The sequence below is a fragment of the Marinifilum flexuosum genome (assembly GCF_003610555.1).
Lineage (GTDB): Bacteria > Bacteroidota > Bacteroidia > Bacteroidales > Marinifilaceae > Marinifilum > Marinifilum flexuosum.
The window spans coordinates 1,637,592-1,695,262 of sequence record NZ_RAPQ01000008.1; the positions used below are offsets into that span (position 1 = coordinate 1,637,592).

General features: G+C 35.7%; 35 protein-coding genes (2 of these 35 cut by a window edge). 31 read left to right on the plus strand and 4 right to left on the minus strand.

The annotated features are described in order from the left end of the window. The 25 genes from BXY64_RS06705 to BXY64_RS06825 form a co-directional block, all read left to right on the plus strand. Nucleotides 1-103, plus strand: partial view of a DUF4369 domain-containing protein gene (locus BXY64_RS06705; RefSeq protein ID WP_170150593.1) — the 3' end only. 1,481 nt of this gene lie to the left of the window's left edge; only the last 103 of its 1,584 coding nucleotides appear in the window; its start codon lies off the left edge, out of view; it ends in the stop codon at nucleotides 101-103. Between the two features lie 125 nt (nucleotides 104-228). After that, nucleotides 229-603 carry a hypothetical protein gene (locus BXY64_RS06710; protein ID WP_120239127.1) on the plus strand — a complete coding sequence of 125 codons (375 nt, stop codon included), beginning with the start codon at nucleotides 229-231 and terminating at the stop codon, nucleotides 601-603. A 471-nt stretch (nucleotides 604-1,074) separates the two neighbouring features. Further along, entirely contained in the window at nucleotides 1,075-2,700 is a 1,626-nt protein-coding gene (glpA, locus tag BXY64_RS06715) for an anaerobic glycerol-3-phosphate dehydrogenase subunit A (RefSeq protein WP_120239128.1), read from the plus strand. Nucleotides 2,701-2,708: 8 nt separating this feature from the next. Then, a complete protein-coding gene (gene glpB / locus BXY64_RS06720) occupies nucleotides 2,709-3,950 on the plus strand; it encodes a glycerol-3-phosphate dehydrogenase subunit GlpB (RefSeq protein ID WP_120239129.1) in 1,242 nt (413 codons plus the stop codon). Nucleotides 3,951-3,957: 7 nt separating this feature from the next. After that, nucleotides 3,958-5,217 (plus strand): anaerobic glycerol-3-phosphate dehydrogenase subunit GlpC, encoded by a 1,260-nt coding sequence (gene glpC, locus BXY64_RS06725; protein ID WP_120239130.1) that lies wholly within the window; start codon nucleotides 3,958-3,960, stop codon nucleotides 5,215-5,217. Nucleotides 5,218-5,467: 250 nt separating this feature from the next. After that, complete coding sequence (locus BXY64_RS06730) at nucleotides 5,468-6,865, plus strand: MFS transporter (protein ID WP_120239131.1); 1,398 nt, start codon at nucleotides 5,468-5,470, stop codon at nucleotides 6,863-6,865. Between the two features lie 364 nt (nucleotides 6,866-7,229). Continuing rightward, nucleotides 7,230-7,802: an RNA polymerase sigma-70 factor gene (locus BXY64_RS06735; RefSeq protein WP_120239132.1), complete on the plus strand. Its 573-nt coding sequence runs from the start codon at nucleotides 7,230-7,232 to the stop codon at nucleotides 7,800-7,802. Nucleotides 7,803-7,879: 77 nt separating this feature from the next. Continuing rightward, nucleotides 7,880-8,899 carry a FecR family protein gene (locus BXY64_RS06740; RefSeq protein ID WP_211334421.1) on the plus strand — a complete coding sequence of 340 codons (1,020 nt, stop codon included), beginning with the start codon at nucleotides 7,880-7,882 and terminating at the stop codon, nucleotides 8,897-8,899. Between the two features lie 325 nt (nucleotides 8,900-9,224). Next, nucleotides 9,225-12,485 (plus strand): SusC/RagA family TonB-linked outer membrane protein, encoded by a 3,261-nt coding sequence (locus BXY64_RS06745; protein WP_170150594.1) that lies wholly within the window; start codon nucleotides 9,225-9,227, stop codon nucleotides 12,483-12,485. Nucleotides 12,486-12,799: 314 nt separating this feature from the next. Continuing rightward, the gene (locus tag BXY64_RS06750; protein WP_120239135.1) at nucleotides 12,800-14,221 is read left to right on the plus strand and encodes a Kelch repeat-containing protein; all 1,422 of its coding nucleotides are present in this window, start codon (nucleotides 12,800-12,802) and stop codon (nucleotides 14,219-14,221) included. 154 nt (nucleotides 14,222-14,375) lie between these two features. Continuing rightward, nucleotides 14,376-17,495: a SusC/RagA family TonB-linked outer membrane protein gene (locus BXY64_RS06755; protein ID WP_170150595.1), complete on the plus strand. Its 3,120-nt coding sequence runs from the start codon at nucleotides 14,376-14,378 to the stop codon at nucleotides 17,493-17,495. Nucleotides 17,496-17,506: 11 nt separating this feature from the next. Next, on the plus strand, nucleotides 17,507-18,934 hold the full coding sequence (locus BXY64_RS06760; RefSeq protein WP_170150596.1) for a RagB/SusD family nutrient uptake outer membrane protein: 1,428 nt from the start codon (nucleotides 17,507-17,509) through the stop codon (nucleotides 18,932-18,934). Nucleotides 18,935-19,058: 124 nt separating this feature from the next. Next, nucleotides 19,059-20,198, plus strand: coding sequence for a thioredoxin family protein (locus tag BXY64_RS06765; RefSeq protein WP_120239138.1), 1,140 nt, complete (start codon nucleotides 19,059-19,061; stop codon nucleotides 20,196-20,198). Between the two features lie 81 nt (nucleotides 20,199-20,279). Continuing rightward, nucleotides 20,280-21,539 carry a thioredoxin family protein gene (locus BXY64_RS06770; protein ID WP_120239139.1) on the plus strand — a complete coding sequence of 420 codons (1,260 nt, stop codon included), beginning with the start codon at nucleotides 20,280-20,282 and terminating at the stop codon, nucleotides 21,537-21,539. 101 nt (nucleotides 21,540-21,640) lie between these two features. Next, nucleotides 21,641-22,777 (plus strand): TlpA disulfide reductase family protein, encoded by a 1,137-nt coding sequence (locus tag BXY64_RS06775; protein WP_211334422.1) that lies wholly within the window; start codon nucleotides 21,641-21,643, stop codon nucleotides 22,775-22,777. A gap of 122 nt (nucleotides 22,778-22,899) precedes the next feature. After that, complete coding sequence (locus tag BXY64_RS06780; RefSeq protein WP_120239141.1) at nucleotides 22,900-23,418, plus strand: SRPBCC family protein; 519 nt, start codon at nucleotides 22,900-22,902, stop codon at nucleotides 23,416-23,418. A 206-nt stretch (nucleotides 23,419-23,624) separates the two neighbouring features. Beyond that, entirely contained in the window at nucleotides 23,625-24,098 is a 474-nt protein-coding gene (locus tag BXY64_RS06785; protein WP_120239142.1) for a protein-disulfide reductase DsbD domain-containing protein, read from the plus strand. Nucleotides 24,099-24,570: 472 nt separating this feature from the next. Next, nucleotides 24,571-25,509 carry a phosphate/phosphite/phosphonate ABC transporter substrate-binding protein gene (locus BXY64_RS06790; RefSeq protein ID WP_170150597.1) on the plus strand — a complete coding sequence of 313 codons (939 nt, stop codon included), beginning with the start codon at nucleotides 24,571-24,573 and terminating at the stop codon, nucleotides 25,507-25,509. An 8-nt stretch (nucleotides 25,510-25,517) separates the two neighbouring features. Beyond that, on the plus strand, nucleotides 25,518-26,153 hold the full coding sequence (locus BXY64_RS06795) for a 4Fe-4S dicluster domain-containing protein (protein WP_170150598.1): 636 nt from the start codon (nucleotides 25,518-25,520) through the stop codon (nucleotides 26,151-26,153). Further along, a complete protein-coding gene (locus tag BXY64_RS06800) occupies nucleotides 26,137-27,186 on the plus strand; it encodes a 4Fe-4S binding protein (RefSeq protein ID WP_120239145.1) in 1,050 nt (349 codons plus the stop codon). The genes BXY64_RS06795 and BXY64_RS06800 overlap by 17 nt, the downstream gene beginning before the upstream one ends. A 472-nt stretch (nucleotides 27,187-27,658) precedes the next feature. Then, nucleotides 27,659-29,650: a protein-disulfide reductase DsbD family protein gene (locus BXY64_RS06805; RefSeq protein ID WP_120239779.1), complete on the plus strand. Its 1,992-nt coding sequence runs from the start codon at nucleotides 27,659-27,661 to the stop codon at nucleotides 29,648-29,650. A gap of 376 nt (nucleotides 29,651-30,026) precedes the next feature. Next, nucleotides 30,027-32,828 (plus strand): M16 family metallopeptidase, encoded by a 2,802-nt coding sequence (locus BXY64_RS06810; RefSeq protein ID WP_120239146.1) that lies wholly within the window; start codon nucleotides 30,027-30,029, stop codon nucleotides 32,826-32,828. Between the two features lie 140 nt (nucleotides 32,829-32,968). Next, on the plus strand, nucleotides 32,969-34,249 hold the full coding sequence (locus BXY64_RS06815; protein ID WP_120239147.1) for an L-cysteine desulfidase family protein: 1,281 nt from the start codon (nucleotides 32,969-32,971) through the stop codon (nucleotides 34,247-34,249). 52 nt (nucleotides 34,250-34,301) lie between these two features. Next, complete coding sequence (gene trxB / locus BXY64_RS06820) at nucleotides 34,302-35,258, plus strand: thioredoxin-disulfide reductase (protein ID WP_211334423.1); 957 nt, start codon at nucleotides 34,302-34,304, stop codon at nucleotides 35,256-35,258. A gap of 166 nt (nucleotides 35,259-35,424) precedes the next feature. Then, nucleotides 35,425-36,537: a PLP-dependent cysteine synthase family protein gene (locus BXY64_RS06825; protein ID WP_211334424.1), complete on the plus strand. Its 1,113-nt coding sequence runs from the start codon at nucleotides 35,425-35,427 to the stop codon at nucleotides 36,535-36,537. 487 nt (nucleotides 36,538-37,024) lie between these two features. Here BXY64_RS06825 and yccS read toward each other — a convergent pair whose 3' ends face one another. Continuing rightward, entirely contained in the window at nucleotides 37,025-39,172 is a 2,148-nt protein-coding gene (gene yccS, locus BXY64_RS06830; RefSeq protein WP_120239149.1) for a YccS family putative transporter, read from the minus strand. Nucleotides 39,173-39,542: 370 nt separating this feature from the next. Continuing rightward, nucleotides 39,543-40,181 (minus strand): hypothetical protein, encoded by a 639-nt coding sequence (locus tag BXY64_RS06835; protein ID WP_120239150.1) that lies wholly within the window; start codon nucleotides 40,179-40,181, stop codon nucleotides 39,543-39,545. A gap of 670 nt (nucleotides 40,182-40,851) precedes the next feature. Here BXY64_RS06835 and BXY64_RS06840 point away from each other — a divergent pair. From BXY64_RS06840 to BXY64_RS06850, 3 genes are all read left to right on the plus strand, one after another. Next, complete coding sequence (locus BXY64_RS06840) at nucleotides 40,852-41,073, plus strand: hypothetical protein (protein ID WP_120239151.1); 222 nt, start codon at nucleotides 40,852-40,854, stop codon at nucleotides 41,071-41,073. A 545-nt stretch (nucleotides 41,074-41,618) separates the two neighbouring features. After that, entirely contained in the window at nucleotides 41,619-44,429 is a 2,811-nt protein-coding gene (locus BXY64_RS06845; RefSeq protein ID WP_120239152.1) for a PAS domain S-box protein, read from the plus strand. A gap of 845 nt (nucleotides 44,430-45,274) precedes the next feature. Further along, entirely contained in the window at nucleotides 45,275-47,842 is a 2,568-nt protein-coding gene (locus BXY64_RS06850) for a DUF3857 domain-containing protein (protein ID WP_120239153.1), read from the plus strand. A gap of 174 nt (nucleotides 47,843-48,016) precedes the next feature. On the opposite strand, the gene BXY64_RS06855 is transcribed toward BXY64_RS06850, so the two are convergent. Then, nucleotides 48,017-49,048 (minus strand): DUF4421 family protein, encoded by a 1,032-nt coding sequence (locus BXY64_RS06855; protein WP_120239154.1) that lies wholly within the window; start codon nucleotides 49,046-49,048, stop codon nucleotides 48,017-48,019. A gap of 444 nt (nucleotides 49,049-49,492) precedes the next feature. Between BXY64_RS06855 and BXY64_RS06860 the strand changes: the two genes are divergently transcribed. After that, entirely contained in the window at nucleotides 49,493-50,197 is a 705-nt protein-coding gene (locus BXY64_RS06860) for an NUDIX hydrolase (protein ID WP_120239155.1), read from the plus strand. A 167-nt stretch (nucleotides 50,198-50,364) separates the two neighbouring features. Beyond that, complete coding sequence (locus BXY64_RS06865) at nucleotides 50,365-52,695, plus strand: glycoside hydrolase family 3 N-terminal domain-containing protein (RefSeq protein ID WP_120239156.1); 2,331 nt, start codon at nucleotides 50,365-50,367, stop codon at nucleotides 52,693-52,695. 81 nt (nucleotides 52,696-52,776) lie between these two features. Here the strand turns inward: BXY64_RS06865 and BXY64_RS06870 are convergent, their stop codons facing one another. After that, nucleotides 52,777-56,763, minus strand: a complete 3,987-nt coding sequence (locus BXY64_RS06870) for a hybrid sensor histidine kinase/response regulator transcription factor (protein WP_170150599.1) — start codon at nucleotides 56,761-56,763, stop codon at nucleotides 52,777-52,779. A 502-nt stretch (nucleotides 56,764-57,265) separates the two neighbouring features. Between BXY64_RS06870 and BXY64_RS06875 the strand changes: the two genes are divergently transcribed. Continuing rightward, a protein-coding gene (locus BXY64_RS06875; RefSeq protein ID WP_120239158.1) for a SusC/RagA family TonB-linked outer membrane protein crosses the window boundary here: on the plus strand, nucleotides 57,266-57,671 show its 5' portion. It continues 2,774 nt past the right edge of the window; the window shows 406 of its 3,180 coding nt (coding positions 1-406); it begins with the start codon at nucleotides 57,266-57,268; its stop codon lies off the right edge, out of view.

Genomic DNA, 57,671 nt, shown 5'->3' on the forward strand with positions numbered 1-57,671 from the left:
GGTAAAAGGATGTTCCTACATTCCAATGATTTCTGATACCAATGACAATCTTTATTTGGCTTCTGCCGAAAAAGGAATTGTTAAGTGTGTATCAGTGAACTAGAATTGATAAGAAAATATAAGGAAAAGAGCTATTCGAGAGGATAGCTCTTTTTTTTTACAAGTTTGTTCACCCAAAAACTAAAAATGATTGTCTATAGTATGTAAGCTAAAAAAACGGGAATTATCATGATTGAAGTGGAGTACAGGCCTGAAATTGGGTTGTTAGATGTAATGATGACTGGAAAAATACAATTTTCTCAAATGAAGGAATATTGTTTAAACCTTTTAAAAGAAGTGACTGTTGCCAATGGTGTTAGAATATTAGAAGATGCAAGTTCGGCAGAGCTGCAATATGATGTTGATGATGCTAAAAAATTAGGTTTGATTATGGAGTCGGAGCTGGGGCAGCATTTATTTGTTAGGCACGCTTTGATTAGAAGAAATCCTCTTGATACAGCATTTGGAATGATTCGAATTCAAAATAATACTTCTGATCGTTATCAATTAAAGGTATTTTCTACTCCCGAATATGGAAGAAATTGGTTGTTGAATGAGAATTAAAATTTGTAACTATTAACACCTAAATAAAATTACTTTTAATAAAGTGAATGTTAGCAGGTATTTTTGTCAGATTTAATGCCTGCGTCATAGCAAATAGCCAAATCATTTTAATGATTTGGCTTATTTTTTATCTTGGTTTTACCAGTAAATATTTAAAATTTTTTATTTAGATGCAATCTATCTAATCTGTTTTTAGGCCAATTTATTTCCTGAAAAATCTATTTGATGGTAAGGGTTGGAGCTTTTGTAAAGTCTTGCTATACATATATTTCTAGTATTTGTATTCATGAATGTTCTTGATGCAATAATTCTATGGGAAATACATTCTTAAACTAAGCTTTGGTTAATGCAAAATATATTTTTTAAAGACATACTTTGTAATGCTATGTATGATGTATATCTTTGTATTCTAAGATTTATAAAAATCTTCGTTAAGCTGAATAAAAAGATATTGAAATAAGAATACTCATCATGAATAAGAATAGATCCAAGGAATATGATGTAATTATCATCGGAGGGGGAGCAACAGGTGCAGGGACAGCGCGGGATTGTGCGATGAGAGGATTAAGTGTATTGCTGGTAGAACGTCATGATTTTGCCACTGGAGCAACAGGAAGAAATCATGGTTTATTACATAGTGGAGCCAGATACGCAGTAACCGATCATGAATCGGCAGCTGAATGTATTGAGGAAAACATGATTCTCCGAAAGATTGCAAACCATTGCATCGAAGAGAACAATGGACTATTTCTTACACTACCAGAAGATGACATTGCATTTCAATCTCAATTTGTAGATGCTTGTTCAAGTGCTGGGATTTCAACAGAAATTATAGATCCTAAGTTGGCACTTCGTATGGAGCCATCAGCAAATCCAGATATAATTGGAGCAGTTAAAGTACCTGACGGATCGGTTGATCCTTTCCGTTTGACCATGTCAAATGCATTGGATGCCAAATTGAAAGGCGCCGATATTTTAACTCAGCATGAGGTTGTTGATATTTTGAAAGATCAAGATCGTGTGAATGGAGTAGAATTATTCGATCATGAGAAAAAGGAAAAAGCAAAATATTACGGAAAAATTGTTTGCAATGCTGCTGGTATTTGGGGACATAATATTGCCAGGTTTGCTGGAGTTAACATCAATATGTTTCCTGCAAAGGGGTCTCTTCTGATTTTTGGTCATCGTGTAAATAAAATGGTTTTGAACAGGTGTAGAAAACCTGCCAATGCGGATATACTTGTTCCAGGAGATACCATTTGTTTGATTGGAACCACATCAGAGCGAATTCCAATTGAAGAAATAGACAATATGTATGTTTCCAAGGATGATGTGGATGTGTTGATAAGAGAAGGAGTAAAGCTTTCTCCATCCTTGGCCACTACACGTATCCTTCGTGCTTATGCAGGTGTTCGTCCATTGGTTGCTGCCGATGATGACCCAAGCGGAAGAAGTATTAGTCGTGGTATTGTATTGATGGATCACAAGGAAAGAGATGGCCTGGAAGGTTTCATTACGATTACTGGAGGTAAGCTGATGACTTATCGCTTAATGGCTGAAGAAGCAACAGATTTGATTTGTAAAAAATTAGATGTCGATAAGAAATGTGAAACGGCCAACATTCCATTACCGGGATCTGAAAAAAGTGATGAAACATTAAACAATGTAAGCCAGAAAGTTTATTCAATTAATGGTATTACTCAAAAATCGGCAAAGGATAGACATGGATCATTGGCTCACAAAATAGCCCAAGGCGATGAAAATGAAGATTCAATGGTTTGTGAATGCGAAGGAGTTTCGATTGGGGAAGTAAAGTACGCGATTAATGAATTGCATGTTAATAACCTGATTGATTTGCGTCGTAGAACTCGTGTTGGAATGGGAACTTGCCAGGGTGAGTTGTGTGCTTGTCGTGCAGCAGGTCTTCTTTGCGAATCGATGGAAGAGCCAGGGAAAGCAAAAGATGATTTGGCAAACTTTCTTCAAGAGAGATGGAAAGGAATGTCGCCAATTGCATGGGGAGAAACGATTAATGAAATTCAATTTACATCCTGGATTTATGAAGGGATATATGGATTGAAACCAGATAACAATTAAGCAAGAGTATGAAATTCGATAACATTATAATAGGTGGTGGGTTAAGCGGACTCACATGTGGAATTAAATTGGCGGAGCAGGGAAAAAAATGTGCGATTGTTTCATCTGGTCAAAGTGCAATTCATTTCTTTTCGGGTTCTTTTGATTTATTGGGTAAGGCAAATGGAGAAGAGGTTACAAACCCTTTGGAAAGCATGAAAAGCTTGCCTGAAAATCATCCATACAAAAGGGTAGGATTAGATAAAATAGAACGATTAACAAATGATGCTTTGCATTTGTTGGTTCGTTCGGGTTTAAATTTAAATGGTCAAGCCGATAGAAATCACTATACTTTAACGCCTATGGGTGTAATGAAACCAACTTGGTTGACTTTAAGTGATTTTACCAGTTTCGATCAAAAGGACAGTTTTCCCTGGAAAAAAGCAGTAATCTTAAACTTTAGTGGATTTCTTGATTTTCATACACTCTTCATTAAAGATGGATTAAAAAAGTTTGATGTTCACGCACAAATCAAAACTGTTTCGATGAAACAGTTTGATGCAATTCGTAAAAATCCTAGCGAAATGCGTTCAACAAATATTGCGAAAGAATTTGATAAAGAAAATGCTATTGAGGAATTTGCTCAGAAAGCAAATGTCCTAAGTGATGGATTTGATGTGGTAATTCTTCCTGCTGTATTTGGATTATTTAACAAGACAATTGCAGATAAGCTAAAAGAGAAAATCGAAAAGCCAGTTCTTTTGTTACCAGCCATACCACCTTCGGTTCCAGGTATTCGAACACAGATTACATTGCGTGAAAGATTTCAGGAATTGGGAGGAACATATCTGTTGGGAGATAATGTTGAAGAAGGAGTTTTTGAAAATGGCAGGTTATTGGAGATTAGAACCAATAATCATGGAGATATAAAATTTGAAGCAGACCAATTTATTTTGGCAAGTGGAAGTTTTTACAGCAAAGGAATTGTGGCAACTCACGATAAGTTATACGAACCAATTTTTGGTTTAGATATTGATGGCGATAGCAATCGTGAAAAATGGTTTGATGAAAAGATCTTTAACGATCAGGCGTTTATGCATTACGGTGTAAAAACCGATCAGAAATTTCGAGCGTTGATGAATGGTGAACCTGTAGAAAATTTATATGTGGCAGGTTCTGTGTTGGGAGGAGCAAATCCTCTTAAAGAAGGAAGTGGAGCAGGTATAAGTTTACTTACATCTCTTCATGCGGCTGAACAAATTTTAAAATAACAGGACAATGAAAAAGGAAATATTTGAACCATATAACGTTAGTGATAACAACTTTGAACAATGTGTCAAATGTACAATCTGTACCGTTTATTGTCCGGTATTGGAAGTAAATCCTGATTATCCTGGACCAAAACAATCGGGGCCTGATGGGGAGAGAATGCGATTAAAAGATCCAGAGTTTTATGATGAGGCTTTGAAGTTGTGTTTAAATTGTAAGCGCTGCGAAGTTGCTTGTCCTTCAGGAGTTAAAATTGGAGATATTATTCAATCTGCTCGCATAAAGTATAGCAAGAGCAAACCAAAACTTCGCGATATGATTCTTGCGAATACAGATATTGTAGGAACCATGGCGAGTACATTTGCTCCAATTGTGAATACAGCAGTTGCGCTGAAGCCAGTACGTAAAGTAATGGATAGTGTGTTAAAGATCGATCATCATCGCATGTTTCCAAAGTATACAGGTTTGCGTTTTGAAACCTGGTATCGCAGATATGCAGAAAAGAAACAGCAAGAGTTCAAAAAGCATGTTAGTTATTTTCATGGCTGCTATGTGAATTATAACTTCCCTCAGCAGGGTAAAGACCTGATTAAGGTAATGAATGCTGCAGGTTATGGTGTACACCTTTTGGAGAAGGAAAAATGTTGTGGTGTTGCATTAATTTCTAATGGATTAATTAAACAGGCAACCAAACAAGCCAAACACAATGTTGAGGCATTCAAGAAATCAATTGTAGATAAAAAGATGCCAGTGATTTCAACATCATCAACTTGTATATTTACCATTCGCGATGAATACCCTCATTTATTAGGAGTAAAAAATGAGGAAATAAGAAATGATAGTGAATTGGCGACACGTTTCTTATTCCGATTGATTGATGAAGGAAAATTGAATTTGGTATTTAAAAAGAATTACAAAAAAAGAATTGCATATCACACTCCTTGTCACATGGAAAAATTAGGTTGGTCTATTTATTCCACTTCGCTTTTGAAAATGATACCAGGAGTTGAATTGGTTCAGCTTGAGTCACAATGTTGTGGGATAGCGGGAACTTATGGATTTAAGAAAGAAAATTATCAAACATCTCAGGAAGTTGGTAAGCCTTTATTCGATCAGATAGAAAACTCTAAGGTTGATTTTGTTGCCACAGATTGTGAAACCTGTAAATGGCAAATAGAAATGTCAACATCTAGCAAAGTTCAACATCCGATATCTATTCTGGCAGAAGCAATAGATGTTGAATCTACAATGAAGCTATGGCAAAAATAAGCGTGTAGCAGAGCAAAATATTTTATTTTTAAGTTAGGTTAATGCCGTAATTATTGGATTATTTCGATCCACTGGTTGCGGCATATTTTTTGCGAGTAAATATTCTTTTAAAATTTATACTGATTTACAGGCTTGATTTGGGCAAAAAATAGGAGAATCCCTACTTGCGAAATTCAATGTGGTGATCTATTTTTAACGCCCAATATTACGGACAACTATACCTTAAAATAAAATTAAATAAAGAATTAAAATGAGTGCAGAACAAGTGAGTACGGGAAAAGAAAAGTTCTCAAGAGCTTTTTGGGTGGCCAATTCTGTTGAGCTTTTAGAAAGAGCAGCATACTATGGAGTTTTCATTGTTATAACCATATACCTTTCAAGAATTTTAGGTTTTACTGATATCGAGGCAGCAATGATTTCAGGTCTGTTTTCAGCAGGTTTGTATCTTTTACCTACATTTAGTGGAGCTTTAGCTGATAAAATGGGTTTTAGAAAAGCCTTGTTGTTGGCTTTCACATTACTAAGTATTGGTTATGCAGGATTAGCAATTTTACCAACCATGTTGGAAGCTGCTGGTTTGGTTGAATATACCGAAGTAACCAAGTTTACCGGATTAGAAAAAACGAGTTGGAAATGGATGATTGTACCAATTGTTATTGTGATAATGGTTGGAGGGTCGTTTATTAAATCTGTAATTACCGGTACAGTTGCCAAAGAGACAACGGAATCGAATCGTGCAAGGGGATTTTCTATTTTTTATATGATGGTAAACATTGGTTCATTCTCGGGAAAAACCATTGTAAAACCATTGCGTGAAGCTATGGGGAACGAAGGATTGGTAAACCTAAACTTCTTTTCTGCAGCAATGACCTTGGCAGCCGTTTTTGCAGTATTCTTCTTCTTTAAGACTTCAAAAACAGAGGGTGAAGGAAAATCATTAAATGAGATTTGGCAAGCATTAACAAGAGTAATTGCGAATGGTCGTTTGGTTGCGTTAATTCTTATTGTTACAGGGTTCTGGATGGTGCAGCATCAGTTGTATGCAACCATGCCTAAATATGTATTGCGTATGGCAGGTGAAGGAGCTTCTCCATCATGGTATGCCAATGTAAATCCATTGGTTGTAGTACTTTCGGTAGGATTGATTACTCAGTTAATGGCAAAACGTACTGCACTTCTATCCATGACCATTGGGATGTTTATTATGCCAGTTTCTGCTTTGTGTATGGCAGCTGGTAACTTACTAAATGTAGAGTCTGTTGATTTGGGATTGTTTAGTATGCATCCGGTAGCATTTATGATGATTGTAGGTATTGTATTCCAAGGATTGGCAGAATCATTTATCTCTCCTCGATTCCTGGAGTACTTCTCTTTGCAAGCTCCTAAAGGTGAAGAAGGTTTGTATTTAGGATTTAGTCACTTGCATTCTTTTGTATCTTCCATTTTAGGATTTGGATTATCAGGTGTTCTTTTAACAAAGTATTGTCCTGATCCAACATTATTTGATAGTAGAGCAGAATGGGAAGTAGCATCGGCAAATGCACATTATATTTGGTATTATTTTGTTGGAATTGCTGCAGTATCAGCAATTGCCTTAATCGTTTACGGTAGAGTGACTAAAAAACTAGATGCACAGAAAGCTGCATAATAAAAGTAAAACATAAAAAATCATAAGCCGTCTCAGTTGAGGCGGTTTTTTTTGTAAATTTTGTGAATGTCTTTGATTGATATGCTTGGAGCCGTGTGGTTTTTGGAAGAGTCAGGATGAAGTAAAATGTGGCCCCCACAAAATAGCATGAGGGTGACATGAGTGTAATTGAGCACAATAGAAATATTTGTAGTATGGGACTTGGGTTGTATTGTAAGGGGCTGAAAAACAGCGGAATGAATATAAGAGGTCATGTAGGTAGATTGACTGTAATTGTAATGACATTTTAATTTGAAATTTTCACTTTATAAGATTTTTTGCATCTTTGACCAGCCTATATTAACCACTTAAGAAAACTTAACCCTTGAAAAATCATACCCAAAATATTGATTTTCTGATTCGAAGACTATCTGTTGATTCTGATGAGCGTGCTTTAGATGAGCTTTTTCATATTTATTACGATAGGCTTTTAACAGCATCTTTTGTATTGGTGAAAAGCAAAGATTTGGCAGAGGAGGTTGTTGCTGATGTATTTTATCAAGTCTGGCAGAATAGAGAGAAGCTACAGGAAGTGAAAAATCTTGATAATTATCTATTTATTAGTGTAAAGAATCGTTCCTTAAACTGTATCAATAAAGAGCAAAAGGTTGGTAAAGATTCTATTGATGAATCAGTCTCGAATAAAATAAGCGAGGAAAATACAGCCGAAGATGTAATTATTGCAAAGGAATTACAGGATAAGATTACTCAAAGCATTGAAAGTTTACCACCCAAGTGTAGAGAAGTTTTTCTGATGATTCGTTTTGAAGGCATGAAGTATAAAGAAGTGGCTGAAAAACTGAAAGTATCTGTAAATACTGTAGATACACAAATGGGTATTGCCATAAAAAAGCTAGCAGAAATGATTGGCTACAAAGGTAAAATGAAAAAAAGATAATTTTTTTCATTTTTTTTTTAGTGGAAGCTTAAAGAATTACTGTCTTAAAATTGAACTACAAGAATACAATGACGGAAATGGATAAAATAAATCAGTTAATAGCAAAGCAGTTTGCTGGAGAAATCTCTGAAAAAGAGGCTGGCCAATTGGGGGATTGGCTTAAAGCTTCATCAGAGAATGAAAAGCTATTTAATGATTTAAAAGCGGAGTGGGAGAATCTGGACTTGAAAAGCTCGATTTCAGATAAATCACGAGTTTTAAATAATGTAAAATCTAGAATAAAAGCGGAAGAGCAAGATAAAAAAGTAGCGAAGAAACTTTTCAGTCGTTCCTGGTATCATATTGCAGCTTCTGTAATTGCTTTAATTTCGATTTCAGTAATTGCATGGCATCAAGTTCAGGATCCTTTTTCAATTCTAAACACAATGGGTTACGAGGTGAACGAGTGTAATCCTGGTCATCAAAAAGAATTAATGCTTGCCGATGGAACTCATATTTTTTTGAACGGAGATAGTCGTATCAAGTACAAAAGGAATTTTACGGGTAATGAAAGAAATGTGTTTTTACAGGGAGAAGCTTTTTTCAATGTTGCCAGAAACGAGCAAAAGCCTTTTGTGATTGGTCTAAAAAAGGCAGAAGTGAAAGTTTTGGGAACTTCGTTTAATGTTAAGGCATATCCGGAAGAAAAAAAAATGGAAACTTCGGTATTGACCGGAAAAGTTGCATTTACTCATACTCAGGGAATGTTGAAGAAGAAGCAGGAAAGTATGTATTTGGTGCCAGGACAAAAGGGAGTTGTTGATCGTAGTGATAAATCCTTTGATAAGTTACAGGTTGATAACGAAAAGGATGTGGCTTGGATAAATAAGAACTTGCACTTTGAAAACACCACTTTATTAGAAATAACCAGAACCTTATATAGAATGTATGGTGTGAATTTTAAATTTACAGATGGCAGTTTGAAAGATTTAAGAATCACAGCAAATTTCGAAAATGAAAAATTGGAAGAAGTCATTAAAATTCTTGAAATGACCAGTGAATTTTCATATAAAATGGAGAATAACTTGGTTATATTAGGAACAAAAGGTGATTTTTAATGGACTAGGTGTTTTAAGTAAACACAAAAAAAATACCAAAGAATGGCAGTTCTTCGGTATTTCAACTAACATGTAGTAAATTTACTTGTCAAGTAAAAATGTAATTGAAACAAGCGCAATTGCTTCAACTAGCATTATGTACGACAAAATTAGGAAAAAATATCGATTCAGTACAAACAAATTTTCAACTGTTTGTAAAATATCTGTTATTAATAATGGATGTAAGGTATTGGTAGGCTTAGTTTTCAAGCTTTTCCTAGTTGTAATTTCTTTCGAAACTTATTCCCAGTCCATACCAATTTCTTTAAATTCGATGGGGCAAAGTATGCCACTTGAAGTTTTTTTTCAGGAAATTGAATCGCAGACTAATGTATCCTTTGTTTATAATACAGATAGAATTAAGGGATATTTTGCCAATATTCCGGATAAAGAGGTTCTTCCTCTTGAAGAATTGTTAAGTCTGGTGCTTCATCCACAGGGATTTTCATTTGTTCTATATCAGGATAAAATTATTATTAGAAAATCAAGTGGTCAAGTTCCAGCTTCTAAATTGAGAGCTGCAAATCCAACAGATGTAGCTCGAATGGTTAAAGTTCAGAAAATCATGATTGGTAGAGTTCTTTGCGATGAAGATGGTCTTCCAATAGTTGGAGCATCTGTTAAGGTAAAGAATGAAGCTCGAGGAACAGCAAGTGATAAAGATGGTTATTATACATTAAACTGCCTGGTTGGGGATACAATAATATTTTCAGCAATTGGTTTTAATAGTAGGGAGATTGTAGTTGGTCTTAAAATGATTGAAGACATTCGATTAAGTACCGATGTAATCAACCTTAAAGAAGTGAATATTATTGGCTATGGTGAGGAAGCCAAAGAGGAACAAATAGGTGCGGTAAGTTCCGTTACCAATAGCATGACCGGAGAAGTTCCTAATAATTTGGATGAGACCTTGGCAGGTACTGCCAGTGGGGTATGGTTTCAAAAGAGTTCTGGTGTTCCTGGTAGCTCATCTACCATTGCCATTAGGGGAGTAACCTCATTACAGCCAGATGCCAATAGTCCATTGATTGTAGTGGATGGGGTTCCACTGTTTAATACAGAGGAAGGATTGAGTCGGATAACTTATCAAACTGTATCGGGTGGTCAGGCATTTGGATTGTTTGATAACTACGTTTACAACGATCTTAGGGAAAGCACATTCTTTCAAAAGAATGGATTAAACGTTGTGAATCCTGAGGACATTGAATCAATTAGTATATTGAAAGATGCTTTCTCGACTTCCATATATGGTTCGAGGGGAGCAGCAGGGGTTATTCTGATTAATACGAAACATCCTGGAAAATTTGGCTTAAAAGTTAATCTCTTAATGGAAACAGGAATTTCTAAACCTGTTAATAATCCTGATTTGATGAATGGAGAAGAGTATTCATCGTTTTATTCCAACTATTATAGCCAGCTTAAGAAAAAAGAAGTTGTTTTTCCGAATGATATTAATACCAATTGGTACGATAAAGTGGTGCGAAATGCTACAAGTAATAAATTGGCTTTGTCCATACAAAATAAGAAACACAATGGTTTTTTATACTTTAGTTTTTCTCATTTAACTCAGGAGTCATATGTAATTGGGGCAGATTATAAAAGATATACTGCAAGATTTAATTTTCAGCAAAAAATCAATAACCGATTTTTAATAGAATCTAATATATCGCTGACAGCAGAGAAGAATAATTCCTTATTGGCTCCCAAAATTTATCGTGATGCAATATTAAAAGCTCCTAATTTGCCAATATATAATTCAGATGGAGGATTTAACTTTTCTACAGAAGGAAATCCATATGGTGATTATACTGAGAATCCAGTGGCAATGGCTCAAAATGATAAAGGAGAAATTCTAGATAACTATATCATTGCGAATGTATATGCGGATTTACAAATTGTGAATAATTTGTCATATCGTTGTGATCTTGGAGTTAATTTAATTGAAACGGATGCTTTGTCATCTTATCGAAATAGTTATCAAAATGATGAGAAACTAACCATTGAAACAGATGGTTATTCAAGAAAATATGTAATTACGAATACATTAACTGGAAATAAGTCATTTGGAGATCATAAGCTAAAGTTTGTTTTAGGGCAGAGTTTTGAACATTCAAGACAAAAGGAAGAACAATTAAATTATCAAAGCTCATATAGAATTAATAATCGAAATAGTTATGAATTAACAGATTATTCCACAAGTAAGAGAAAGCATGCCTTGGCATCTTGGTTTGGAAGATTAAATTATAATTACAAACAAAAGATTTTTACAGGAATCAGTTACAGAATTGATGGATCATCTCGTTTTAACAAAGACAATAGATATCAAATATTCCCAGCCTTTTCAGCAGGATATATTGTTTTAAATAAAGAAGGGGAAGAGATCATCAATAACTTAAAACTGAGAGCGAGTTTCGGTTATTCAGGAGTGGAACAATCCACATATACCTATGGAGCCTTAAGGACTTACGAACCTCATCAGGACGAATTGACTTATGGAAATAAGAACATTATTACAGAAGCAAGAAGCTCAAGCTTCAATTTGTCGTGGGAGAAAACTGAGAATTTTGATGTAGGAATCGACATGAGTCTACTGAGCAATAATGTTCATCTTAACTTAGATTATTATTCTAAAAAAGTAAATAACTTGCTGTTGTTTACGGATGTACCAGCAATATCTGGTTATACAAAACAATGGGTGAATGTTGGTGCAATGAAAAATACAGGAATAGAGTTGACTTGCGATGCCAAAATTCTAGGTGGAGAATTAAGCTGGGATGTGTTTCTTACCGCTGCTTATAATCGTAATAAGGTATTGGAAATTAATCAGAATGGTTATGAAGTATGGGGGGCAGATAAGGCATACAAATATTTTGAGGAAGGAAAGGAAGCAGGGCAATTTATGCTATATCAATGGGAGGGTGTAAATCCTGAAAATGGAAATCCATTATGGCGATATGCTGATGGAACTTTAAGAGAGACTCCTCCAACGGATTTAAATGATAGAAAAGCTCTGGGCTCCGGAATTCCAAAATATTCAGGAGGTATTAGTAATGTGGTGTCATATAAAGGAATAGAATTTAGTGCTTTTTTAGTTTTTGCTGAAGGAAAAAAACTAATGAATGGTACAGCTGCAATATTAAATACCTACACAACAACCGAAGTGAATAATTTATCAGTTGATGTTCAAAATTACTGGAGAAGTGAAGGGGAAATAAACAGTCGTCCGGCTTTGTTTAATAAATCCATCACGGCACAGAATAATTATACCACCAGTCGAACAAGTTCAAGATTTTATGAAGATGCATCGTTTATAAGATTGAAAAAACTTGTGTTGGCTTATAATTTTCCGATGAAATTCGTTAAGAAGTTAAAATTGGATAAAATTAAATTGTATGCTCAGGCAACCAATTTATTTACCATTACCAACTATTCTGGTTTAGATCCGGAAGTAAGTGCTTTTGGAGTTTCATCACTCTTATCAGGATATGATGAGATAACGATGCCTCAGACCAAAACATACAGTCTTGGTTTGCGAATTGGTTTTTAAAATAAATTGTCAAGTAAATAATCAAAAATGTAGTAAATGAAAATGTTACCCTGTCTGGCAGGGCATGGTAATCCTTTCATGATTTAGTTACAAATATTGGTCTGAATTGAAAATAATATCAATCAATAGATTGGTAAGTGGGGATGTTATATGCCTCTAAAATACAGGTCGATTTTTGTTATTGGTTTGATAATTAATGAAGTATTCTTGGTTTTGTTCACAAATGATGGAGTAGAAACTACTTTTTAAATGAAGTGAATCAAGCCAGTAAAAAGTTTTGAATTAACTCAAATAATAACCTAAAATTAAATTTTATGAAAGTTTTTAAAAACTCGTGGAATGTTGTATTACTGCTTTGTGCAGTTGTGTTTAGTGGAGCTTTAAGCTCATGTAGCGATGATGAAAATTTAAGTGACCTAACCGGATTTTTGTCTTTTGGTTTTTCAGATGAAGCATTAAAAGATTATGAATTCACCATTGGTGATAATGGTATAATTACCAATCAGATTGCCTTACCTTATGGATTTGACGCATCTTCTTTGACTCCTGTTTTTTCATCAGTTCCTATGTCTAGCGTTTATGTTGGTGATGCTCAGCAAACTAGTGGTTCTGCAGCAATGGATTTTTCAAGTGAGGTAGTTTATAAAGTAGTAGCAGAAAATGGAACAAATCAAGTAAGCTATACTGTTGTTGTTAATGTCGCAAAGGATATTACAGCTTGGTCCAACTTGGCTCCAGATGCTAAATTCCCGGATTACACATCTTTAGTTGGTTTCAAAATTGGAGAGAAGTATTTTGTTATGGGAGGTAAAAAAGGTGCTTCAGGTATTGGAGGACACACCTACGGAATTCATTCTTCAACCGATGGTACTGAGTTTTCTGCAGTAAATACCAATATTTTCAAGGAGTATGGTATGGGATTAGGTGCCGCAGCAGTTAAACATGGTAACAAGCAATTGTTAATCGGTGGTTATACGCCATCTGATTATGAAGTTTGGGGAGAGACTGGTAATGGTTACGGAATCAATACTGTATGGTCATCGGAAGACGGAGAAACATGGACCAAAGTAAATGAAGGTGCTTCGGATGAGCAGAAATTTACAGCCAGAACCAATGCTTCTGTAGCTAATTTGAATGGTGATCTTTACCTAACAGGTGGATATTCTGTAGGTTTTGGTGCTCCTCAAGGTGCCATGAATGATGTTTGGAAATCTACAGATGGAGGTGCTACCTGGTCAACACTAGATGCACAATTCGGAGAAGATTTTGTAGCAAGAGCTGATAGTAAATTAATCGTTTACAAAGACGAATTGTATTTAATTGGAGGAAGAACAAAATTCCCATATAATTATTTCAATGAGATTTACAAGTCTGCTGATGGTATAAGCTGGACAAAAGTTGATGTAGCAGCTCCGTTTGCAGCTCGTGCTAGTTTCTCTTGTTTTGTTTACAATGATAGAATGTATGTTCTTGCCGGTTTAGGTAATAAGGAAGTTACAGAAGGTGAAACAACTACTTCGGTTGACGTATTCTACAATGACCTATGGGTTTCAGAAGACGGTGGTGTAAACTGGACAGAAATGAAAACAGGAGCACTTCCTGAAGGATTTGCTGCAAGATATGGTCAGGCAATTGTTGTTGACGGAAATACTATTCACATCTTTGGAGGTAATGGTCAAGACGCCGAAGGTAGCGCAAAAGTATATACTGATGCCTGGAAAGGTACATTGAACTAATCATTAGGAGAGTCTCGTTAAGGGCGGGACTCTCACTTCTATCAAAAACACAAATTATTGGCAGATGATTCGTGTTGTGCAGACTATAATGGTTTGCATTAAATAGAGCCTATAGAATAGGCATTTCAGAGAACATGTAGTAAATCTCATGAATATGAATAAGATATTGGTCATGTTGCTGGCTATAATGACTATGCTTGGAGGAAATCTTCACGCTCAATCATACAAAGCGCAGGAACTTAAGACAAAAAAAATAACAGGTACTGTTTTAATCAGTGAAGACAAATCACCGGCCATTGGTGCTACGGTGATTGTAAAAGGAACTACCAATGGTTCTGCTGTAGATTTCGATGGAAAATTTTTAATTACAGCAAATGAAGGAGATATCTTGTTAATATCTTCGATTGGATATGTTTCGCAGGAAATTAAAGTGACACAAAAATCACATTATGACATTTTGTTGAAAACCGATAATGTGGCATTAAAGGAAATTGCAGTTATTGGTTATGGTGTTCAGGAAAGAAGGGATTTAACAGGAGCAGTGACTTCAATTAATCTCGAAGCATTAGAGCAACCAGCTTTAAGTATCGATAATGCATTGGCAGGTCAAGTTGCTGGTGTTCAAATTAACTCTAGTAGTGGAGCACCGGGAAGTGCTACAGCAATTACCATTCGAGGAATAACATCATTAGATGGGGATAATAATCCACTTTTTATTATTGATGGGGTTCCTGTTTATGGTGTAGGAAGTCATTCAAGCACTTCCTTTTCACAAGGAAGTATTGCAGCAGTTGCAATTGGAGGAAATAGTGCTTCTGGACAAATTGGAGCCAATTCCGAATTTGAAAGAAACCCATTGGCCAATCTGAATATGGATGATATTGAGTCCATTGAGATATTAAAAGATGCTTATGCAACAGCAATCTATGGGTCACGAGGTGGAGCTGGTGTTGTATTAATTACAACAAAACGAGGAAAAAAAGGTCAACCTAAAGTCAATTTAAATATCTCAACATTGGTCGCAGAACCTGTTGGTGTACCCGATGTTTTAAATGGAGATCAATATGTTGATTTTTACAATGCTTATGAAGGTCCGGATAAAGACGGGAATTACCGTTTTAATAAGGGGCTAAATACAGATTGGTTCAATAAAGTAACAAGAACAGCAATTACAAATAATGTTTCAGCAACAGTATCTGCAGGAACAGATAAAAGCACTTACTTTTTATCATTATCTTATCTCGATCAGGATTCTTATGTAATTAACAACGATTTTAAAAGATATACATCAAGAATCAATTATGAATACAAGTCTAGTGAGAAATTTAGATTTGGTAATAATTTGACATTTTCTTATACAGATAACAACTCTTTAAACTCAGGTAGTGTGTATAGAAATTCTATTCTTGCTAACCCTAGTAAATCTGTAAAAGATGAAGATGGGATGTATAATTTTGTTGAAAATAAGCAATCTCAATTCAATCCTGTTGCGACAGCAAAAGAATCGATTAACTATGTGAGAGATAGAAGATTGATTGGTAATTTGTATGCAGAATACAAGGCCTTGCCATGGTTGACTTTTCGTTCAGAATTTGGTATTGATTTGATGGTATCTAAAGCTTATAATAAAAATATGGCTTATGAGAAGATTGATAGAGAAGGGAATGCCAATCAGACCAACATACAAAATATGAAATATGTGTTCAACAATACAGCTACAATTTATAAAGAGCTAGGCGAACACGTTTTTAATGGAGTAATAGGACAGTCATTTGAAACATCAGATGAAGATATTGTAAATATTAGCGGTGAAGGTTTCCCTACGAATGATGTTTTAAGTATAAGTCAAGCCGATAAATCAAAGGTTGGTCAGGCAGTGCGAAGAGAGTGGGCAATGATGTCTTTCTTTGCAAGAATGAACTACCGATGGCTAGATAAATATATGGCAGGGGTTACCTACCGTATTGATGGTTCATCTCGTTTTAATAAGAATGAAAGGTACGTTGGCTTCCCTTCGTTCTCTTTAGGTTGGAGATTTTCCAAAGAACAATTTATGGAAGCCTATACTTGGGTTACTGATGCAAAAATTCGAGCTAGTTTGGGATTTAGTGGGATTTCAGGCTCAGGTGGTTATTATGGGCACCAAGGACAATATGTATTGAAACAGCAAGCTCCTAAATACGGTAGTAATAATATTTTAGAAGTTGAGCAAGCTAGTAATCCTGATTTGAAATGGGAGAAAACCAAGACACTGGATATCGGATTGGATCTTACTCTTTTTGATGATAAAGTTCAATTCACTTTTGATTATTACAATAAGAAGAGTATAGACATGTTGATACGATCTTCTGTACCATGGTATTCCGGATATTCAGGTCAAAAACAGAATTTGGTAGATATGACAAATCAAGGTGTGGAATTTTCTTTAAATACCTTGAATATAAATAAGGAATTTAAGTGGAGTACCAATTTTAATATTGCAAAAAATACCAATGAGGTTACAAATCTGAATGTAGATGGTTCGTATAAACCGGGTGGTGCCGAGACAGCATATGCTTTTTATCAAGTAGGTGAATCAGCTACTGCATGGTTCCTGTACGATTGGCATTCAGTAGATCCACTAACAGGTAACCCTCTATGGAGATATTCAGATGGAAGCATCTCAACAACTCCTCCTGCCTCTATTACGAGCAATGCTACGACAGATAATAAATTTGTTATGGGTGATCGCATGCCTGAATTTACTGGAGGTATTACTAATGTTTTCTCTTATAGGAATTTTGAATTGAATACGATGTTTGCTTTTTCTTATGGAGGAAAAATTATGAATGGAACAAGAGCGGAATTGCTTACCTATTCTGATCAGAATTATCGTAATTTAAGTCGTGATATTTTGGATGAATGGATTATTGCTGGTCATAAAACCGATATTCCAAAGAGGAATAATAAGTCTATTGTTAAAACTGGATTTGGGGATGGAAAGACTGACTATACGGTAAGTAGACAGTCAGACAGGTTTCTTGAAGATGGCTCATTTATTCGATTAAAGAATATTTCGCTAACTTACCGCTTTAATCCAGAGCGAATTCGTAGAATAGGACTTAGAAGTTTAGCAGTGTATTTAAAAGGATCCAATCTGCTTACATGGACAAAATACAGTGGTCCAGATCCTGAAGTGAGTGCATTTGGGTCGTCAGCGGCATATGCTGGAAATGATGAATTAACGATCCCTCAGCAAAAATCAATTCAGGTTGGAGTTAAAATTGGACTTTAAAAATGAAAGAGATGAAAGATAGAAAATACAATAGATACGGATTGGCAATTGTTGTTCTGGCTTGTCTACTTTCAGCTTGTGATAAGCAACTGGATCTAGCACCTGAAGATACAACTGTAGAGACAGAAGTATTTCAGTCAGAAAGTTCTGCAGAATCAGCCTTAATGGATGTTTACAATAAAACCTTTGAGGCCAATAATGCTACCTCTTATATATTTGGTGATTTTTCAACAGACTTGTTGGTAAGCAAAAGCGATTACTATGATCTTGTAAACTCAGGAGAAATTCCGGTTGATGATAGTTACTTTGTTGGTGGTTCATGGGAAAAATCTTATTCAGCAATTAATGTTGCCAATGTAATTATTGAATCTGCTCCAAAACTTGGTACCTACAGAGAAGAAGTTATCAGGCAACATGTTGCCGAAGCTAAATTTTTAAGAGCTTATAACTATTTAATGCTTCAAAAACTTTTTGGAGATGGCGCCTTAACAGGAAAAATGAATGGTTTAGGTTTACCTTTGCAATTAACACCATATGAGGGAATCAAGTGGAATGCCGGTAATGCCATTACTCGTTCAACAGTTCAAGAAACTTACGGTCAGATTATTAAAGATTTAACAGACGCATTGCCTGATTTGAAAGAAAACTATAAAGATGACTTAGAAACTCGAGCACGCGCAACCAAAGGAAGTGTGCATGCCTTGTTGTCAAGAGTATATCTTTATATGGGAAATTTTGAAAAGGCTGCCAGTGAATCTGCATTTTTAATTGGGAATGAAAACTATAGGTTAAATGCTGATTTAAGATCTGTATTTCCAATGAGTAGTGGATATGATGTTAGTTTAGATGCGGAATACATCTATGCAATTCCATTGACATGGAACAATGGTGACCATCAGTTTGGGACTCATTATTTTTCTTACTACCACAAATATTCTGCATATGCTGCCGATGATTTCTTGGCAAAATATACAGATACGGATCAAAGAAAAACCAAACTAATTTGGCAAGCTTACACCAAGGGGCAAAACCCAACAAAATTGACAACGGCCAAATTTAATAATGATCGTGGAAGAGATAACATTCCAATGATTCGTCTTTCTGAAATGTATTTAACCAGGGCCGAGGCATTGGCCAGAACTTCGGGAGTAAATCAAGAATCAGTAAATCTGTTAAATGCTATTGCAAGTAGAGCAGATAGTGAATTTACCAATTATACTACTGGAGATTTTGCTAATGCAGATGCTTTAATTGACAGAATTTTATTGGAGCGGGAATTGGAGTTGTGCTTTGAAGGTTTACATCGTTACGACCTAATTCGAACAGGTAGAAAACTGAAGAACAAAGATCTTCCGGAAAACAAATATGTGCTACCAATTCCTAAGCGAGAAATTGAAATCACGAAGGGAAGTTTGGTTCAGAATCCCGGATACTTATAGAAGGAATCATCTCAATTCAAAAATAAATCAAAAATTTCATAGTCTAATAATTTGTTGAGAGTAGCCTGATCATAATTCAGGCCTCTCTTGGCAAGACTATATCTCTATTCTTAAAACTCAAAGAATGAATACTAGATTATTATCAATTGTACTGGTGGTTCTGTTTTCATTTTCAAACAATATCATGGCAAATAGCCTGACTGATGAAAATGAAGTAAAGGGAATCAAATTCAATCATTCAGATTGGAGTACAATTTTAAAAAAAGCAGATGAAGAGCAAAAAATGGTCTTTATAGATTGCTATACCACATGGTGTGGCCCTTGTAAAATGATGGCTAAAAATACTTTTACTCAACAAGAGGTTGGAGAATTTTTCAATAAGAATTTCATTAATGTGAAATTGGATATGGAAAAGGAACCTGGGAAAAGTTTGAAGACAATTCTTGGAGTAAATGCATACCCAACATTGGTGGTAATTAATGCAAAACAAGAAATCATCCATAAAGCTGTTGGAGCACTTCAGAAAGAAGAACTACTAAAGTTCGCCGCTGAGGCTCTAAAAGGAACAGGAACTCTTTCAAGCTATCATGCAAAATACAAGAAGGAGGGAGTTGCCAATAAAAAGTTTGTTCTGGAATATTTACAAAAACTTGAAGCTGCTAATGAAAAAGAGCAACTGACTAGCGTAATCAACCGTTATTTCGAGCAATTGGAGAAGAAGGATTTACTGGAAAAGGAGAACTGGAATCTTCTTAAGAAGTACGTTGAGTCTATTCACAATAAAGCCTTTCAGTTGGTGCTAAATAATCAGTCAGAGTTTATTGAAGTTTTTGGACAAAAAGAGGTGGAGGACAAGGTATATTTCACTTTCCTGAGAGAAGGTAATCAGCTTTGTGACAAGAAAGAGAATGGCGATTTTGTTTTGAATCAGGAGAAAAAGAAGAGCTTTCTGAATCAGTTGAAAAAGAATAAAGTAAGGAGCAAAGAAACGATAAAGGCTTATTCTGAAATGTCAACTTCAAGATCTATAAAAGATTGGGGCGCCTATATCACGAAAGTATCAAAATACTTAAAGGATGGAAGTATCGATAAAGGAGCAATGTCATTGTACAATTACGCCTTACCTGTTGAGAGAGCAGTTCAAGATAAAGAGTTGAGAGCTAAGGTTGCAGAATGGTGTGATATGGGTATGAAGATAGAGGGGATAAATCCAGGCTTTGCAAATGCTTTTCAGCAATTGAAAGGTAAGTTAGTCGAAAAATAGGGAACCGGCTTGGATCTTTACTTTGAGATCTAATTTGAATATACTTTAAACAAGAAACCTACTAATAATAAAAGGAACCAAATGAAGAAAGTATTTACATTAATGACAGTGACACTAATGCTCCTTTTTCTGTCAGGAAATGTTGAAGCTCAAAACCGCGAGGTAGAATTTGAACATGCAAGCTGGAAAAAGGTTTTGAAAAAAGCCAAAAAGCAAGACAAACTGATTTTTGTGGATTGTTACACATCTTGGTGCGGACCATGTAAGATGATGGCCAGAGATGTTTTCACGCAGGATCATGTTGCTGATTTCTTCAATAGCAATTTTGTGAATTTCAAGATTGATATGGAGAAAGGGGAAGGCCCTGAGTTGAAACCGGGATGGAAGATTAATGCCTATCCAACATTCTTGATCATCAACACTAAAGGAGAAGTCATCCACAGAATTGTAGGAGCTTATGGAGCAGATGAATTCATAGAGTATGTAAAAGAAGCTCGAGCAGAAGATAAAAACTTCGCAGCTTTGTCGAAGGCTTATGAAACAGGTAAAAGAGATGGAGAATTCATGTTTTCTTACCTAAGAGCATTGCGTTTGGCCAACCTGGGTAAAGAAGAAGCAAGAAAAGCAAATAAGTACATTGCAAGTTTGGCTAAGGATGACTTGTTAAAAAAGGAAAACTGGAATATTATCAAGTATTTCATGAAAGAACCTTTAACTGATGAGTTTAGATTTGTTCTTGTGAACAGGAATCGTTTTGCTGAAATACATGGACAAAAAGAGATTGATGACAAGATCTACAATACTTTCAGTAAGAAAATCGAATCCTTTCAATTCTTCTATCCAGGAAATGGAAGAGAGTATGACAAAGCTGGTTTTGACAGAATGATTCAAGATCTACAAACTTCGGATTTTCCAAAAGCAACAGAATTAATTGCAATTGCTTTAAAGAACGAATATCAAAGACAAAATGATTGGAGCAAATATGCAACTGTAATTGATGGAGCAATGGATTTTGCTTTGTTGAAGAACTACGAAAATCAGTTCGGTTATTTCGATTCAGCAGCATCTATGATTGCGAAAGCTTCAAAAGATAAAGAACTATTGACAAGAGCACTGCGTTGGGCAGCTTATGCGGCAGAACAGGAAGGTAGAGTGGAGCATAAATCAGGATATCTGGCAACCAAAGCAAAATTGTTGGAATTGGTCGGAAATGCAGATGCTGCAAAAACAGCAAAGATAGAATCTGACAAAGCAGACAAAGCAGCAGAGAAGGCTGGAACCAAAATTATTTCAGTACCCATGATGAAACTGGGAGGAATGAAACCGGCAAAGAAGAAATAGGAAGTTTTAAGTGAAAAATATATAGAAGGTTTTAGAACGAAAGAAGTTTGTTAAAATCTTAAAAAATATTCGATACTAATTATTCATTATTAATTAAAAAGATGAGAACAATATTAATCGCACTAATCAGTGTAATGTTATTTAGCTGTGCACAGCAACCAAAAGACAATACCATCACCATTAAGGGAAAAGTGGAATTTCCTGATAATAGCTATAAGATGACAATTGTTAAGAGAAATGGTTTTGAAAAGACAATTATTGATTCGGTAGAGTTGAAACCAGATAACACCTATGAGTTCAAAATGAACGTAGATCAACCAGGGGTTTACGTTTTGGATTGTCAAAAATGGCAGTCGGTACGTTTCTGGGCTGAAGATGAAGATTTGGAAATCGATTTTAGAGGAAGAGATACTGCAAAAATCAAGATCAAGAACCCTCCGTTTGTATATATAAAAGGTGGACCAAACAATGAGGTAATGAACTTGTTATCATTCAACAGCTATCGTTCTTACCAGGGGATGATCGCTGCAGGGAAAGTAATATATCAAGCTTCGAAATCAGATTGTAAAGAATGGAAAGAAAGTGCTGCTCAGGGTTATAACAGAAACTATGTGCAAAGTGATGCTTACATGCGCTACGTGGCCAAGCACTATGCTGATCGAAATTCAATTCTTTCAGTCTTAGGTTCATTAAGAAAAGAAAGTGATAAGGAACTTAAAGAGAATATTCTTAAGACTCTGGAAGCAAAGAATCCAAATTATCAACCATTATTAGATTATAAGAATGAACTGGCAGAGGCCAAAGCAGCAAGAGAGAGAATGATGGAAGGTAAAGTTGCTCCGGATTTTTCATTCCCAACAAAGAAAGGTGACAAGAACTATGGTCCAAAGGATTTCCGTGGAAAGTACGTATTGATTGATTTCTGGGCATCATGGTGTGGTCCTTGTCGTCAGGAGATTCCTCACTTAAAGAAAGAGTATGAGAAGTATCATGACAAGGGATTGGAAATGCTAAGTGTTTCTATCGATCAAAGCAAGAATGCATGGATGAAAGCAATGCGCAAGGAGAAAATGCCATGGCCACAAGTTCAAGCACCAAAGGCTGGTAAAGATATCATGAAAGAGTATCAGTTCTCAGGAATTCCATTTATCGTACTTCTTGACAAAGATGGAAAGATTGTTGGAAAGAATTTAAGAGGAGAGAAGTTGGAAAAACTTTTGGAGTCTATTTTCCACTAGAACAAGAAAATGTTTATATAAATACATTAGTAGGGCAATTAAAATCTGTAATTGCCATATTGAAAGGGGGAAGTCCCAATTGCCCTAACTGGTAATTGGGACCTTAACTTAAACAAGAAGATATGAAAAGATATTTGATTTTATTAGTAGCTGTATTTACAGTAAGTATAGGTACAGCCTTCGCTCAGAGTGCAATGACAGCAGCTACAAAACTTCCACCAACGCTTCAGCGAGAAGGAGTTGTTAATGCGAGCCCTGATGAAGTGTGGAAATTAATTTCAGTCTTGGATAAGGTAGATGAATACAATTCAGAGTTTGTAAAGTCTGTAGAGAAAGAGGGAGACGGTTACGAAGCATATCGCTTGGTAAAAATGACCGATGGAACAGAAAGAGGAGAAGAGGTAACGGTTTTTGCAAAAGCTGCTAAAAGGATTTGTTTTAGGTCAGAAGATTCTCAGTATCCGGTAGAATACTATGTAGTGAATTACTACATCGAACCATCAGGCAAATCGAAAACCAAGTTGAGATTGGAATGCTATTTCAAGGTGAATGAAGGAGCGCCTAAAACAAAGACATTCAAAGCAATTGGGAAAGAGCTTTCAACAACTCTAAAAGGGATTCAAAACTATTACAACAAGTAATTGGTATTGATGTTTGTGTGATAATAAAGTATAAAAAAACCGTCTCAATTGAGACGGTTTTTTTATACAGTAATTCACAAAGGTTAATTAAGCTTAAAAAATGCAGCTTAGTTTCACCCTATTTGGTGTTATTATTGTCTTAAGAGCAGAAGGAATAAACATTAATATTTAAAGAGGGAACTCTTTTATTAGAAAAAAATAAGGATATGAAAAGTAAAATTGCGGTACTATTGGTACTAATGTTAAGTGTGTCAGCTGGTTCATTTGCTCAAATTTTAACACCAGCGAAATGGACTGTTGAGTTGTCTAAAAAAGACATTAAAGTAGGTGATGTAATCGAAGTGGTTTTTAAAGCAAAAATTGACAAAAGCTGGCATGTTTATTCGAATGATTTTGATCCGGATTTAGGACCAATCTTAATCGAATTTGATTTTGAAAATCATGCAAGCTATGAGCGTATTGGGAAAGTAAAGCCAATTAATGCTCATAAGAAATACGACAAAATTTGGGAAGGTGATGTAAGTTATTTCGAAAATACTGCCGAAATGCGTCAAAAGATTAAGGTAAAAAGTTTACCATTACATGTTGAGGGAACTTTTGATTTTCAAACATGTTCAGACCAAACAGGACAATGTGTTATGGGGGATGATGAGTTCGATTTGAATTATCCTTCGAAGTAAATCAAGTTTATATTGAAGTGAAAGACTGTCTTTTTAGACGGTCTTTTTTTGTATGTGCAAACTCATAGTATTTCTCACTACCAAAAACAGATGAAAAATTACATGTAATTATTTCCCCTTGGTTAATTAAGGTTAAAATTAGACCTTCTCATTCATCCAAATTATAAAATGTGTTGTCCTTAATGTAGAACTATTAAAAAGCATACATTAAGGAGAATTGCATATCATGAAAACGTATTTTATTTAGAGGGATTATGAATAATGTAGAAAATCACATTTTAATTCATCCATTTTTATAGGAATAGTGTCATATAGGCAAACACTTAGAGTTATTGATTGCATTTCCTAGATAGAAAAGTGTTCCTTTTTTTATAAGTTTGGACGTTTTTGAATTAACAATATAGGGGTTTTGATCTGTTAAATGAAAACAGGTGATAGGGGAATCCGATGTAGTATATTAAAGCTTAATAATATGAAATCACTAATTAAATTATCCGCAATTGCATTGTTGATCAGTGTGTTTGCAGCGTGTAACGAGAAGCCTAAGAAGGAAGAGAAGAAAGATGAAGGGTTTGAGGAAACAGCATTTATGCCTTGTTGTGGCGAGCCATCATCTAATGAGAAGGTATTAACCATTAATCTTGCATTAAACGATACGTATTGCAAGAAAACTGCATGTGCTTGTATTCACGATATTGCAGCAAGAGAGTATGAGGAATTGCAAAAGCAATTGATGGAACAATTTAATATTGATTTGCAGATTACCTATTATATGGAGCCATACATGATGGAAGATCAATTAAAGGCAAAAATTCATGATGGAGTGATTACAAAGCCATGGAATGCTTTCATGTTGATGAAAGAGAATCACCTTCGTTATGAAAGAATTGCTGATATTCTTGACGTGTACGATAACCAATGGTTAACTGGTGTTTATTTGGTAAGAAAAGATTCAGACATTAAAACCATGGCCGATATCAATGGAAGAACATTGGTTGCAGGTCAGGAAGATGCATATGAAAAATACCATGCTCCCTTACATCAATTGGAAAACATGAATATTAAACCTGGAAAAATCTACTATAAAGCGAGCTGTTTGGAAAGCATCAACGAGCTAATGGATAAAAAAGCAGAAGTTGCTATTGTATCTGACTATGTGATGTCGGCAAGTTGTGCAGTAGATGTTGCCAGCGAAGACGATTTTAGAGTGATTGGAGAAACTGAAAAAATGCCATTGTGTTCTGTAGTATTGGATCGTAAGAAAATTTCGAAAGAAGATGCAATGCGTTTCCAAAAAGCATTATTGGCTTTATCAAAAGATAAATCTCCGGAAGGAATGTTAAGCGCAGGATTTGTAAAACCTGCATCATGGATCCCAAATCCATACAAAAAACCGATAGCACAAAACTAACTATTAATATGACTGAAAAGAAGAATTGGGACAGACGTAGCTTTTTGCGTAAAGCTGGTCAGGCCACTTGTGCCCTTGCACTTGGAGGGATTGCTTACAGAATTGTAGGTCAGCATTTAAATGAAGAAACTGCAGGTCCACGTTCAAGATATGTTTGGCAGATAGATCCAGACAAATGTACCAATTGTGGTAAATGTGAAACAGGATGTGTGCGCACACCTTCGGCGGTAAAGGCAGTTAACGATCAGAAAAAATGTTCTTGTTGTGTAGTTTGCTATGGCCACATTAAAAACAAGCAAATCGAATCTGAGAAGATCATGAGCGATGGAGAAAGAGTTTGTCCGTATGATGCAGTAACCCGTAAGAATTTCTCAGGTGGAAAAGATGGATATTTTATTTACGATATCGACCATGACAAATGTACAGGATGTGGTAAATGTGCTGAAGCATGTACCGATAAAGGAACAAAGTCAATGTTTTTGATTATTCGTCCTGATTTGTGTTTGAATTGCAATTCATGCGATATCGCAAGAATTTGCCCTGAGGATGCAATTGATCGTTTGTACATCGGGCCAGAAGATGATTTTAAAGGAATTTACGAGTTGGAGTACGGTCAAAATGATATGAATGAATATGGAGCTTAAAGGATTAAAATTAAATATGAGAGTAATTATCGTTATTGCATTTGCTCTGGTTTCTTTGGTGTCTTCTGTAAATACAAGTATGGCTTTACCTACTCCTCAGGAGCAAGATTGTCATAGTGTTGATGATTTGAGTAGAGGTAACATACGTGAGTTTAAGGACAATTACATTCCAAAAGAATTCTTTCCAACACCGGAATACATGGTGTTTGTAGATTTGGGTGTATTATTACTATTGCTTTTAATTGGTGTTTTCTTTGTTTGGAGAAAGAAATCACAAAAAGCAATGACTGTAATGGCCATAATCACATTTGCTTACCTGGGATTTATACGTGGAGGATGTGTTTGTCCGGTTGGAGCCATATCAAATACTACAATGGGTTTGATTACTCCGGCAGAAGTTGGCCTGGCTAGTCTGATCATTTTTATGCTTCCATTAATTATAGCATTAATTATCGGACGTGTATTTTGTACATCAGGATGTCCATTGGGAGCAGTTCAGCACATTGTGCAAAAGTCTAAGAAGACAATTAAGCTACCTAAAAAGTTGAATAATGCACTAAAAGTAGTACCAGTGCTCATGTTAATTGCAACGGTTTATTTTGCAATTCAGAGTGCATGCTTTTTTGTTTGCGAGGTGGAGCCGTATAAGGTATTGTTCTTTACGGGACAAACCTGGTTCGAACAAGGATTGGCATTTATTTTAGGACATCCCATGGAACCTAAATTTTTGATTGCATTTGGTATTGGAACCTGGTTGTACCTGATCGCAATTCTTGTCTTGGGATATTGGGTGCCACGTCCATTTTGTCGTTTCTTATGTCCTTATGGTGTATTGTTGGGGGTGGTTTCATTCTTTTCATTCAAGCCAAGAAAAATAAAAGATGATAATTGTGTGTATTGTGGCATGTGCGAAAAGGTATGTCCAACGCAAGCGATAGCTATCGATAGAAAAAACAAATATGCTTACGTTTCGAATTACGATTGTGTACAGTGTAATAAATGTAATAATGTTTGTAAGAAAGATGCTTTTTAAACGAAAGTATCATGATCAAATATATGAACCATCCTTAGGGATGGTTTTTTTGTATCTGGCAATAAAATTACATCAGTTTGAAACCCCAAATGGGCTAACTATTTACAATTTTCAAGTAATAATGGCATGAAAACTACAATCAGTAAAAAAAAATGAAAAAAAATGATTTTTTTTTTCATAGTCAATTTTTATCTAATCTGGATTGTAATTGAAATTACTAGCTCTAGATAATCAGTGAGTTTACAGATTTTAAAATAAACAATATAAATAATTGATTGTTTTCTAGATGCCTGTTAATGTGCTAATTATTAACGTTAATTAACGATATTTTTTACTTATTTCGTTCACCCATTTAGAGATTTTGGTTGTCTCTAAAGCAAAGGTTAAACCAAAAAATAATCAACTAATCAACCCAACAGGTTGGAATCTTATAAAAATAAGCTTGCAATCAGTTAAGACTAAAAAGAAACAGATGAAAGGTAAAATTACAATTCTAGCCATTTTAATGATGGTTTTTAGTGGACTTTCTTTCGGGCAGATGATAGAGCCTACCAAGTGGAAAGTGGAGTTTTCTAAGAAAGATGTAAAAGTAGGAGACGAATTAGATGTTGTTTTTAAGGCAACGATTGACAAAACCTGGCACGTTTACTCGAACGATTTCGATGCGGATTTAGGTCCGATCTTGATCACTTTCGAATTTGCAGCAAATTCAAGTTATGAAAGAGTAGGAGAAGTAAAGCCGGTTAATGCTCACAAGAAGTATGATGAAGTTTGGGATGGTGAAGTAAGTTACTTCGAGAATGAAGGAGAGCTACGCCAAACCATTAAGGTAAAAGAATTGCCTCTTCATGTTGCCGGTACTTTCGAATACCAGACTTGTTCTGATGAAACCGGACAATGTGTTATGGGTGATGACGAGTTTGATTTGAAAATTGGTGAAGCAAAAGAGAAAGCTACTGTAGCAGTTGCTTCTTCTGATAGCAATGATAAGGAAAGCAAAAAAGGCTTATGGGCAATTTTTATTGCAGCATTTGTAGGTGGATTACTTGCGATTGTTACTCCTTGTGTATTCCCAATGATTCCAATGACAGTAAGTTATTTCATGCACTCAGGTGGTGGCAATAAAGCAAAAGGTAGAATGAATGCTTTTTTCTATGGTTTCTCTATTATTGCAATTTATACTGTAATTGGAACAATTTTGGCAGTAGTAATGGGGCCTGATTTTGCAAATTTCCTAAGTACTCACTGGGTTCCAAATATTTTGTTCTTCTTGATATTTGTGATTTTTGCCTTTTCATTCTTTGGAATGTTTGAAATTACTATGCCAAGCTGGATGGTGAACAAATCAGTGGCAAATGAGGATAAAGGTGGTTTCATGGGATCTTTCTTCATGGCATTTACTTTGGTTCTTGTATCGTTCTCATGTACTGGTCCAATTGTAGGCTCAATTTTGGTAGCATCAGCAGGTGGTGAAGTATTGATGCCAATCATAGGTATGTTAGGATTCTCATTAGCATTTGCATTACCATTTACATTGTTTGCAATTTTCCCAGGATGGTTGAATAATCTTCCAAAATCAGGTGGATGGTTGAACTCTGTAAAGGTTGTATTGGGTTTCTTGGAATTGGCACTAGGTTTAAAATTCTTGAGTGTTGCCGATCAAACTTATCACTGGGGAATTTTGGACAGAGAAGTTTATATCGCAATCTGGATTGTAATCTTTACATTATTAGGATTCTATTTGTTAGGAAAACTAATGTTTGCTCACGATAGCCCATTGAAGAGTATTAGTGTACCACGTTTGATGTTGGCAATTGCTTCATTCTCATTCGTTGTGTATATGATTCCGGGTATGTTTGGAGCTCCATTGAAAATGTTATCAGGTTTTACGCCTCCTCAAGCTACTCATGACTTTAATCTAAGTCAAATTGTACGTGATAATGCAGGTGGTGGATCAGTTCATAAAGCAAGCCATAAGGCAAAATACGCTGACTTTTTACATTTACCTCATGGATTGGAAGGTTATTTCGATTATGATGAAGCTTTAGAAGCATCGAAACGTGAAGGAAAACCAATTTTTGTAGATTTTACTGGACATGGTTGTGTAAACTGTCGCGAAATGGAAGCAAATGTATGGTCCGATCCGGCAGTATTAAAAAGATTACAGGAAGACTTTATTATAGTTGCTCTGTATGTAGATGATAAGAAAAAATTACCAGAAGAAGAATGGTATGTATCTGAATACGATGGTAAGAAAAAGAAAACCATTGGGAAGCAAAATGCAGACCTTCAGATTCGTAAGTACAATGTAAATGCTCAGCCATATTACGTACTTCTTGATGGAGAAGGTAATGATTTAACTACACCAACAGCTTACGATTTAGATGTAAATAAATTTGTGAAATTCCTTGATGAAGGAAAAGCAAACTTTAAAAAAAAAGTAACAGCTCAGAACAATAAGTAGAGCTATTATATAAAGGTAGTTTAGATTAGTTAGTGAAGTTTTCATTTTGTGAATGAAAACATGGTTAGTAAGGATAGATATTGATAGCAGGAGGAAATCTCCTTCTGTTATCAGATCTATAAAAACTAAGGCTACCAAAATCAAAAATTACAACAACAAATACTAGTTAGTGGTTACGAGCAGGGCAGTAAAGAACTTTACCCCAATATCTGATCTATAAACTCCCTGCTCACACCCTTTTATCATTAGAAAACCAATTACCAAAAAAAACAGTTTTTAATTGAGAACATACATGTTTTGTAAACTCATTTAAGAATGTTGTCTCGGACGGGCAGAACTCTCGAAATGATTTTGAGAAAAACTAAAAAACAACAAAATGAAGAAATTCTTATCCTTACTCGTAATGAGTGTGATTTTGTTCTCTGGTAATTTTAGCCAGGCCCAAAATACTACAACAATTCCTTTAAACCCTAAGGTTAAGCATGGTAAACTTTCTAATGGAATGACCTATTACATAATGCACAACGAAGAACCTAAAGACCGTGCAAGTCTTTACTTTGTGCAAAACGTAGGTGCAATCTTGGAAGAAGATGCACAAAATGGTTTGGCTCACTTCCTGGAGCACATGGCATTTAATGGTCTTGGAAATTTCCCGGGTAAAAACATGTTGAACTATCTTGAGAAGAATGGTATCAAGTTTGGTAGAGATATCAATGCTTATACAGCTCAGGATGAAACGGTATATAACATCAGTAACCTTCCTACTGGTAATGAAAATTTAATAGATTCAGCTTTACTTGTTCTTCATGATTGGTCGGGAGGATTGTTATTGGAAGCTGATGAAATTGAATCGGAGAGAGGTGTAATTCACGAAGAATGGAGAACCAGAAGAAATTCTCGTTTTCGTATCAATTCACAAACCCGACCTGTAATGTACAACCATTCTCAGTATGCCAAGCGCGATGTAATTGGTGATTTGAATGTGATCGATAATTTTGAACACAAGCAATTGCGCGATTATTATCACAAATGGTACCGTCCGGATAACCAGGCGGTAGTAGTAGTAGGTGATTTTGATGTGGAGAAAGTTGAAGCAAAAGTGAAGGCTCTTTTTTCAAATATTCCAATGCCAAAAAATGCTGCCGAAAGAGTATATTACCAGGTAGAAGATAGCAAGGAGACACAATACGTATTAGCAAAAGATAAAGAAGCTAAATCCGTTTCTATCAATTGGATCTTCCGCAAGCCAGCTTATACTACACGCGATGAAAATTACATGCGTGAGAGTTTGGTACAAGGTATGTTCAATACCATGTTGAACAACCGCTTGAAAGAGTTGATGCAAAATCCAGAATGTCCTGCAGTGGGAATGCAAGTAGGTAATTTCGGAATGTGTCGTACAAAAGAGGCCAATTATCTTTATGTAGCTCCTAAGGAGAATAGAGAAATTGAGGCGTTCGAAACATTTATGACTGAATTTGCCAGAGTTCAACGTTTTGGCTTTACTGAGTCAGAATTGGAAAGAGCAAAGACTTCCTTTTTAAGAAGTTATGAATCATACCTGCAGGGTAAAGATAAAATCTCAAACGAAGATTGGGCTCAAACTTTCCAGAAGCACTATTTAAGTGCTAATCCTGCTCCTTCAGTAGAATGGGAAGTAGAATTTGGACAAAAAGCGATTCCATCTATCACTTTATTGGAAGTAAATGCTATGTTGAAAAACTATGGAAATATCAACAATAGTGTTTTTGCATTGAGTGGTCCTGATAAGGAAGAAATCAAATACCCAACAAAAGAGGAACTGTTTGCTTCTGTTAAAAAGGTGATGACTTCAAATATTGAAGCTTATGCTGATGAAACAGGTGATGCGCCATTGGTGACAGATGAATTAAGCGACAAGAAATTTGTATCAGAATCACTTGTAAAAGGTACCGATGCAAAACTATATACATTAGAGAATGGAGCACGTGTAGTTGTTTTGCCTACAGATTATAGTAAGGATGAAATCTTATTCAGCTCATATAGTTTTGGGGGTAGTTCATTACTTGAAAGAGAAGATTTAGAATCTGGAGATGTTGCGACAATGTTAGCGAAAATCTCAGGAGTAGGTGAATTCAATGCCATTCAGTTAAGAAAGAAATTGACAGGTAAGATTGCGGGTGTAAGCCCTGAATTGGGTTCGTTTACTGAAGCTTTCTCAGGATCAGCTTCTCCAAAGGATTTCGAAACCATGTTACAGTTATTGTATCAGTATTTTGAGCATCCAAGATTCGATGAGAATGTATTCCAGGCACAAATGGGAGCAATCAAAAACAATCTCCAAAATGTAAAAGCTGATAATGGGAAAGCATTACAAGATACAATTGGACAGATGATGGCTAACCACCATGAACGTGCATTGATGTTCAATGAAGAGTTTGTAAGCAATATCGATTTTGAAAAGGCTAAGGAAATCTATTTGGACCGATTTAAAGACGCAAGCGACTTTACATTCCTATTTGTAGGGAATATCGATGAAGAAAAGCACTTGCCTTTAATTCGTAAATATATTGGTAGTATTTCTTCTGAGAATCGTGAAGAAAACTGGATTGACAGAAAGGTTCGTATGCCAGAAGGAAAATCTCAGAATATTTTCGAAAGAGAAATGCAAGTGCCAAAAACAACAGTATTCCTTTCTCTTAAAAATGAAATGAAATACAATCTTGAAACAAGAATGTATGCAAGAGTTGTTGCAGAATTGCTTTCGAAAAGATATATGGAAACCATACGTGAACAAGAAGGAGGAACCTATGGTGTTGGTGTTCGTCCATCAATTAGCAAGCGTCCATACGAAAATGTTGGTATCTCAATCAATTTCGATTGTGGTCCGGAAAAACAAGAAAGATTAAGAGAATTGGTTTACCAGGAAATTGATGCCATTGTAAAAACAGTTAATGAAACCGATCTTGAAGAAATCAAGAAAAACTACATAAAGAACAGAGCTGAAGCAGTAAAAGAAAACAGCTTCTGGTTGAGTGTAATTCAATCATCATTAATGAATAATGAGCCAATTACTGATACTGAATCTTACAATAATCTTGTTGAAAGCATTAGTGCTAAGAAAGTAAAAGAATTTGCTAAAAAATTATTTAAGAAATACGATTCTGTAGAGGTTGTAATGAACCCTAAAGATTTGTAAAACAAAATCAATAGTCTGTTTTGGTTTAGTTTTGGATCGGTCGGAGGTAAGGGGCCGGCCGGTCCGTTCTTTCATCTAACAACAATTAACCACCCAAAAAACAAAAACAAACAACTAACATTTAATTTTAACTCTAACTAATGAAAGAAGTATTCTTGCAAAAGCTGAAGGAGGAATTCGTTCCAGCTCTTGGATGTACAGAACCTGTAGCAGTTGCTTATGCAGCAGCTAAAGCTCGCGAAGTCTTAACATTACAACCAGAACGCATTGAGTTCTTTGTAAGTGGAAACATTTTAAAAAATGGAATGGGCGTAGGAATTCCTGGTTCGGGTATGGTTGGATTAACCATTGCCGGAGCACTAGGAGCTTTAGGTGGTGATCCAACAGCGGGACTTGAGGTATTGGATGGCATCAGCAATGATGTTATGGATATGGCAAAATCTTTTGTCGATGAAGGAAAAGTTTCAGTTGATGTAAAGTATGATGTACCTAAATTATACATTGAGTGCATTTGCCACAGTGGTGATAATACAGGCCGAGTAATTATTCAAGACCGACATACAAACATTGTAACCATTGAAAGAAATGGAGAGGTAGTTTACAGCAATGCATGCGATTCCGATGATAAAGGAGGAGCTGACTTCTCTCAATGGAGCTTTGAAAACATTTACAATTTTATCAATACAGTAGATATTTCAGAGATCCGTTTCATCGAAAAAGGAATCAAACTAAACAAATCGATTGCTGAAGAAGGATTAAAAGGAAACTATGGCCTTCAGGTTGGCAAGTCGATGTTGTTAAATATCAAGAAAGGTTTATTGTCTTCTGATATCATGAACCGTTCAATCATGTTAACTGCAGCTGCTTCTGATGCTCGTATGGCAGGCAGTACCATGCCGGTAATGTCGAACTGTGGCAGTGGTAATCAGGGGATTAGCGTTACACTTCCTGTTGTTGTTGCAGCGGAAGAGTTAGAGGTAGAGCACGAAAAATTATTGCGTGGTCTTGCTTTGGCACTATTAACTACGATCTACATGAAATCATTTGTAGGTCAGTTGTCTGCTTTGTGTGGCGTATTGTTGTCAACAGCAGGTGCCGGATGTGGAATTACCTACATTATGGGTGGAGATTTCCAACAAATCGGAATGACCTTAAAAAACATGACGGGTAGTGTAACAGGTATGATTTGCGATGGTGCAAAATATGGCTGTTCACACAAGATTTCGGCAAGTGTTAGTGCTGCCATTCAATCCTCTTTATTAGCAATGAACCACAATGTGCTAAATGGAATGAATGGTATTATTGATGATGATGTTGAAGCAACAATCAGAAATATTGGTCGCCTGGCAAACGAAGGAATGGAAGTTACCGATGAGGTAATTCTAAAAACCATGTTGGAGAAAATGAAAAAAGTATCATAAGCTACACCTGAATATTTTTATTAAAATTGGGGTGATAAAATATTGATTTAAGATGGATGTGAAAGAGAATAATATTGAAAAAGTAAAGTGTTTGATTATTGGTTCAGGACCTGCAGGTTATACTGCAGGAATTTATGCTTCGAGAGCTAACTTGAACCCTGTAGTTTATGAAGGATTGCAACCAGGTGGTCAGTTAACAACCACTACTGAGATTGATAACTTTCCTGGATACCCGGAAGGAATTAGTGGTCCTGTAATGATGGGAGAGCTAAAAAAGCAAGCTGAAAGATTTGGTTGCGATTGCCGTTGGGGAATTGTTACGGATGTTGATTTTGAGCAAAGACCTTATAAAGTAACTGTTGATGGTAAAACTGAAATAGAAGCTGAATCGGTAATTATTGCAACAGGAGCAACTGCCAAGTATTTGGGACTTGAAAGTGAAGAGAAATTTAAAGGTTCTGGTGTTTCGGCATGTGCTACCTGTGATGGATTTTTCTATAGAGGAAAAGATGTTGCTGTAGTTGGTGGTGGTGATACTGCTTGCGAAGAGGCTTCATATCTTGCCGGACTTTGTAACAAAGTGTATTTGGTGGTACGTAAGGATCATTTGCGTGCTTCGAAAGCGATGCAGGAGAGAGTTTTCAAAACAGAAAATATCGAAATATTATTCGAACACAATACGAAAGAATTAACTGGAGATATGGGAGTTGAAGGCTGTACTTTGATTAAAAAAGCTGGTACTCCTGAAGAAGAGGAAGTGAAAATTGCTATTGATGGATTTTTCTTGGCAATTGGACACCATCCAAATTCTGATGTCTTCTCAAAATATGTGAATACTGACGAGCAGGGTTATATTTTAACAGAAGCAGGGACTCCTAAAACAAATGTTAAAGGTGTATTTGCTTGTGGTGATGTTCAGGATCCTGTATATCGTCAGGCTATTACTTCTGCAGCTTCTGGATGTCAGGCAGCTATGGAAGCTGAAAGATATTTAGCTGAATTGAACTAATAACGTCTTTCATAATTTAAGTGTAAGTTTCAGCAAAGCAGGCAAGCTCGCCAATTTATTCAGACATGTTAAAACGAGCTTGCCTCTTTTTTAAGAAACATAAAAGATAAAGAGATCCTATAAGATTGAATATGTTTAACTACTAAATAACTAACCTAACAAAATGATGACAAATCCCCTAAGCAAAAGAATTGTAGGTATTTCCAGTTTGATTGGGAATACGCCTTTATTGGCTATTGAGTTTACTTACAAAGGAAAAACTCGTACCATTTATGCCAAGGCCGAATACCTGAACATGACAGGTAGTATTAAGGATAGAATGGCATTTCATATTCTGCAAAAAGCCTATAAAAGCGGAGCTTTAAAAGAAGGTGATCGCATTATAGAAGCAACCAGCGGTAATACAGGAATTGCCTTTTCAGGAATTGGTCGTGCAATGGGCCATCCTGTTACGATTTATATGCCCGACTGGATGAGTCAGGAAAGAATTAACCTGATGAAAAGCTATGGTGCAAACATACAACTGGTAAGCAAAGAGGAGGGGGGATTCCTTGGAAGTATTGAGATGGCTAACAAACTAGCCGAAGAAGATGAGCATACATTTTTGCCACGTCAGTTTTCCAACTGGGACAATTGTGAAGCACATTACAACACAACCGCTCAGGAATTGTGGTGGCAATTGAAATACAGAAACCTGGTGCCTGATGCATTTGTCGCAGGTGTTGGAACAGGAGGAACTGTGATGGGAGTTGGTAAATTCCTAAAAGAACAGAATTCTGAAATCAGAATTCATCCTCTTGAGCCATCTAATTCACCAACCATGTCCACAGGATATAAAGTAGGAAAGCATAGAATTCAGGGAATTTCCGATGAATTTATTCCTTCCATCGTAGAGTTGGATAAATTGGATGAAATTGTAAGTGTTGATGATGGTGATGCAATTGTGATGGCACAAAAACTTTCTTCTGTATTGGGTATTGGAATTGGCATTTCATCGGGAGCAAACTTTTTGGGAGCACTTAAAATTCAGGAAGAATTAGGTCCAGATGCCGTGGTGGTAACTGTGTTTGCTGATGATAACAAAAAATACCTGAGTACCGATTTAATGCGAGAAGAGCCAGTAAAAGAAGATTTTATGGCTCCTGGAGTAGAGCTTCATAAGTTCCGTGCATTCAAACGAGTTTGTCACACTTGTTGTGATCCTACCGATTGTGTAGAAGGAAATTATCATGATGCATATGAAATGGTAAAATTACCATATTGTCCAAGAAGAAATTAATTAATCTAATTTCCATATCTTAAGCCTCTGTCCTAAAAGACAGAGGTTTTCTTTTTTTATTTATCCTCAAGCCGGATGGGCTGTTCTTTTATCATTGCTATAAAAGAACCAAAAGATCTAGACGTCAAAAATTTCGTTACCCATTACGACTCAAGGTCTAAACAGAATAATATTCTCTCGTACCTCGTTCATGGAATTATGTTCTTAACGACTTTTTCATCTATGGGGCCCAACAAATTTTTGAATGTCACATTTTCTGCAGGTTTTTAACTTAAAATCCTTGGGTTAAAACCCAAGACAAATTGATTTATTCTGCACAAAGCATTTCCTATGTCCTCTGCTTTTGCTGAGGACTTTAATGTCTACATTTGTTTGGTTTCAGATGTCAGGGCTGTTTTTGTCATTCATTACTCATGTAATCGTGAATTTTCAATAATACTTTGCGCTCTATTCTGTTTTAATGCTTTGCGTCCTTTGCGTGAAATATTTATTCAACTTCAATTTGCGAGGCTTTTTGTGCCAATTGCTGTGTTACTTCCGCAATATTGTAAAGCAACACCAACTTTTGTCGATGAGTCCCCCTTTCTGTATTTTCCAGAGTATTCCCCAATTTTTCCAAAACAGTCTCAAGATCTTCATAGGGGCAATTCGAATCGTTTCTTCTTAATGATTCAGCAACTACCAAAAGTTCCTTTTCCACCTCCTGGTACATCAACTGCAATTCCTCATTCATATAATCAGGAATGTTACGGTGTGCACCTAAAGCCGATAAATAGGAAAGCAATGCATGGTTGAGATAGGTAATGGAAAATGCTCTTTTTTGCATTTTCTGCTGGCGTTTTGGTTCCAGTTTCATTCCCCTCCAAGCCATAGACAGAGCATTGTCAGCCTGATGAGCCTGGTATCTTGAAATTCTATAAGTCAGCAAATCATCCTCGCTGGGTGCTTTGTGTTCCAATAAAATCTGATTAAAGTAGGTGTGATTTTTCTCTACTGCACTTGCCAGTAGGTTCGGAAGTTGTTTGTATTGCCAATCGGGCCACATGAAACGAACCACGATAATGGCCAGCAATGCTCCAATTACCGTATCTATTATTCTTGGAATCATTACCACAACGCCCTTATCAGCAATCAAGTTAAAAGCTGCGATCACAAATATGGTAACAAAGATTACCGAAACAGCATAATTGTTTTTCAGCCAGGCAAAGAAAAAGTAGGCGGCAATTAACAATAGAACCACTTGTCCTCCAACAGTAGGAAGTATTTGAACAATACTAACCCCAAGTACCACACCTGTTATGGTTCCCAGGATTCTCTGGAATAGTCTTTGCCTGGTTTCGCTATAGCTAGGCTGACACACAAATAAACTGGTTAATAAAATCCAGTAACCTTTTTCGATATCAAAAGCCAGCATCAAAAGGTAGCCGATAAGGAAACAGGTAGACAAACGGATGGCATATTTGAATTTTGGATGGTTCCAATTCAGTTGATTGGTAAAGCGTTTCCACAAACTACTTGAATCCTTGTCAACTCTAGGCAATAAACCAGAATCCACATTAAAATTCATGTTTTGTAAGGAAAGATGTGACTGATTAAGGTTCTGAAGAAGCAAACCCAAATCATTTTTGTTCTCATTCTTCTTAATCACCTTTAGTTGTGCTTGAATGGCATTGATGGTCCACTTTAAGGAAATGGGATGATGATATTCTGTTCCCATCAACAGGCTTTTCGATACTTCGTGTGCAGCCAGTGATAATTGTAACATCAACTGTCCCAGACCTTCTAAAACCTCTCGATTGTCAGCATCGGCACTTAATAAGTCGTAACGTTCATGACTCGAAGCAGCTCTTTCGTGAAGACTTTGTAATAGAATAAACTTGTGAAGGTACGGACGAAGTTGATTCTCATCATTCATCGCATCGCCATAACTGTTCAAAACATTTTTACAACGGCCAATAGAGTTTACCACCTTAACATTTAAGGAAGCCAATCCTTGCCTGGTCTTTTTCTGTATGGATTTATCACTGGGAAATAATTTCGATTTTTCTTTTAGATACAAAGAAAGATTTTCGAAACCATCGGCCAATTGTTCCTCTAACAGTCGTGCTGGGTGTAAATACAGCAAGATCAATGACAATAATCCATAGCACAGTGCACCTGTAGGCAATAAAATGATTTGAGCATACCAATTGGGTGTAATTTCGGCTCCCAGCATGGTATAAATGGCTACAAGCAAAGCTCCAAAGGTAATGCCTCGGTATCGTTCGCCCAATCCACCAACCAGGATAAAGGTGATGGTAGATCCTACCAAACCAATGCCAAACAGAGTGGGGTAGGGCAGCAAAATCTCGACCGAAGCAGAGGAGATCACAAAACTAAGAATAGTAAGCAGCAAGGCTTTAACCCTTCCCTTAGGATGGTCATCGGTTTCGGATAAGGCACCAGCCAGTGCACCCAAAGCCAAAGTTACTCCAATAAAAGCCATATTGAAGATTACAAATGGAATCAACAAAGCTCCCATAGCCATGGCAGCCTTAAGGGCCAATAACCTGTTGGGATATCGCCACAGGTTCTGTATCCAGAATTCGTACCATTGTTTGCCTTGAAATTGGGTAACTCTTAATTTGTTTTGCATGGATCGAACAATTTGAGGAGGCAAAGATACAAACTCAGATTGGGAATAAAATTTTAATTTTTAGAAGTGTTTGATTCAGTTGAAATTACAAACGATTGCAAGAAGAAATATAATAATTATACCGATTGTGAAAATATATGAGCCACTGCTTCGCAAGCTCACGCTGTCTAATATTTTTTACATCGACATAATACGATTTGCTATAATGGCTCATTAAATATTACATTAGGTATTACTGGTAGAAGAATTTTAAGGATGAATAAAAAATAAAAAAGAGGCCGACTCAAAAGAAATGCCTCTTTTGGGTCAACCCACTTACTAAAGAATCGAATTCAAATGATTACAAAACAAATCACAGTTATGCTATATCTTATTTTATGGCCTCCAGAGTAATGCTTTCCACATTTGATTTTTGCCCAACCATTTTTCCTTTGTATATGAAATAGGCGTAATAACTCCTGGTTTCTGGTTTTTTAGGATCCATACGAGCTTTGGGATCTTGCCAATTATGACGGGTAAGGGTTTCCTCGTATTCTCTTACTTCATCGCCATAGCTAACTGTACAGAACAAACGAATACCATCGAATATCGATTTTTTGAATTTAATTTGAGGAGCACCCGATACCAAATCAATTTCCAATTCAGGTCGCTGTGTATCGGTATCGATAATGCGTTGAATAGGATTAAGTCCCAAATCCTCAAGAATGGCAGGAGTACAAATTGGATTGTTCACCAATTCTTTTCTGAAGTCACGAACTACACTTACACAATTGGGATGCTTGATTTCATACTCTTTGTTGGTAGAACGCGATTGAGCTTTAATAATGTTTTTCTTCTCGCTCAATGCCTTGTCATCCTGAAGTACCTTTATAATTTCGGCAATTCTCTCAGCAGGAATACCTAGTACCTCTTGATAAACAGGAAGCTTGGCAATGAGGTTTTCGCCTTGAGCATTAAAATCCTCCTCAGCTTTTGAAATGTAATCACTGTTTACTTTGACTTGTGTCATGACATTTTTTTTTAGGTTTTACATTAATATTTTGTTTCTTAAATCTTGTTATAATAAAGTTGGTGTGTATTTTTATAAATGTCAATGATTTTTGCATAAAAAATTTCATTAATCATGAAAAAAGGTTTTTAAGTCCAGTAAAAGCTGCCATTAGAGGAATTAGTGTTCGTGTGAAATATTTTTGAAAAAGAAGGAGAAATCATTTATCCGAGCTTCCAAACAGGTATTCTTAAACTCCGCGAAATGCATATGATAACTAAACTATATGAAATAGATCAATTTTTACATCTTTTTTATTATTCAGAATGGCGGAAGTGTCAATAAATACGGGTTGTGTTCACTTTTTGTGGAAGAATGTTCATTTTAGGAAGAATTTTTAAATTTAGATATGGTTTTATACAAGTGTTGAAAAATACTTCTGTAATATCAATTAAAATAGAGGTTGTGTGGAATATGATATTTCTATATTTATTCATTAAGTTTATTGAAAATTTTAGGGGATAAGTACATTTTTCCTCCAAAAAGTCAAAATATCTTCTCCAAACAGATTTTCGAAGGCTAAAAAAATACTTCTGGAGCTTAGGAAAAGCTGTCTGGAAAAATTGTTAGAGCCAGCGGAAGTTCAAAACAGCATAACTGGTGTTCGGAAAAGTTCTGCAGACTTTAAAAAATGCCCAAAGGAAGTTCAGAAAAGCTGTTCGGAAGCTCCGTTGGCCTTCGCGGAAGTTCAAAAAAGCATATCGGAAGTTCAGAAAAGCTGTCTGGAAGTTCCGTTGGCTCTAGCGGAAGTTCGGAAAAGCTGTTTCTAAAGTCAGCTGGCTCTAAAAAAAGTTCCGCAGGACCTAAAATGTTTTCCGAAAGTACGATTTTATCTTCTGTTGAATCGTTTTAAGTTTATAGATGGGATAATGTTTGTTTTTGGGGTAGTATTGCCGAATTGGTGATGTCTATTTTATATTAATATCCTTTCTTATAATTCGTTCTTTTCTTATGTAGGAAAATCATCACCATGCCTCTCAACTGGTGCATAGTAAAAGTCATTAAGTTAGCAGATTTCGCCCCACGCTTATCCTTTTATTCTCTAATGGGAACAGTACACAGGTCAAAGCCTCTTTATGGTTTGGGGTAATTTTGGCAATGTTTATTAAAAGAATGCAGCCTTAACTTAATGACATTAGTTGTGCAGTTCTATTGCCTTCTACTTTATGAATTCCATTACACAAGCGTAATGATGTCTCAATTAGGAATATTGATAACATTTTGATATTGGGTTTCTATATTTGATTTAGTATTCTAAGTTATCACTGAAACTGTTATGTATTATTTTGCGTACAAAATGTAGTAAATAAAGAATTTAGAGTAGATACAAATAATTGAACTAGAGTTTTCGCATTTGGATTTTTAGTATTTTAAAAGTGACCAATAAAATTTTAATAAATGTTCCAATTACAAGCAGAGTATTCCGTTCTTCCTAAATGGCAAAAGCTTCTTAATCTGATTAGTTTAAATTTTCAATTGCCAGTAGCACTAATTATGAGATTGGATGGTGATTGGATTGAGGTTTTTATGAAATGTAACAGTGCGGAAAACCCATACATCCTTGGTCATAAAGAGAAGCTGGATGGTTTGTATTGTAATGAAGTGATTCTCTCTCAAAAAAAACTATTAGTGCCCAATGCACTTAATGACAAGGATTGGAATAACAATCCAGATATAGCTTTAGGATTAATTTCTTATTTGGGCTATCCATTGTTCTATCCCAATGGAGATGTGTTTGGAACCCTTTGTATATTAGACAAGAAAGAAAATGCTTACTCGGATAAAATCGATAATCTCCTCAAGGATATTAAGAAATTGATTGAGTTGGATTTAAAAGCTTTTTATGAATATGATTACAAAAGAGAAGCATTAGAAGAAAAGATATTTAATACCGAGGGAATACTTTCCAATGAAACTTTATTAAAAACGGAATTGAGACTTAATGAAAAAGGTCAGTTACTAAATCAGCTGAAGAGATATCATACCAAGAATCTTACAGATGATCTCAACTATAAAAATCTGATTAGTAATTTGAAGTCTGCATTTGTAATTTTTAAGCCTGTATTTGATAAGAATGGGAATATATTTGATGCCGAATATATCGACATGAACACTTACAATGAAAAAATTATTGGTTTCAAAAAAAGTGAAGTGATTGGTAAAACGATTCTTGATGTTTTCCCTGAAACCGAAAAGGAGTGGTTCAATAAATTTACCACAGTGGTTGCCAATAATCATCATCTAAAATTTGAAATGTATCATTCTCCTTTGAAATCCTATTTTAATGTAAATGCTTTTCCTACTGATGAAGGTAATTTTGCAGTTGTTTATGATGATGTAACTGACTATGTTAATGCTCGGGAAAAAGAAGCTGTCAGTAACTTTAATTATAGGCAATTATTTGATAAGATAAACACTGCGATAGAAGTTTATACACCCATATATGATTTTAATGATCAGATTATAGACTTACGGTATGTGGACATGAATCCTTTAAATGAAGAAATTATACAATTACCAAGGCATAAAGTAATTGGAAAAACTTTAATGGAGGTTTTTCCAGGTACAGAGCCCGAGTTCTTTTCTCATTTTGATAAGATTAAAAAAGTTAACGAAACACATCAATTCGATATATTTTATGCTCCTTTAAATATGTATTTGTCTTGTTCAGTATTTAAATTGCAAGACAATACCTTTGTGCTTACATATAATAATATTACAGAACGTATTGAATCATTCAGGAAATTAAGAGAGAGTGAGAGAAGACATAAGGCAATTTTTCAGGATAGTGGTTCCATTATGCTATTAATTAACCCATTAAATGGAAAGATTGTTGATGCCAATCATGCAGCAATTAATTATACTGGATACCCCAGAGATGTATTGCTATCTATGAATATAGATCAAATTAATATTTCGAAAAAGGAGCATTTAGCAGAGGAAATGATGAAGGTTTCTAAGGGTGAAAAAAACTACTTCGAATTTCAGCATAGAATAGCTTCGGGAGAAATTAGAAATGTTGAAGTATATGCCAGTTCCTTTGAAGAGAATGGTTTAAAGCTACTTCACTCTATTATTTTCGATGTAACAGAAAAGAAGAAAGCAATGAGTGAATCACTTAAGTTTTCTGCAATAATTGAAAAAGCTCCCGTTTCAGTTGTTATTACTGATAAGGAAGGTGTAATCATCTACGCAAATAAGCAAAATGAGATTTTAACTGGTTACTCACCTAATGAACTAATAGGTAAAAAAACCAATATATTAAAATCAGGTAAAACCCCAATGGTTGAATATGAAAAATTATGGAATACCATTTTAAGTGGTAAAATATGGGATGGTGAGTTTTACAATAGAAAAAAGGATGGTAGTTATTATTGGGAACTAGCTACAATTGCACCAATTTACGATAAGATTCACGATCGATTAAACTTTGTAAGAATTGGGAAAGATGTTACAGAGCGGAAAGAAATGGAAATAGAGTTACTTCATGCTAAAGCGAAAGCAGAAGAAAGTGACCGACTCAAATCTTCTTTTTTGTCTAACCTCAGTCATGAAATTAGAACCCCTCTTAATGGTATTTTAGGCTTTTCAGATATGTTACAAGACGATAAATTGCCAAAAGAAAAGAGGAAGATGTATGGAGATATCGTAGATGCATCTGGAGAACAATTGTTGATGATTATAAGTGATTTGGTTAGAACTTCGGAGCTTGAATCGGGTACCCTAAGTATTAAAAATTCAATGTTTCAAATTAAAGAGTTACTTGAAGAGGTTAAAGATTTTCATTTTGAAACCTGTGCATCTAAAGGTGTTAATTTATTTATAAAACATGACTCATTTAGTTGTAATGATTTTATTTCAGATAGAAAAAGAATTCGACAAGTGCTGGATAATTTTATAAATAATGCAATTAAGTTTACTCAAGAAGGAAAGATAGAGTTGGCCGCAAAGCGTATCAATGGTAGTATTTTGTTTTCAGTAAAAGATACCGGTAACGGGATTTCTAAAGAAGATCAGAGAATAATTTTTGAAAGATTTAGGCAAGTTGAAGGCGATGACTCCATAGTAAATGAAGGTAATGGTTTGGGCTTATATATTAATAAGGAGATTGTAGAATTATTAGGAGGGGAAATATGGGTTGAATCCGAATTTGGACTTGGTTCGACTTTTAAGTTTACGGTAAAAAGAAGAGATAAGATCGATTTTTAGGGTTGTAAAATTGGAATCAGAGATTGTTTAAGGATTTTGATATATTGAAACTAGGATGATAAAATTTGGGTTTAAAATTAAGAGAGCAAGAATTCATTTCTTGCTCTTTTTACTTTTTAAGTAGTAATTTTTGATACAGATTATATGATACTTTCAATATATCAATTTAAATGTAGTAGTCCTACTATTCCATTATAGTTTAAATTTAAACTATATAATAATAATCTATTCAAAAAAAACTCTTTGGTGTTAAGGGCTAACCTTCTCCCTTTACAGTTCATCAAAAGGAACCAACATTGCTTTACTTTATCTAATTGCGGTTTTTAGGTTGTAAATCTTGCTTTGCGAAAGCAAACTCAGGGTATTGTATTACATTATAAATACATGAATTTTGAGTCGTAAATATATATTCCATAATAAAGAAGGGAGATGCTTTGTAAGTTTTTATCTGCAGAAGAATTTCATAATGCTTTGATTGATAAAATAAATGATATTGAATTTGGTAACCAAACTGATTTGAGTGAATTATAGGCTTGGTTTGCCCCATCATCTGCTTGGGATGATTTTGTTAGAGAGAAAGGAGAGTATTTAGGAAATAGAATTTTTACCAGATTAGATAAATTGAGGAAAGGAAATAAATAAACCACTGCTAGCGGGAGGTACCATTCATTTTAAATTCCATTGACTTTTGAACACCTAAACTTAGGCTTTGAATCATTCTATTTTATAAGAATTCAGCATATAAAATTTGAGTTGATCTATCAAACTAAATTTTTTTGATAAATTTAGGCCGCCTGTTTTTTTAATAAGGAAATGGGGAAATGTCATTCATAATTTTGTAATAAATGAAACTGATTCAACTCTTTTTGGTATTGATTTTCACCAGTCAGTCAATTCTATCACTAGCAACACCTACTTTTAAAATCAAATCTTCTCCTGCCTGGAAAACAAAAATTAAGTTCGATCCACAGGCACAAGCACATAAAAATGAAGGTTCGGTAAGTTACCTTTTGTTAGACTGGCAGGACAACGAGATCACCAAAGAGTACAATTACCGTTACTGCATGAGTTTGAATGATGAAGATGCGGTTCAGAGCAATTCACAATTGTATTTTACCTTCGATCCATCTTACGAGGAGCTCTACATTAACACCATTAAGATTTATCGAAATGGCAAAATCATCAATAAGCTCAGCCGAGATAAAATTGAACTCATGAGAAACGAGAAGAATGTGGAGCGTTACATTTATGATGGAAGCTATTCTGCAGTGTGTATTCTCGAAGATGTGCAAGTTGGTGATATTCTCGAGTATGAATACACCCTAAAAGGAGCCAATCCTATATTTAAGAATCATTTTTACAATTACCATAGTCAGGCGTTCAGTTCCAGAATTCAGCACATGTATTATCAAATGTTGCTGCCCGAGCATAAAAAATTCCAGGTGAAAAAGCTTTTTGGAGGGGTAGAGCCTATGCAAAGTACTAAAAATGGGATGCAGTCGATATTCTGGAACTTAAAAAATGTAGCTCCAATTTTTACCGATGAAGACAGTCCTTCATGGTACGATGCCTATCCGGCTTCAGAGATCAGTTCATTTCAGGACTGGAATGAGGTGCGTTCCTTTATGCAGGATCTTTATCCTATGGATGTGGTTTGTCCAAAGATCACACACTTTATTTCAAAGAAAAAATTCAGCGCCGATGAGGAAGGAGTAATTCAAATCATCCGTTTTGTACAGGATGAAATCAGGTATCTGGCCATGAGCAATGGCGTAAATTCACACAAACCACATCATCCCGAAAAAGTATTCGAACAACGATTTGGCGATTGCAAAGACAAGTCGTACTTGTTAAGCTATATGCTTAAAGAAATAGGAGTGGAAGCCTGGCCAGCCATTGTAAATACCAAGGCCAGAAGATATGTCGATCGTTATGTTGCTTCCCCTTTTGCCTTCAACCATGTGATTGTAAAAATCAATTGGAAAGGTAAAACCTATTGGGTCGATCCCACCTATAACAATCAAAAGGGAGGGATGGATCAATTGCTGAACCCACAGTATGGAAAAGCATTGGTGATCGATAAGGACAAAACCATTTGGGAAAAAATTCCTGAAATTCAGACCAGCAAAGTAGTGATTAACGAAAATTTCTGGATTACCGATAGCATTTCAAAAATTCGATATGATGTAGTTAGCAATTTCAGCGGACAAATTGCCAATACAAGAAGAAGTTGGAACTTGGGTAATTCCCTGGCAGAAAATAAGGATGCCTATTTGGATTATTGTACTCGCTACTACGAGAATATGAGCTGGAAACACGACTCGGCTCTTATTTTTCGTGACAATCAGAAAGAGAATACCTTCACCATCATCGAAAAATATGAAATTGAAAGTTTGTGGGAACATAGGGGTGCAGACAGTTTAGAACTGTATTCCAGTTATTTTCCTTACAATATGTACGAGTTTATGAACTCTACCAACGATAAGGTGAGAAATGCACCGCTGCATATTACTCATCCAATTGATGTAGAACTGAAAATAAACCTTCACTTTCCAAAACACAAGCAGGTTGCTTTTGCAGAAGAGAGGGACAGTGTGGTGAATGATATGTTTAAATTTCATTTCGATGTGTCAAATAATAGGCTGTCCAATTTTGTAACCCTTACCTACAAATACAAAAGTTTACAAGATCATGTACCTGTCGAAAAATTAAAGGCTTACTATAAGGATTACAATCGGGTGTCCGACAAATGTGAATATCCTGTGCAGTGGGGAATGGATGCTGATCCTAAATTCAAAATCTTTGGTCCTGCGGTCTTTATGGCAGTATTATTGATTATTGCCCTTTTCTTTTTGATTCGAAAACTGTACAATTGGGATACCATTCCAGAGAATCCATTTGGTCCGGTTCAGGAGACCATTGGAGGTTGGTTGGCCTTGGTAGCTTTAGGCCTTTATGTAACACCAATATCAATAGTTTATTTGATATATGATTCAGGCTACTTTAGCCAGGCAGTATGGGATGGCTTTATTACGCAGTATGGCAACCAGCCTTTTTTGGCCGGAGGATTTTACTTTTTTGAGTTGCTTTATAATCTGGCCACAATTTTCTTTGCCATATTCCTGATTGTATTGATGCATCAGAAAAGAACCACTTTTCCAAAACTATACATCTATTTTAGAGTGATTGTACTTGTGGGATTATTTGCTGATAACATATTGGGTGCGGAAATTATTGGTTCCGACGCCATAGATAAAAAGGAGTTGACTAGAAGTATAGTAGGTGCAGCCATTTGGATTCCGTACATGATGAAATCCCAGAGGGTAAAAGAGACATTTGTGAAGCGACTTGGTAAAAATAAAACACAGCCAGAAAAAACAGAAGAATTACAAGCCTCTGAAGAGTTGGTATAAATGAAAAGTTTATACGTTTTCTGGGGACAATTTTTTATTATATTTCCTTTCAGCTACCATGTGAAACGAAGTTCGATAAAATCAATCCTTTCGCGTGGTACTGTAATAAAGTCACACGAAGGGATGCGTGCGACAGCGAGGGAGAACCTTTATGATGACTTTGTATGCAAAATGCTAGCCTTTGCCTTTCTTTTTAAATAGATTGGGAGCATTGAATCGTATTCCAAAAAAGATGTGATAGAAAACATTTGTCTCTGTATTCCTGGCAGTGGTATTTTCTTGTTTGAACCAAGTATCAGAAAGGGTGGTGAAAACTCCTGTATAAAACTTACTGCTGTTATAGCCCATTCCAATTTTACAATCAGCTCTTAACAAGAGGTTATTCTGATTCGTAACAAAATTTCCACCTTCTGTGCGTGTGGTAAGTTTGGTATTTAGGTAACCAATGCTCGCAAGCATTCCTATGGAAGCATATATTTTCTCTTTAAGTACAAATGTATGTGCATATCCCGGTCCGATATGAAACTCTATGTTTTTTGATTTCTGCGTATTTACTGAATTGGACTTATCGTTGATCCGGTAATACTCGAAATTGAAAACAGGCATAAAACTCCCTGCACTTTTCAATTGGCGCTCTGTTTGGGTGGTTAAACTGCGTAAAGAGAATTTTGAGTTGTGAATATAGCCCGATGAAATGGATACTCCTTCGTAATTTAAATCAGGAAATTGGATAAAGGCATCTCCTTTTGTCCAGTTGATATAATCATCGGTGTTTTTAAGATAATAGCCTTGAACTTTTGAGTAGGTGATATTCGAAAACCAATTTTTAAATACCAAGGCTGCATCAAGTTGAAATGCTGTTGTCTCGCCTTTTGAATCATTGTCTCCATTGCCTGGCAAAAAATCAGGAGCAAATTGAACGCCCAATGAAATGAATTCATAGTGTAGTTTCAGGCGCAAGTTGTTGGGAGTATTTGGGTAAAGAATGGTTTTGTTTGAGGGAGTTTCAACCCGAAATGTTTCATATGAATTATTGAATGAAATATCAGCGGCAATTATGCCATTCATTTTCTCTATCCAACCCTCTTCATAAATATTACTTAGCGTATCTGATATTTGCGCTTCAGCCTTCAAGAACAGTATTGTAAAAACTGCACTGATCAGTGCTATTCGAATAAAATAGATCTTTTTTGCTGCTTCGCACATTCCTTTAAAATTATTTTGCTACCAATAACCAAAGATTACTCCTATACAAGATATTAAAAAAACCGATAGCGTGAGCTTGTGGTTTCTGATTTGCGTAGACAGGAAGTTATGCGTGGAAAATTTAAATTTTAAAGTCCTGAAATGAGCAAAGTACCCCAAAAGTACATCCATATACTGATGAACCATAAGTTGGCAAATTCAATAATTTTATTCACTAATAATACGATCACCTTTGTTTTGTAATCATTCGGCTATAGGTATTGTTTTAAGATAAGTTTCCAAAAAAGAACCCAGTTTATACCATGTTGAATTCTAAGTAAACTATGGTTTCAGCATGATCAGCTTAATTTGAAGAGAATAATGTGAAGCAATTGAAGATTGTATGCTTTTAAATTTTTGTAGGAAAAAGCAAACATGCCAATTGCAGGCTAAGAATTAAGCGGAATGGAATGTGCGATATTTAGGGGGATAATTTCAATTGAAAGTGTGGTGTTGCGTTACCACAAAAATGAACTTCAGGTTCTTGTTGATGAAAGAGCTGTGACACAAAACAGGGGCAATTCAGAAAGAGAAAACAATGCTTTTATTGCAGCTCAAATTACTGAACAAGCAAAATCACTTCATGAAATGGTAAGTGAAAACCTCAAGGAATTAATTTCTTTTGAGAAGATATATGTTGAGCAGGTTCAAACACGGATTCAATCTCAGTTTCCGAAACATGCAAGAGACAAGTATGATAATAATTCTGAAAATGCTTCCAAACAACCCGTTGTAATTATCGGCTGCTGTGTATTGGTGGCCTCTTCGGAAAACAAAGAGGATCATGAGAAGGCAAAATGGGTTCCCGTATCTGATTCTGACGAATTTGAAACTGTTTTACATCCACTTTTACAAGAAGCGCTAACATTTCTGAATCGAAAAATTGAGCAGGATCCCATCGCATTTTATTTGTTACCTGAAAAATTTAGCCTGAATGAGTTACAGCAGGTATATGAAACGGTAACAAGCAGACGCTTGGATAAGAGAAATTTCAGGAAAAAAATAGCTCAACTACAATATTTAACTCCATTAAACGAAAAACAGAAAAACGTAAGGCATAAACCAGCAAGTTTGTACTGTTTTAATGGTAGTGTTTTTGAAAGAAATTAAGTCTGAATTGCAGTTGTAATTATTTTAAAGTTCTTGTTATTCAGATGGATGATCTGTTTTTTTTGAAATCAAATTAAGAACCTAGTTTAAACCTAAATGAATTTAGATTAAACCATGAATTTTGTGCCAATATCTATGTTTAGATTTTGATTTAAACAGTAGCAATAATGAAAAGAAACAAAAGGAAATTACTGGCAATATATTTGGTTGGTTGTATAGGCTTTTATTCATCATGCAAGAGTAAAAATGATGGAGAAGCGAACTATCTTAATCCAAATTTACCAGTTGATGTTAGGGTAGAAAATTTGCTGTCTCAAATGACTTTGGAGGAGAAGATTGCCCAAATGTGTCAGTATGTTGGGCCTGATCATATCAGGGAGGCAGAGATGGTGATGAGTGAGAAAGACCTACACGACAATGATGCAATGGGATATTACCCGGATTTGTCGGTAGAAGATCTGGAAGATATGACACGCAAAGGAATGGTAGGTTCGTTTTTACATGTGAAAACTCCAGAAGAAGCCAATCATTTACAAAAACTGGCCAGAGAAAGCCGATTAAAAATCCCGGTATTAATAGGAATTGATGCAATTCATGGAAATGCCTTAAATGTAGGAGCAACTGTATATCCAACGCCCATAGGAATGGCAAGTACCTGGGAGCCGGCTCTTGTTGAGCGTAGTGCTCGCGAAACCGCTCTTGAAATGCGTGCCATGGGTGCACAATGGGCATTTACTCCAAACATTGATATCGCTCGTGATGCTCGTTGGGGTAGAGTAGGTGAAACATTTGGAGAAGATCCACATTTGGTTTCAGAGATGGGAGTAGCCATGATTCAAGGAATGCAAGGGGATAATTTCACCGGAGAAGATAAGGTAATTGCCTGCGCCAAACATTTAATTGCTGGCAGCGAACCGGTAAACGGACTCAATGCTGCTCCTATGGATGTTTCGGAACGAACACTACGAGAAGTTTTTCTCCCTCCTTATCAGGCGGCTATTGATGCCAATGTATTCTCTATGATGGCAGCGCATAATGAACTCAACGGTGTGCCTTGTCATTCCAATCATTATATCATGACTGAATTGATGCGCAATGAAATGGGCTTCGAAGGTTTCTTTGTCAGCGACTGGATGGATATTGAGCGATTGGTAGATCTACACTTTGTTGCCGAAACTGAAAAGGAAGCCTGTTATTTATCGGTGAATGCAGGAATGGATATGCACATGCATGGGCCAAGATTTCACGAGCCTGTAAGGGAACTGGTTGAAGAGGGCCGACTAAGCGAAGAAAGAATTAACCAATCGGTGCGTAAAATTCTTGAGGCAAAGTTTCGTTTGGGCTTGTTCGAAAATCCTTTTACCGATTTGGAAATGGCCAAGAAGCAGATATTTGCCAAAGAACACCAGCAAACCGCTCTTGATATGGCACGAAAATCAATGGTCTTATTAAAGAATGAAGAGATACTGCCTATCAATACAACAAAATATCCAAGAATTCTGGTCACAGGACCCAATGCAAATAATCAAACGATTATGGGAGATTGGTCGGCAAAACAACCTGATGAAAATGTGCTTACAATATTTGAAGGCCTGGAACAGGAAGCGCCGGCAAACTGTAAATTAAGTTTTTACAATTGTGGTGAGACTTTATTGTCAATTGAAGATTCAAAAATTGCAAAGGCCGCATCACTTGCCAAAAATCATGATCTAACCATCGTAGTTGTTGGTGAAAATTCCATGCGTTACAAATGGGATGATAAAACCTGTGGAGAAAATACAGATCGTTCAAACATTCAGTTGCCAGGAAACCAACAACAATTGGTAGAGGCTCTGCACAAAAGTGGAAAGCCTGTTGTTGTGGTATTGGTAAATGGGAGACCTTTGGGAGTAGAATGGATTGCCAATAATGTTTCTGCTCTGTTGGAAGCATGGGAGCCCGGAAGTTTTGGAGGTCAGGCAGTGGCCGAAATTTTGTTTGGAAAGTTTAATCCAAGTGCAAAACTTCCTATTTCTATTCCACGAAATGCAGGGCAAATTCAAACCGTATATAACCACAAACCATCTCAGTATTTTCACAAATACAAAGCCGATGAAAGTAGTGCCTTATTTCCGTTCGGATATGGTTTAAGTTATACCAATTTTGAATACAGCAATATAAAACTGAGCAAAGAAAGAGTTAAAAAGAATGAAACTGTTCAGCTTTCAGTACAGCTTACCAATGCTGGGAATCGAAGAGGTGATGAAATTGTACAGCTTTACATTCGTGATGAGTATAGTTCGGTAACACGACCTGTAAAGGAATTGAAAGCTTTCAAAAAGATAGATCTTGCACCCAATGAAAGTTCAGTTCTGGAATTCGAGATATCGCCTAAGATGCTTGAATTCTATGATATTGATATGAATAAGAAGGTAGAAGCAGGCAAATTCATAGTAATGATTGGTGGATCATCACTTGATGAGGATCTTCACAAGCTGACCTTTGAAGTGATTGAATAGAAATTACAAGAATAAAAAAGAGCAATAAATATCATTTATTGCTCTTTTTTTTGCTGCCTGCAACAGTTCATATCATTTGTTTTAGGAACCATACTTACTTGGACTCACACCATAAAACTTTTTGAATGAAGTACTAAAATACTTAGGGTCAGAAAAGCCTGTGCTGTAAGCTATTTCACTAATACTATATTTCCCTGTTTTTATAAGTTCAGCTGATTTTTTTAATCTGATAATTTTCACAAAATCCTGAGGAGACTGATCCGTCAATGCTTTTAGCTTTCTGTACAATACTGGTCTGCTTATAAAGAGTTTTTTGCTGAACTCTTCAACCGAGAAATCAGTATTATCAAGGTTTTCATTTACAATATCCATGCATTTCTGAATAAATTCCTGGTCGAGTTCATTTTTGTAATTGATTTGCTCGGAAGTATCTTCCTGTTTCAAGAATTTTTCTTTCAGAACCTTATGAGAATTCAAGAGATTGGAAATTTTCGATTTTAAAATTCTCAAATCAAAAGGTTTCTCAATGTAACCATCTGCACCTAATTCATAGCCTTCAATTTTGTAATCGGAAGAGGTTAGGGCTGTTACCAGTATAATTGGAATATGACAGGTTTCGATATTCTTTTTTAAATGATTACAGAATACTCTGCCATCCATTTCGGGCATCATAATATCCGATACAATAATATCAGGTTCTTCTTCTTTGATCAGTTCAAGGGCTTCTTTACCATTGGAAGCCTGCATAATTTGATACGAAGAGCTTAGTTCTTTTCCAAGGAAGGTATTCAGTTCTTTACTATCTTCTACAATTAAGAGTTTTGGAAGATTTGTATCTGGTTTTGGTAATTTATCTGCTTTGTTCTCTTTTACCTCAGGCTTAATGGAAGTTCTAAATACAGGAATGTATTTTTCATCGGTCTGTTGATCGATAAAATCGTTGACATTGAAGTGCTTATTGCCCATTTTGAACTTGATAAAGAAGCTGGTGCCGGCTTTAGGTTTACTGGTAAAACTAATGGTGCCTGAATGAGCATTTACCAGTTGTTTCACAAGTAGCAAGCCTACGCCACTGCCGGTTTCCTCCGAGTTAATGGCATTTGTAGCACGGTAATATCTTTTAAAGATGTTTTCCTGTTGATTTTCAGGAATTCCTATTCCGCTATCCTCAACTTTTATCAAACATTGATTACGCATTAACTCAATACATATGCTTATTTTTCCTTCCTCAGGAGTATATTTAATTGCATTGGAAATCAGGTTGTAAAAAATCTTATCAAATTTTAAGTGGTCATACCATAATTCAATTACTTCCTGGCTTGATAGCAATTGAAAATGCAACCTTTTCTTTTCGAGCAGAGGTTGGAATGAACTGGACACTTCGGTCAGATGCTCTACCAAATTGTGTCTGCCAACCTGCAGTTGCATCTTTTTCATTTCGGCCTTTTGAAAATCCAGCAACTGGGTAAAATAGGTTGTGAGTTTATCTACATTTTTAAGAGCCATATGAAGCAATTCGGAATCTTGCTTAGGTAAATTTTCTCTTGACGAAAGGCTGGTTAAGGGCGATTTTATTAAAGTTAGAGGTGTTTTTAAGTCATGAGCTACATTAATAAAAAACTGAATTTTCTCATTGGAGTTCTTTTCTTGAATTCGGATTCGGATAAATTTGAAAATAAAACTAGCAATTCCTAAGAAAAGAATAAGGTAAATGGCATAAGCCCAGTAGGTTTGCCAGAAAGGAGGTTGTACCTTAATGGTAATTTCTCTTTGCTTTCCATTCCAATCATCTTGCAGGTTACTGGCCCTTACTTTAAATGTATAGGTTCCGGGATGAATGTTGGTATAGTTGGCTATGGAAGCAGAAGATGAAGGAGTCCATTCATCTTCGAATCCCTCTAATTTCCATGAGTAACGATTCTTTACAGGATTTGTGTAGTTAATTCCTACAAAATCAAAAGAAAAGGAGTTTTGGTGGTAATCCAGTACGATTTTCTGTGTTAAGTCGATATGTTTTGAAAGTGGCGTATTAGGATCACCTATTGGATAAGATTTATTGGATATTTTAAAATCGGTAAAAAATATCTTGGGCGCTATTAGTATTTTCTGAATCTGAAGAGGATCGAAGGATACAAATCCACTTTCGCCTCCAAATATCATTTTACCCTTTGAGGTGATGCAAGAAGCTCCAATACTGAATTCTTTAATGGATAAACCATCCGAAATATCGTAATTTACAAACTTCCTGCCAGGAGGATTAAAAAGAGATAAGCCATTTGTCGTACTCAACCAAACTTGCTCCTTTTTATCGGGAAGGATGCCATATATGGTGTTAGAAGGTAAACCGTCTTTCTGTGTAAAGTGGCTGAATTTTTCTGTTTTAGGATTGAAAATATTTAATCCACCTCCTTCTGTTCCGATATATACCTTACCATTTTTATCTTCATAAAAACAAAAACAGGCACTACTGCTAATTGCATCAGGATTATTTTTGTCTGGCACAAAAAGTTTGAATTCCCCATTGGTTTTGTTAAAAAGATAGAAGCCCTCACGACAACCAATGTATAGGAAGTTGGAACTTCCTTCATATATATTCTGAACGCTATAAATTGGATAAGAAATTATCTTTTTCGTAGTTGGATTGTATTTTAATAACTTGCCTCTGATTGAGCCAATCCATATATTTCCATCTCTGTCTTTTAAAATTTCATATACGTAAATGCTTCCTTCATTTTCTTCCAGCACATGTTTAGGAAATGCTGGCTGAATCTTTCTTGTCGATAAATTTAATTGATCTATTCCGCCACCATAACTGCCAATCCATATTTCGTTATTGCTCACCTGTTCAAGGCTAAGAATTGTATTGCTGCCTATTTGTTTCTTCTGATTTGTCCTGTTGTAAAAGTGTTGCCATTGATTGGTAGAAGGATTTAATTTGCTGATGCCTTTTTTGGTTCCAAACCACATGTTTCCAAATGAATCTTCAAGAACTGCCCTTCCTGTATTATTGGCCAGTGAATTTTTCTTGTTTACAATGTGCTGTATTGGTTTAAAAGGTAGAAAGTTAGGGTCATAAATATTAACGCCTCCTCCATATGTGGCAATCCAAAAACGATTTTCGTCGTCACGAAGTAAATCATATACACCATTACTACTTAAAGAATTAGGTTTATCTTCATTGTGATTAAAATTTCTCAAAATTTCAAAAGATTCGTTGATTATATAGGCTCCAAGACCATCAACACCTACAAGATAGTATCCTGAATTAATTGGAATAATTTTTTTAATCCATATTCCATTTGCAATTTCACTACTAAGACTATTGCATTTTGTAATTTCTTTTTTTGCTAAGTCCCAAATAAAAACTCCATTGTCGATAGTACAGATCCATATTCGGTTTACAGCATCACGAAACAAGTAATTACAGTAGGAATTTGACAATTGGTATTTGTTGGTTTTTAGTTCATTTAGCGGGCTTATTCTATAATTTTTAGCATCTATTTTAAATATCCCATTGCTCGTTCCAATAATAAAATGCTGTTGATCAAATGGAAGAATAGACAAAACTGGAGTGTTGATCTCTTTAATTTTAATCAAAGAATCTTCTTTTGATTTAAAGATGTAGGCTGAGTTATCAGCACCTATTAAGAGGTTACCCTCACTATCTTCAGTCAATACATTAATTCGCAAAGAAGCCAATTCTTTTGCATTTGTACCTTCTACCCTGAAATAAGTATCCTTTTCAGCATCATAGGAGAAAAGTCCATTTAGTGTTCCTACCCAAAGTTTGTCACTTCGATCCACTAATAAGGTTTTGGCAACATTGTTTTCTGAATTCAACTCATTGTCAGATACAAGTTTATAATGCTTGAACTCGTATCCATCGTATCGGTTAACTCCATTTCGAGTGCCGAACCAAAGAAGTCCTTTAGAATCTTCGGCAATCGAATACACAATGTTGTTGCTCAGTCCTTTGTGGATGGTAAGGTGCCTCAGGTCGATTCCTTTAACCGAAAAGCAAACTGAGATTAAAATTGAAGTAAGTAGTAAGTAAAATTTCTGCATCATATTGGCTAAAATATTCATCTCAATCAATAAAATTGATTGGTGATCAAACTTGTAACAAATATACGGATTGAAGCTTAAACTCGCAGAGAAACAGCGCGAAAAGAACGGAAAACACACCATTGAAGAACGATAGTTAAACCCTGGTATGTGACAACAGAAAGTATTTTCGTTTCTTTGTTGCAGAAAGAAATGTTAACGCTGTAAAGAAAGGATTTTAGTATTATTCTTTAATCTGGAAACCATGGTGTTTATTGCATTACAGAGCCATTTGTTATTTTATGGCAAAGGTAGGACATGTAGTTTGCAATTTGAGTTTGAGAAGAAGATGTGAACGTTGAATGATTGTCTTCTTTAGGCTCAGAAAAACAGGTTGTTACCATTGGAGGTTTGCTTCGGGATAAGATGGAGAGAACGTTAATTTAAGCTTTTAGAACTATGAATGAACCCGTTTCGATTGTGGTATAGCGAATTTAGCAACTGTTAACATTAAATCTAAATTTCAATGAAACGACTTAAAATTATTCTTTTATTTCTGTTTTTGGGGCTGCAATCCTTTGCACAAAGCCAAATAACAGGAACAATAAGCGGAACTGACGGGTTGACCCTACCCGGTGTAAATGTATTGGTAAAAGGTACATCTGTTGGTACTACTACCGATATTAATGGAAAATATACGATTGAAGTTCCGGGAACAGAAGCGGTCTTACTGTACTCTTTTATTGGTTTTGAAAGTCAGGAAATTCCTGTAGGAAACCAAAAGGTGATTGATGTAGTGTTACAACAATCAACCGAATCTCTGGAAGAGGTTGTAGTTGTAGGCTATGGTGAAGTTCGCAAACGTGATGTTACTGGTTCTATTTCAAAAGTAAAAGAGTCCGAAAACGTTGCCAGACAATACTCGAGTGTTG

Bases quoted from the DNA above. Each gene is read 5' to 3' on its own strand.
- glpB (WP_120239129.1), top strand. From the start codon at position 2,709: ATGAAATTCGATAACATTATAATAGGTGGTGGGTTAAGCGGACTCACA.
- BXY64_RS06750 (WP_120239135.1), top strand. From the start codon at position 12,800: ATGAAAGTTTTTAAAAACTCGTGGAATGTTGTATTACTGCTTTGTGCA.
- yccS (WP_120239149.1), bottom strand. From the start codon at position 39,172: ATGCAAAACAAATTAAGAGTTACCCAATTTCAAGGCAAACAATGGTAC.
- BXY64_RS06855 (WP_120239154.1), bottom strand. From the start codon at position 49,048: ATGTGCGAAGCAGCAAAAAAGATCTATTTTATTCGAATAGCACTGATC.
- BXY64_RS06770 (WP_120239139.1), top strand. From the start codon at position 20,280: ATGAAGAAAGTATTTACATTAATGACAGTGACACTAATGCTCCTTTTT.
- BXY64_RS06865 (WP_120239156.1), top strand. From the start codon at position 50,365: ATGAAAAGAAACAAAAGGAAATTACTGGCAATATATTTGGTTGGTTGT.
- glpA (WP_120239128.1), top strand. From the start codon at position 1,075: ATGAATAAGAATAGATCCAAGGAATATGATGTAATTATCATCGGAGGG.
- BXY64_RS06785 (WP_120239142.1), top strand. From the start codon at position 23,625: ATGAAAAGTAAAATTGCGGTACTATTGGTACTAATGTTAAGTGTGTCA.
- BXY64_RS06815 (WP_120239147.1), top strand. From the start codon at position 32,969: ATGAAAGAAGTATTCTTGCAAAAGCTGAAGGAGGAATTCGTTCCAGCT.
- BXY64_RS06745 (WP_170150594.1), top strand. From the start codon at position 9,225: ATGCCACTTGAAGTTTTTTTTCAGGAAATTGAATCGCAGACTAATGTA.
- BXY64_RS06780 (WP_120239141.1), top strand. From the start codon at position 22,900: ATGAAAAGATATTTGATTTTATTAGTAGCTGTATTTACAGTAAGTATA.
- BXY64_RS06795 (WP_170150598.1), top strand. From the start codon at position 25,518: ATGACTGAAAAGAAGAATTGGGACAGACGTAGCTTTTTGCGTAAAGCT.
- BXY64_RS06825 (WP_211334424.1), top strand. From the start codon at position 35,425: ATGACAAATCCCCTAAGCAAAAGAATTGTAGGTATTTCCAGTTTGATT.
- BXY64_RS06870 (WP_170150599.1), bottom strand. From the start codon at position 56,763: ATGATGCAGAAATTTTACTTACTACTTACTTCAATTTTAATCTCAGTT.
- BXY64_RS06710 (WP_120239127.1), top strand. From the start codon at position 229: ATGATTGAAGTGGAGTACAGGCCTGAAATTGGGTTGTTAGATGTAATG.
- BXY64_RS06730 (WP_120239131.1), top strand. From the start codon at position 5,468: ATGAGTGCAGAACAAGTGAGTACGGGAAAAGAAAAGTTCTCAAGAGCT.
- BXY64_RS06765 (WP_120239138.1), top strand. From the start codon at position 19,059: ATGAATACTAGATTATTATCAATTGTACTGGTGGTTCTGTTTTCATTT.
- BXY64_RS06810 (WP_120239146.1), top strand. From the start codon at position 30,027: ATGAAGAAATTCTTATCCTTACTCGTAATGAGTGTGATTTTGTTCTCT.
- BXY64_RS06760 (WP_170150596.1), top strand. From the start codon at position 17,507: ATGAAAGATAGAAAATACAATAGATACGGATTGGCAATTGTTGTTCTG.
- BXY64_RS06845 (WP_120239152.1), top strand. From the start codon at position 41,619: ATGTTCCAATTACAAGCAGAGTATTCCGTTCTTCCTAAATGGCAAAAG.
- BXY64_RS06775 (WP_211334422.1), top strand. From the start codon at position 21,641: ATGAGAACAATATTAATCGCACTAATCAGTGTAATGTTATTTAGCTGT.
- BXY64_RS06740 (WP_211334421.1), top strand. From the start codon at position 7,880: ATGGATAAAATAAATCAGTTAATAGCAAAGCAGTTTGCTGGAGAAATC.
- BXY64_RS06850 (WP_120239153.1), top strand. From the start codon at position 45,275: ATGAAACTGATTCAACTCTTTTTGGTATTGATTTTCACCAGTCAGTCA.
- BXY64_RS06790 (WP_170150597.1), top strand. From the start codon at position 24,571: ATGAAATCACTAATTAAATTATCCGCAATTGCATTGTTGATCAGTGTG.
- BXY64_RS06755 (WP_170150595.1), top strand. From the start codon at position 14,376: ATGAATAAGATATTGGTCATGTTGCTGGCTATAATGACTATGCTTGGA.
- BXY64_RS06800 (WP_120239145.1), top strand. From the start codon at position 26,137: ATGAATATGGAGCTTAAAGGATTAAAATTAAATATGAGAGTAATTATC.
- glpC (WP_120239130.1), top strand. From the start codon at position 3,958: ATGAAAAAGGAAATATTTGAACCATATAACGTTAGTGATAACAACTTT.
- BXY64_RS06805 (WP_120239779.1), top strand. From the start codon at position 27,659: ATGAAAGGTAAAATTACAATTCTAGCCATTTTAATGATGGTTTTTAGT.
- trxB (WP_211334423.1), top strand. From the start codon at position 34,302: ATGGATGTGAAAGAGAATAATATTGAAAAAGTAAAGTGTTTGATTATT.
- BXY64_RS06860 (WP_120239155.1), top strand. From the start codon at position 49,493: ATGGAATGTGCGATATTTAGGGGGATAATTTCAATTGAAAGTGTGGTG.
- BXY64_RS06835 (WP_120239150.1), bottom strand. From the start codon at position 40,181: ATGACACAAGTCAAAGTAAACAGTGATTACATTTCAAAAGCTGAGGAG.
- BXY64_RS06840 (WP_120239151.1), top strand. From the start codon at position 40,852: ATGCCCAAAGGAAGTTCAGAAAAGCTGTTCGGAAGCTCCGTTGGCCTT.